This window comes from Microbacterium sp. C23T (assembly GCF_053345975.1).
Window position 1 is genome coordinate 54149 of the sequence record NZ_JBKFBD010000015.1, and the last position, 57671, is coordinate 111819.

The window sequence follows — 57671 nt, forward strand, 5'->3', positions numbered from 1 at the left end:
ACCGCCGCCGGTGGTCTCGACGTCCGGGTCGGGGGCGGTGTGCGCACCGCGCGCGAGTTCCTCCGCGCCGGACTCGTCGACGACCTCCACGTCGCGATCGCGCCGATCGTGCTCGGCCGGGGCGCCCGGGTCTGGGACGACCTTCGGGGCCTCGAATCCACCCACCGGGTACGGACCCAGGTCGCCGAGAGCGGCACGATCCACGTCACCTTCACCCGCGGGGACAGCGCCCGATGACGATCGACCGGCGCCTCGCCCACTCCGGCTTCACCCTCACCCGCGAGTACCCCGCGCCCGTCACCAGGGTCTGGCACGCGTTCGCCGACGGGGAGCAGAAGCGTCGCTGGCTCAGCGACGGGGACGCGTTCGAGTCCGGCGAGTGGACGTTCGACTTCCGCGTCGGCGGCCGCGACATCGACGAGGCGAAGTTCCACGGAGGCCCGCTCTCACGGTACGAGGCCGTTTACACCGACATCGTCGAACACGTCCGCATCGTCACGACCTACGACATGTGGCTCGATGGCACGCACATGTCCACGTCGGTGGCGTCCTTCGAGTTCGAGCAGGTTGCGGGCGGCACCCGGCTCACGCATGTCGAGCACGGCATCTTCTTCGACAGGTTCTGGGCTGACGGCCCGAACCGCGAAGAAGGCACCCGAGGCCTGCTCGAAGCCCTCGCCCGCCACCTCGACTAGCGTCGGGCGGCAGGATGCCACCCGGGTCCGTGGCCCCCTGGCCTCAGTCCGCCGGAGGGAGCTGGGCGAGTATCGCTCCGTGGGGCCGGGGCTTCGGGTGACGACCGATCCGGGTGTGCGTCTCGATGACTTCGAAGCCGACTGCCCTCAACTCGTGCGCCAGAGCTTCTGGCGGCCAGCGGTACGCGGTGATCACGGCGTGATCGAACGGCTCCACGGTGTCGCTGATGAAGAACCCGACGAGGAGGGTCCCACCCGGCTGGAGCACTCGAACGAACTCTTCGAGTGCGGGCCGCATGGCGCTCGGTTCATGGTGGATCAGCGAGTACCACGTCAGGATCCCCCCGATGCTTCCGGCGGGGTCGGGCAGAGTGTCGAAGCTTCTCTGTTCGAAGGCGACGTCGGGGTAGGTCCTCCGCGCGTGGTCGACGAAGCTGCCGACCTGGTCCACGCCGCGAACATCGTGGCCCTGCGCGGCGAGGTACGCCGTCCAGTGCCCGGGGCCGCATCCCGCGTCCAGGAGCGGACCGCCGGTCTGCGCCGCCCAGGTCGTGACGAGCTGCAGGTCGGACGGGTGCACGGAAGAGATCGAGCTGAGCTGCTCGATGTAGTCCGCAGCTCGACGCGAGTATGCGGCTTCGACGTTCGAGGGCATGACGGGAGACTAGGCCAGGTCACCATCTCCCGACACCGATCCCGTCTTCGGTGAAAGAATGGCCCGTGCTCGATCGACCTGAGATTGTCTGCATCTCGCCCGTCGCCGAGCGCGCCGCTGGGGCCGTCCTCAATCCAGGAATGTGGTCGGGTCGAATTCGCCGATCGGGATCACCCGGATCCGGGACAGAGGAGCGTCGAAGACCCGCGCGTCGTACTCGAGGTCGAACTTCTCCAGCCCGGCGAGCGAGTTGAAGCCGACGTTTCGGAACTCTGCGAATGAGACGACGCCGACTCGCCGCGGTGGACCGATCAGGCCCGCGATGTCCTCGATGAAGTCGCCGTCGTGGCTGACGAGCATCACGTCGGCAGAACGACCGTCGAGTGCGCGCAGTGTGCGCTGGATGGCGATGTCGACGACCTTCTCGTCTGGCTCGCCGGACAGAGGGACGACGATGTAGTCCATCGCCTTGAGCGCCTGGACGAATGCCATCGGGATACCCGATGACGCGTTGAGGAAGAAGACGCCCCGCGCCGCCTGGGCCCACTCTCTTCCTGCGAATGCGAGGAGTCGATCCCACCGCGGCCGCTCGTCCGGCTGCGGCCGCCGGTTGAGAATCGAGGTTCCGAGCGTCGCGTCGATGTTCTCGCCGTCCACGAGCACCCATGTTGTTCGAGAGTCTGCCGCTGACAAATCCGTCTCCTTCGTGAGCAGTTCAGAGCGAATCATATGTGGCGCAAGGACGCGGCCTTCGCGGCCACGCTGCCGACTCGAGCCCCGTAGGCGACGAATCCGAGCATGCCGCCAGCGACGACCAGCACCCCGAGAGTCACTACGGGCATGGGAACGGGAATCAGAGCGAATACGCCACCGAGGACACTCACAACTCCCGAGCAGACCGTCGCGCGTCGCGCTCGTACATGCGCGGCCAGCCAGGCTTCCTCGCTCGCCATCGTGCTCGGAATCCGGATCCCGGCGAGTTGATTCCGCTTGAGACGCCCGGACGCCGCCGCATTCGCCATCCAGATCAAGAGGACGCCGGCGCCCACCATGACGACGAATAGGACCAGCCTCGCCACCCACTCATTCTCCACAGCTTCGACGCTATCCCGCGCCCGATCAGCCGCCCTACGACGCTTCGGCGTTAGGGTCTCATCTCACGGCTGCCGGCATAAGAGGCCCCTGTCCGAGTGTCGCCGCCCTCACGCACAGTGCCTATTCGGGACGTTTCTCCACCCAGGTCACCATGAGATACGGACTGTAGACGAACACGACGGTGTCGTTCTTCCAAGGGACTTCGATCAAACCCTTGCCCGCCTCCATCGCCGCGACGATCTGCGAACGAAGCGCCTCCCACTCGCTCACGTCCGTGAAGCGGAACTTCCTGTAGGCCGTCTCCGGCCCGATGTACAGCGTCACGTCCGATGCCATGCAACGGACTCTATCGACGTCACGCGCCATCGTTGATGGAAACGCGTCTGCCGATGTCCGAGCCGTCTTCACCCCGCGGTGGACGCGGGCCCGCAAGGCTCCGAATCGAACGTCACCGGGAAAGAGGTGATCGGCCCGGGGTAGACGTAGTAGCGCCCGACGGCCGAGGTCATGGTCGTGCCCGCACCCAGGGGCAGTCACCCAAGTACGGGTACCGGCTCGGGTATACCGTGAACGCTGACGTTCCTGTGCGCGAGCATCACTTGGATGTCGGACGACAGGGTCCGCTCCCCGACAGCACCGGAGCTCGGATTGAGGTGGTGACGCGCGTCCAGCTGATTGACTGGTGCCTATGGACGCCATCGCGATGTTCCCGCTGGGCAGTGTCCTGTTGCCGTACACACCGCTGGTGCTGAGGGTGTTCGAACCGCGATACCTCACCATGATCGGGCGCCTGCTCGACGTGGAGGATCCGGAGTTCGGGGTCGTCCTCATCGAGCGGGGTCTCGAGTCAGGCGGTGGGGATCAGCGCTCCTCCGTCGGCACCATGGCGCGGATCCTGCAGATCGAGGCGGGCGCCGCGGACCTGTACGTGGTCGCCGTCGGCGGGGAGCGGATCATCGTCGACCGATGGGGCGAAGAAGACCCGCACCCGGTGGCCGACGTGTCGACGATGGCCCCGCTCGTGTGGGACGAAGCGCTCACGCCACTCCACCGCGAGGCCGAGCAGGTCGTGCGCCGCCTCGCGACGCTCGCCTCCGTCCTGGATGAGGCTCGATGGGATCCCGGGACGGACCTTTCGGAAGACCCGGTGGAGTCGTCCTGGCAGCTCGCCGCGATCGCTCCGCTGGGCGAGTACGACCGGTTCCGACTGCTGAACTCGACCAGCCTCGGCGGCCTGCTGCGCGGCATCCTCGACCTGTGCCTCGAGGAGGAGCCGGCGCTCATCGCGCGCGTCGCCGATGCGCGCGACGCGGGTGCCGGCAACCCCTGACCAAGGCGGCGCAGGAGAACGACACGAAACTGCATGCGTCGCCCGACTGCCGACGGAGATCAGGCGAACAGTTCGTCGAACGCGTCCGTACGCACACGCGGAGCCGCGACGGCCCGCGTGAGCGCCGGCTCGGGGGTGACGGCGGCGGTGCTGACCGGCTCCATGAGAGCGCGTGCGGTCTCGGTCAGGAATCTGCTGGGCTTGGCGGCGACATGCTTGGCCAGGAACGCAGTGGGGTGCGTGGGCAGCTGCGAGGGCACGTAGACGTCGAGGGTGTCCCGTGCGCGGGTGAGCGCAACGTAGAAGAGGCGCTGCTCCTCAGCGAGGCCGGCGCGCGAGGTGAGTGCCATGTCCGAGGGCATCGCGCCATCGTTCGCCCGCATGAGGTGCACCGTGTCCCATTCCAGGCCCTTGGCGGAGTGGATCGTCGACAGGGTCAGCCAGTCCTCGTCGAGGTGTGGCTGCTTCGCCCAGTCGCCGGCGACGTTCACCGGGTCGATCGCCTGCTCGCTCACGAACATGCGGAGATCGCTCTGCCCGGCGGCGGCCTGCGCGATGCCGTCGACTTCGGTCACCCGACGGTGCCAGTCCGGGTAGTGCGCGCGCAGCAACGGGTCCACCGCGCCTCGGCACGCCTCGACCAGCTCCGGCGCGGCGGTCGTGGAGTCGACCGCGCCAAGCAGCGACAGGGTCGACGCGAGCCCCGTGCGCGCCTTCGCCGGTGCCGCCGCGACCGCGTCCGCCGCGCGATCGACGCCCCCGTCCGCAAGGATCTTCGCCAGTCCCCGCGCACTCGCCTTGCCGATCGCGCGGTGCCGGGTGAGCAGGCGATACCAGGACACCTCGTCCGCCGGATTGAGCACCACTCGGAAACTCGCCAGCAGGTCGCGCACGTGCGACGTCTCGAGGTAGCCGATCCCGCCGAACTTGTGAAACGGGATCCCCCGCACCTTGAGCTCGACCTCGAGCTGCGCGCTGTGGGAGCCGGTGCGCATCAGCACGGCCTGCGAACGCAGGGGCGTGCCATCGACGTGCGCGGCGAGGATGCGGTCGGCGATCGTGCGGGCCTCGTCGTCGGCGTTGCGGCACGTGACCACCGTCGGCCGGCCGCCCGGCTGCGCACGGTCGGCCACCAGTTGCAACCTCAGCTCGCCCGGCCGCACCTGGTTCGCGAGGTCGAGGATCGGTTGCGTGGATCGGAAGTTGCGTTCGAGGCGCACCAGCGTGGCGTCGGGGTACGCCTCGACGAGTTCGAGCAGGTGCCCGGCGCTCGCGCCCCGGAAGGCGTAGATCGCCTGTGCGTCGTCGCCGACGACCGTGAGCCCGCGACCGTCGGGACTCAGCCCGCGCACGATGTCGACCTGAAGCTGATTGACGTCCTGGTACTCGTCGACCAGCACCCAGTCCCACCGCGCCCGCAGCCGCGCCCCGACGTCGGGATCGGCGACCAGCGCCCGCCAGGCGATGAGCAGATCATCCAGGTCGAGCAAGCCGCGCTCGCGTTTGCGGGCGCGGTATTGACGCAGCAGGCCGGCGATGGCGTCGGCCTGCTCGAGCGCCCACGGAAACTGCTCTTCGATGACGGTGCGGGCCGGGGTCGCAGTGTTGATCGTGCGGGAGGCGATGTCCGCGATGGTGCGTGTCGTGGGCAGGCGAACCTCGGTGCCGTCGAGCCCGTGGTCGGCGCGCAGCAGGTCGATGAGGTCGATGACGTCGTCGGGATCGATCACCGTCACGTCCTCCAGCCCCAGGTGCTGTGCGTGCTCGGCGACCAAGCGGTGCGCGACGGCATGGAACGTGCCCCCGGCGATGCGCTGCGCAGCCTGCGCGTCGCCGCACATCACCGCAGCGCGAGAGAGCATCGCGGACGCCGCGCGCCGAGTGAACGTCAGCAGCAGGACGCGTTCCGGCACGACCCCGGCCTCGAGCAGCCGCGCCACCCGAGCAGTGAGCACGCGTGTCTTCCCGGTCCCCGCCCCCGCGGCGACCACCAGCGGCCCCTCACCGTGCTCGACTGCCTGAAGCTGTGCCGGATCCAGTCCCGCAAGCGCATCGCTTACTGCCACGCAGGTGACCGTAACGAGAACCCCGGACATTTCAGCCAGCGGCCGCCGCCCTCGCGTAGCCTGTCGGAATCCGCAAAGGGTGGGAGATCTCGCAGAGGCGAGCGACGCCGCAACGCCCTCAGGTGCCGAGCGTGGAGACCAGCACGCCGCCGTCGGTCGGCAGTACCCGCCAAACGCTGCCTTCTCCTTCGACCCGGAGCGTGCTGTCACCCACGATCAGGGCGGTGCGCTCGTCGATGCCGAGCCCACCCGCGACCATCCCCGACTCGACGGCCGCGACCAATCGGGACAGCATGCCGCGCTGAGCCACGTGCACCTCGATGGCCACGTCGACGAGGCCGATGCCGGCCTCGATCTCCAGTTCGTCCCCCGCTTCGTCGGGGTCCTCCGGTGAGACGACCACGCCGCCGATGCGCGAGCCGCCTCCGAGCGATCCCTCCGCGACGATCATCGCTCCGGCCGAGACGCCGAGGTACGGCACACCGCCCGCAACCAGCCGACGCAACTCGCTGAACACCGGCTCCAGCCCGGAGCGCACGTCCTCGACGACGCCGCCACCCACCGCAATGCCGTCGACGTCGGCGATCGCGCCGGGCCCGATCGGCTCGCCGTGGCGCCCCGCGGTCAGGTGCACGTCGATCGCGGATCCCGTTGCGGCCTCGGCGAGAAGCTCGCCGAGCGCCACCGCCTTCTCCGCTGCCTCGGGGTGCAGGGAGATCACCGCGATGCGCGGCCGCGAGCGGCCCGCGTCGGCCGCTCGCGCCACCGCTTCAGCGATGAACGGCGCATAGAGCGGGGCATCCGCAGCCGTGGTCGCGCCGCCGCCGATGAGGTGCACGCTCACGCGACACCACTCCCAGCTGCGGTGGCAAGCGATGGTGCTGCATCGCCGAGCTGGTCGCGACTGAGGGTTCCATCGACGCCGGTGCCCGCGTCGTTCGCATCGAAGGTCATCCGGAGAGCCTACGCGGGCCAGGGTCGAGCCCGGGGACCAGCGCACACGTGCATGCACGCCGATCACCGATCGGAAGCGGCCGGTCCCTCAGCGGATGGTCCACCCGCCGTCGACGACCAGCGTCTGGCCGGTGACGAGCGAGGCCGCCGGGGAGCAGAGGAACAAGACCGCTCCGGCCACCTCTGTGGGCTTGCCGATCCGATGCAGCGCCGCGATCCGGTCGATGACGTCGGCGCGGAACGCGGGGTCAGACAGCGCGTCGGCCGTGCCGTCGGTTTCGATGAACGTGGGAGCGACCGCATTGACGCGGATGCCCCGGTCACCCCACTCGACCGCATGGCAGCGAGTCATATGCAGCATCGCTGCCTTTGCCACGCAGTACGACGACTCGCCGGGCAGCGCCACGATGCCTGCTTGCGATGCGACATTCACGATCGCGCCCCCGGACGGCATCGAGCGCGCGACGTGCTGCGAGAGGAACAGCGCCGAACGGACGTTCAGCGACCACACCGCATCGAAATCCGCCTCCGTGACGTCGATCGCCGGCGCATTGATCCCGCCGCCGGCGTTGTTCACCAGGATGTCGAACGCGCCATCCTCCGATGCGGCGTCGACCGCTGCTCGGGCCTCATCGAGCCGCGTGACATCGAGGGCGATCGAGGATGCGGAACCGCCCTCAGCCCGAATCGCCCGGAGTGGCTGATCCGCGCTTTCCGGATCACGGACGCCGAGGACCACGTGGGCGCCTGCGGCCGCGAGCGCGTGCGCGATCGCAAGACCGAGACCGCGGTTGCCGCCTGTGACCAGCGCTCGCCGGCCGGTCAGATCGAAGTACTCCATGTCGCTCCTCACTCATTCCCTCCGAAGCCTGTCCTCGAGTGCGCGACGCGCACCGGTGATGGCGTGGTCGTCAGCGGTAAGAGATCACCGTCACACTGTCGCTGAGCCGTGTGCGCTTCCCGCCCGCCACCTCCTCGTCGGGGAACGTGAACGTCCCTGCTTCGATGCGAGTGCCTGTCTCAAGTGTGCTTCCGATACCCAAGCCCGCCCCACATCCCGTGTGCTCCCACTCTCCATCGCGGATGTGGATCAGGCACAGGGTGTCGTCAGTGCCGCGAGCAAGGTAGATATCCGCGCCCTCGACCTCGCCGACGAAGCGGGTGCTATCGGCGTCGACATCCTGCGAGGCAGCGCCGACCAGGACATCGCGATCTGTCTGCACCGATTCGAACTCGGGAAGCGTCGTAGGCGAGCAACCCGCGAGAACCAAGGTGGAGAAAAGGGCCAGCACCGCCGTTGCTCGCGATCGCATCTCCGCACCATACAGCGGCTCATCGGCACCGGCGAGGCGGACCGCAGAGTCCCAGGCCCGTTGCGCGGTCGCTCTGCGAGCGAGCACGCCGCCGCAATCCGTGGGAAGCGCGGCTATCTTCGAGCGGTGAGGTTCGTCGACTCGTTCTTCGACAAGGACAACAGGTACTCGCTCGGACGCGACACGGGATCGCTCTCCGCGTACCTGTCGATCCCGGTATCAAGCAGCACCGTCGACTATGAGGAGTATTACGCGATCAGTGATGCGGAGTACTCGACCCTCAGCGGCGATCTGGAAGCGGCGAAAGCATTCGCCGAACAGTGCCGCCGGCACGAGCTCGACGATCGGCTGATCCTGAAGCCGGGCTGGAACCGGGGCTCCCCACGGTAAGTCGCTCGGGACACCGGTCGGACTTCGGCCGCTGGGTACAGTGCTGCGCATGGAACAGATCCCGCCCCCGCGCCGCCAAATCCGCCTGTTCCCGGACTATTCGCGCGACTACCCGCTCTGGGAGAACTCGACACCGACGTGGGACGTGGGCTACGCCACCACGCCCGAGACCTATGGACTCAGTCACGAGCTCGGTCAGGACCTCGCCGGATGGCAGGCCTTCTTCGAGGAGCACGCCGACCCGTTCGACGGGTGGGACAGCGACGCGAACCTGCAGAAGTGGTTGCGCGACGGAGAGTGGCTCGCCCGTCGCCTCGAGGAAGAGGTCCAGGACTTCGCCGACGTGAAGCGGGAGTTCGGCGACTGGCAGGACACCAGATCGTGAGCCCGGCGGGTGCTTAGACGGGGCCTCGCGCGTGCACCTGCGGCAAGCCGCGCACAATAGGTCCCATGGTCGAGATCTCCGACGCGGACTTCCAGGCGATGGTCGCCGGAGAGTACGACGCTCTGCCCGAAGACATGGTGAGAGGTCTCGAGAACGTGGCGATCCTCATCGCGAACCAGCCCGCGGGCGAGCGGCCGCGGCTGTTCGGGCTCTACAGCGGGCGCCCGCTGAAGACACGTGGCGTGTACGGCTACGGGGAGCTCCCCGACCGGATCACCCTGTTCAAGAACAACATGCAGGAGCACAGCCCGGATCTCGATGCCCTTCGGGCGCGTGTTCGGATCACCCTCGTGCACGAGATCGGACACTACTTCGGGCTGGATGACGCACGCCTGCGCGAACTCGGGTGGGCCTAGAACGCGGACGCGCTCGCCGTCTGGCGCGCTCCGGTCTGCAGCTGAGGGACATCGCCGTGGCTCGACACCTATCGCTGCCGAACGTGACCACATCGGCCTACGCGGTTGTTCCCCCGACCGGCGCGGCCGCTTCCACGCCGAGCGCCGCACGCAACTCCTCCTTCGCTTTCGCATAGCGGCTGCGCGCAGTGGACGACCGGATGCCGAGCAGGTCCGCAGCCTCCGCGAGACTGAGCCGCTCCCAGTGCACCAACCGCACGAGTTCCGCACGGTCGGGGTCGAGCCGCGCGATCGCATCGCGCACCTCGGCGCCCTCGTCCGCGGCAGGCGACACGCCGTCCGTTCCTTCCGACGCCCGAATGCGGTCAGCGAGAGCCCATCGACGACGCTGACCGCGCGCGTGGTTGAGGAGCGTCGTGCGTGCGATGCCGAACAGCCACATACGCGCACGCTCGGGATCGTCCGGCAGATCCTCCGCCCTGCGCCACGCGACGACCATCGTTTCGCCGAGCAGGTCGGGAGCGTCATCGAAGCCGACGCGCCGCTGCAGATAGGCCAGGAGGAACGGGGATGCCGCGGCCAAGGCGGTCTCGAGGGCACGCGTCACCACTGCTCGCCCTCGCAGTGCACCTGGCTGCTGCTGTTCGTGACGCTTCCTTGGCCGAACCCGCGCGTGCCCAGCTCCACGTAGAGCGCCTCGCTCACGGCCAGGTCGACGGCACTCCAGTAGTTGAGATCGGGCAGGCGCGGATCTGTGATGGGTTCCGGTTCCTTCGCCTGCGCGTCTTCGATCACGTCGAGGTACTTCCCCATCAGCGGCTCGACCTCTGCCGACAGGTCGGCCTTCGCGAACCATTCGTCGATGACCCGATCGAGCTCGAATTGTCGGAAGGGGTTTGAGGCGACGAAGTTGCCCTGCCGCAGTTCGCACTGGCCCCAGGTCGGCGAGGTGTACGTGTAGCTGCGGTTCGGCTCCATCCCCGCGCCCCACAGCCACGGCGAGGACGCGGTCGCGATCGCCGCGCCGCCCACGAGCACGAGCGAGAGGATCGCCGCGGCGATGCCGATGAGCCGGCGCCGCGGGGGTTTCGCCTCCTGCGCAGCGGAGGCGATCATCGCCTGCAGGTCGACGGGATCAGCCGAGCGGACGGTTGGCGCGGAGCGCTCGAACAGAGCGTCCAGGGGATCGGGGGTCATGGCGCCTCCAGATGGGAAGTGGTTCTACTCCGTACCTGTCCGGCACACGCTGGTTCGTCCACACCAGGATCCAGCACTCCAGCCCCAACTCCTCGAAGGGAGGAATCACAGTTTGCTGGGCCTGCCGTCGCCATACCGGGAGCGGTACCATGACGCGCAGGCGCTCCGCTGGGGGCGAGCGCAAGTCGCGACAGCGGCAATCAGGCTCACAACGCGTCGCGGCGAGTCATTTTCTCTGCATTTGGAGCAGTGATGACCGACACGACGAATGGAAAGATCGCCCACCAACAGCAAGCCCAGGATGAGCAGCCGGACTTCATCACGGCGGCCCTGAAGACCCACCGCTATCTGCGACTATCGTTCGTCTTCGCCGTCGCAGCCCTCTTCATCGGCGTGATCATCGCCTCGGTGGCCGGCGGCTACGTGAAGGGGTCGATCAGCTACTACTACTGGACCCCGGCACGGAACGTGTTCGTCGGCGTCCTGATCGCGGCATCCCTCGCGATGCTCGCCCTCAACGGCCGAGGAGGTGCGGCGAAGATCCCGCTGGGAAGGCGGACCCTCACACTCCCCAGCCCCTCGACGCTGCTCGATTTCGCTGCGATCTTCGGACCGCTCATCGCGATCGTGCCCACTGACGTGAAGGCCACTGAGCAGGGTCTGACCACGTTCACGTGCGAGGGCGAGGAGCAGAGCTGCCTGCCGAAGGCCGCATTTCCCGAGGTGCAGAACGCGGTCCTCACCTACATCCTCACCCTCGTGGTGGTCGTCGTGGTGATGCTGATCGTGCAGCGCAAGGAGAAGCGGAAGCGGTTCGCACTCCTTGTCCCTGTGACCGCCGCCGTCACCGCCGTCGCCCTCTTCCTCTTCACCTTCGTGGCGAACGGCGCGTTCCCGTACTTCCGAATCGGCCCGTGGAGTTTCAGCATCCACTACATCGCCACGTTCCTGTTCTTCGCCGCGTTCGCCACGGTGGTCTGGATCCGCGGCATCCGCGACAACGACCCGGAAGACCGCACCCCGGCGACTGACACCCAGAAGCTCTGGTACAAGATCCTGGCGATAGCGATGGCCGCCGACATCCTCTTCCTTGTCGGGCTGGCCGTTGTGGCGCAGTTCGGCATCGAAGACGCGATCCCTGGCTTCCCGGAGGTGTTGTTCGGCGAGGCGATGGGGCTGACCCTGTTCGCCGTCTTCTGGGCCATGCAGACGCGACAGCGATGGAACGAGCGCATCACCACGCTTCCGGAGCCGGGGACGGCTGCCGCAGCGCAACTGCGCCAAGATCTGGCGACCGCGGCGTAGCGACGTTCACCACCCTCGGCACGCCCATCGGGCGCACTCAGACGAGTCGTCGAGCGCACGCCGACTGAGTTCGATCACGGTTCCCACCAGGCCGGTCCGGCGCCGAGCGACCTCCCAGGTGCGCAAGGTACGGTGATGGTGATAGGCGAACTTCTCATTCGTCTCGCCCCGGCCGTGTGGTAACGGTCGGGGCTTCCTCTTTGTGTGTGCGGATCTGCGAGTCAGCGCCACAAGCCGCGGGCCCATCGGAAACGCGACGCTTCGGCGTACGGATCGAAGCCGGGTCCCTCTCTGCGACGCCAGATGACATCTCGAGGCAGAGCAGAGGGTCGAGGAGTTTCCGACGGCAGATACCGTCGGGCTATGAGCGACCGACTTCCGTTGAGCCCCGACGAGCTACTGACCACGACCCGATCCGTGCGGCGACGGCTCGACCTTCAACGTCCCGTCCCTGTCGAGATCGTGAGGGAAGCAATCGAGGTGGCGCTGCAGGCGCCGACAGGAAGCAACGCCCAGACATGGCACTGGATCATCGTCACCGACGTGGAGAAGCGCCAGGCTATCGCCAGACTGTACGCGCGCTCGTTCGCCCGGTATCGCGCATCCGGTTCTCGGACGTACGCCGACCCGACGCGCCAGGCGGTTCAGCAGCGGGTGTCATCGAGCGCCGACTACCTGGCTGAGCACATGGGGGAAGTCCCGGTCCTCGTGATCGGTGCCATCTTCACGGGGGCCGAGGAATTCGAGCCCGGAAGCCAGGCCGGTCTGTGGGGGTCGCTCCTCCCTGCCGCTTGGAGTCTGCAGCTCGCGCTGCGGGCTCGCGGCCTCGGCAGCGCCTGGACGACTTTGCACCTCGCGTACGAGCGCGAGATCGCAGAGTTGCTCGGCATCCCGTCGACCGTGCGCCAAGGCGTGCTGCTTCCCGTCGCGTACACCGTGGGAACCGACTTCCGACCCGCGCATCGCGCGCCGCTCGACGACGTCCTCCACATCAACGGCTGGTGAGGCTCAGGACGTCATCCCCGAACGCGGTGACCGATGCCGGTCCTCCTGGTGGGAACCGAGGACCGACGCTGTCCTGATTGTCTGGCAACGTTGAGCAGACGAACGAAGGAGGTTCCCATGTCCACGCTGCCGTCCCGTCCCATTCCGCCAGCCCCTGCCGGCTCGAACACCGTGAACTCGTTCATCATGACTGATGATGCTCTCGGTCTCATCGCCTTCGTCGGCGCCGTGTTCGATGCCTTCGAGAACCTCGACGCCCGCACGGCTGACGCCGACGGGCTCGTCCTCCACTCCGAGATCCACATCGGCGACTCCCTCCTGACCATCGCCGACCGCAAGCCGGCTTGGCCTTACACGCCCGCGTTCACGCGCGTATATGTCGTCGATGCCGCGGCCACCCTCGAGCGCGCCGTCGCACAGGGTGCGCGAATCGTCACAGAGCCCACCGAATTCTGGGGCGATGTGTTCTCACGTTTCGCCGACCCTTTCGGCCACCTGTGGTGGGTCTACCAGCACACTCCCGCGGAGCAGGGAGGGGATGCGGCACCCTCCTCCGACGACTCGCCGACTGCCACCGACGGATGGAATGCCGACGAAGCCGGCGAGTCGTGGGAGAACTTCGCCACACCCGAACTCGACTACATCCACGCCTCGCTCATCGATGCGATGGCAAGTTTGCGCGATCCACGCGGGACCCACTGACCTCCTCCCGGCGGGGTCGTATGCGCCCTTTGCGCCGTTGGTCACCGCTGACATAAGCCCGCAATCGCATCGCCGAGCGTCGCTCCGCCGTCTAAGGCAGCGTGAGCGCGGCAATCACGTTCGCCGCGCTCCCGGTCATCTCGGCGATCGCCAGGTAGCGCAATTCCGCAGGGTCTGGGTCGCCTACGGCTGTCCCTGAACGCCGGGTCATGTGTGGACGGTAGCCGGCCCGCCAATACGCAGGCTCGGCCGCGGCGAAGCCAGGCTGATTCTGCAAGGCATTCGCGAGGCGCTGATGCAGGTCATCGATCTCGGCTGACTCGATGATCCGGACCGGGATGTTCCGCTCACGCCCAAACATCTCATCGGCCGAGAAGCGGACCGGTAGCGGCGCTTGATCGACGCAGGCGTCCGCGATGACACGCACGACCTCGTCTCGAGATCCATCGAGGACGAAGTTGGGCGCGAGGGTCACGTGCAGCGGCCACTCGCGCCTACTGAATGTCACCCCGACGGCAAGCGGGGCTACCAGGGCGACGACTACATAGAGCACCACCGCCCCAGTCTCATCGATCGAGCCGGGCGCCTGCCCCATGCCGGTCGGTCGGCACTAGATCAGCGAGGTACGCATCGATACTGGGGTCGCGACCCAGGTACCCATCGGCGCGCTGTGGTCCTGCCTACGTGCGTCGAACGCGCGACGGGGCGGGGTCGCGGACGCGATCGCGGCCGACTCTCCGCCATTTGAGATCGGCGCCCAGAAACCGAGCGCCGCCATGTTCGACTACGCGCTGAACGCACTCGCTGTGACACCACAGGAGGCGCTGTTCGTCGGAGCCCGATCCGGACCCGATCGGCCTGCCGAGTCTCGTCGGCGCCAAAGCATCGGGGCAAATAGACTCTCGCTGAATTACTGGAGGGTGGACGAGCATGCCGCTTGCCGCACTGGTTATGGCCCTGGTGGTACTGGCCATCATGCTCCCGGTGATGATTGTCGCCATTCTCTGGCCTGGCGCGCTGGCCAGGCTGAATGCAGCGGGGATCCGTAATCTTCCTGTCGCCGCGCCACGGTCAATGCGGGAACAAGCCGCATCCAACTCCACGCCTGGAACGATGCGCTTCACCGGCATCGCCGGCCTCGCCATCCTGATCGTGGTGGGCACTGCTGTCACGCGGACGGCTCTCGAGCGGGGCGTCGACGAAATCACACCGGAAGCCTCGCGGTGGATCGTCTGGCCGGTCTACGCCATCGGTATCGCGCAGGCGCTATTCGGGCTCTGTCTCATCATCTGGTCAGGGTGGATCTTCGAACGCCTCCAGGGAAAGTTCGAAAAAGACGGCGCCCATCTTCGCCGTTGGATGATCGTCGTCCTCGGTGCCGTGGCACTCGTCATGGCGGCAACCTCCCTTTTCGTCGCCGTATCACTGGGTTGACACTTTGGTCCGAATGCCGGTCGGCAACCGAGCTTGGATGGCGGTGAGCGGCTCGCCGCCTGGGGTGTCGTTGGTTGCTGGCGATGGCATCACTTCAACGACGTCAACGCCGAACCGCTCCTCGGGGAGGGGATGCGGCACTACGGGTCCCCTTGGACGGACCTGGGTCACCTGCTGCGCGCCACCGGCCCGCGGCGCAGGGCGACGAAGTTGTCAGCGGACCCCTCGACGAAGCCGCTGGCGACGACCGCTGAGCGTGTTACTCGACGACGGAGATACTCTCGCGGAGACGGGCGATCGCCATGACAAACTCGTCCGATCCGCTGTCACTCCACAGTTCTGCGAGTTCACCTTCCGGCGACGTCGCCAGCTCGAGCGCGCTGAGCGCGACCGACCCGATCCCAAGTGGCGTATTCGGAAGCCGCTTCACGAACGCGGCGACGCTCTCGGTGTAGACGTCCGACTGAGTTGGTCTCCCGTTGGCGTGCGCGACAACCTCAGCCGCCGCGACGGCGACACTCGCGACGTCCGCATCGATGGTTGCGGGCTCCTCTTCGAGGACCTCAGTCAGCGCGTCAAGGACCAGGTCCCAACTCTCGGCCTCGTCTAGTTCCCAGGCCCAGTCCGCGGCGGTGTCGTTGCCGAACGGCTCTGCACTCCATGCTCCCACGAGGGAACATTAGCGCCGGGCGCCAGACCACTGATGACACCTGTGGACAACACCGTCACGGGTTATCTCACGCCAGCATGCGGGTCGCTTCGCGCCCCACATCTCAGGGTTGATCGTTGAGGTTTCCGAATGGAAGGTCTGGCTGCTCGCTTTCGCGCTCCCCATCGCGGCCTCCGTGCTCGCAATCATCAGCGGGCACGGCCGAGACATGACCGAATGGTGGTGCCTCGAGCGCGCTGGCCGAACGCGGCCCCGACGGACTCGAACGGCAGCCGGGTCATCAGGCGAGCAACAACGGCATGCTCAGAACCCGGCGGACCGTCCCGTTGTTTCCTCGATCCTCGTCTTCCCGGCGCATCCCGATCTTCTCCGCCACCCGCATCGACGCGTGATTCTCGGGGTGGACTATCGCGATGACTTCCTCGGCTCCGAGTCGGTCTCTTGCGAAGTCGCGGCACGCGGTGGCCGCCTCCGTGGCGAGCCCCAGCCCTTGCCAGCCGGGCAGGACGTGGTAGCCGATCTCGAGGCGCAGGGTTCCGTTGACGTCCTGCCAGGTGAGCCCACACTCCCCGACGAACTCCCCGGCAGTGGTTTCGATGATCCACAGCCCGTGCCCGTACTCGGCGTAATTCCTCAGGTTCCAATCGATCCACGATGCCGTCTGTTCCCGAGTCTTAGGGGCGGGATAGAACCGCATGACCTCGGGATCCCCGAGAAGGCCGGCCATCGCGGGCAGATCGACCGGAGCCATCTGGCGAAAGCGCAGGCGCGGAGTATCCGACGGGAGCATCCGTCGACCATAACGAAAGCGTCCAGCACCGCGCCATCGGGCACACCCGCGCGACTGTCGCGGTCGGAGTTTCCTCGCATGATCGCATGGGCGTCCGGCGTCGCCCGATCATCCGCCGCTGTCCGCGCGGCTACGCGCCCGTTAGCGTTTGTACATGTCCGTTCAGGTGCTCCCCGCCACTGGCAGATGGGACGACTTCGCCACCTTCATGGTCCCGCGCAAGCCGGGCGCCGGCGGATGCGTGTGCATGTCGTACCGGGACTCGCGGCTGGGGATGCCGGAGCGAATCGAGTACATGCGGGCCGAGTGCTCGACGAGTCCGGGCCCAGGAGTCCTTGTCTACATCGACGATCAGGTCGCGGGCTGGTGTTCGGTGGCTCCGAAATCCACGTACCGGCGGCTCATGAACTCGCGCACGATCCCGCACTTGGATGAGGAACGCGAGCCCTGGTCCATCGTCTGTTTCGTTGTCCGGGGCGGGTTTCGCAAGCGCGGGCTCATGCACGACCTGCTGGCCGGTGCGATAGAACATGCGCGGACGGGCGGCGCGACGATCGTCGAGGGGTATCCGATCGATACCGGCGAACGGGTCGATCAGATCAGCGGCTACGTCGGAACAGTTCACCTGTTCGAGGCCCACGGCTTCGTCCGGATACAGGCGACGGACGCCCACTCCGGTGGCGCACAGCGCTGGGTCATGCGACGGGAGCTCGCACCGGGCGACCGGCCGAGCTGACCGTTGGTCACTTCATGCCGCCGGTTCATGGCAGTGATCCACCGACGGCTTGCTGATGAGAAGGGGCTCAACCCCACCCAGAAAACACGAAAACCCGCGGAATTCCGCGGGTTTTCAATGCTTACTGTCTCAACACAGTGCGCGCCCGAAGGGACTCGAACCCCTAACCTTCTGATCCGTAGTCAGATGCTCTATCCATTGAGCTACGGGCGCATGTTGCTCGCTCTCGCGCACAACGTCGTCAAGAATACCTGACGGATGCGCGCCGCGCGAATCGGCGGTCGGATGCTGGTTTCCCGGGCGTGTCCGCGCGCATCAGCGCTCCCCTACCCGCCGTCGAGAGCGCGCAGCTGTCGTTGCAGCGCGACCTGTCGGTAGGAGGTGTCGATGAGCTCGGCGAGGAGCTCCCAGTCGCCGGCATCCGCTTCGACGCGGATCGCGAGCCAGCCGTACGCGCCCTCGTAGGGCGGCACGAAGACGTCGTCGCGCTTGAGAAGCACCGGGCGCTCCAGGTCGTCGGGGATGAACTCGACCGCTCCGGCGTCGTCGTGGGCGGCGCCGACGATCGCGAACTGGCGCTTGCCCGCGCGGAAGGTCGAGCGGCCGTGCGCCGGCACCTCCGCCGCCTCAGGGTAGGGCAGGCAGATGCCGCGCACCCGCTCGGTCAGCGGATGATCCAGAGGAAAGCGCATCGGATGCGGTGGGGCTGCGTCGGCCACGGCTCGAGGGTACGCCGGAGCACGGACACGCGTCAGGAATCGAGCTCGCTGACGTCGATGCCCGAGATGCGCGGCGAGTGTGCCGCGGGCTCGGCCGGGGGCGCAGCTGGGCCCACGCGCCCGGAGGCTCCGGGCGACGCGCCAGCGGCGTCTGGAGGAGGCGTGGGGACCGTCTCCGGATCGTCGTGATGACGCTTGTGGGCCGCGAGGCGCGGGAGGTCGACGAGGCGGATCGACTGCATGCGGGCGGCGCGCATGCGGTCGTAGTCGGGGTCGAGCTCTGGGCGCATGCTCTCGACCCGCAGGCGGCGCTGGAGGTTGGCCTCGACGTCGCCCCACGCGGCGTCGCGCGACTGCTCGATGAAGGTCCGGACCACGTGAGGGTCGTCGGCCATGCGCCGGAGTGCCGTCGCGACGCCGGCGTACTGCCGGCCGCGCCGCCGGAGGTTGCGGGTGTCGCGGTCGCGGTAGTCGTGCGTGCCGTCGGGATCGGTGAACTTGCCCCACGCCTTCTTCCGCTGACGCTTCACGAGCGCGGCAGCCTGCTCCTGCTCGTCGGCGAGGCCGAGAAGGGTCTCACGTGCGAACGGCGTGAAGGCCACCACGTCGAACGCCTCGTCGTGCGCGATCGTCTCGACGAGGATGCGGTTGCGGATCGCCAGGCGCGCTGCGGCGGACGCGATGGACACCCCTTCGGCGATCGCCTCTGCGGTCTTGCCCATCGAACCTCCCCTCAAAGGCTAGCGTCCGTCGGGCACTCCCGAGTCAGCGAGAATCGTATGCGCGGCTCGTCGACGGCGACGACCGGACCGAGAGGCATCACATGGCGAAGCAGCCACCCCTGGACGTGCGCGGGCGCACCACCGTCATCACCGGCGGCGCCGCGGGAATGGGCGCCGACGTCGCACGGCAACTGGCCGCGCGAGGAGCGCGCATCGCCCTGCTCGACCGCAACCCCGAGGGCCTCGCCGCGGTGGCCGCGAGCCTCGACGGCACCGGGCACACGACGCACGTGATCGACCTCACCGACGACGACGCGGTTGCCGCGGTCGTGACGGAGGTCGAGGCATCCCATTCGCGCATCCAGGCGCTCGTGACGTGCGCCGGTTCGTCGATGCTCGGCGACATCGACCAGGTGACCATGGCCGAGATGCGCTGGCTCATGGACGTGAACCTGTGGGGCACCGTCAACGTCACGCAGGCGCTGCTGCCGGCGCTGCGGCGTGAGCCGGCGGCGCACATCACGCACCTGGTGTCGATCTACGGCCTCGCGGCGCCTGCGGGACGCATCCCGTACGCGATGAGCAAGTTCGCGGTGCGCGGGTTCACCGAGTCGCTGCGTCACGAGCTCGAACGCTCCACGATCACGGTGGGCGCGGTCTACCCCGCGGGCGTGAAGACGGGCATCATCCTGCACGGCCGGTACGCCGCGGCGATCGACCCCGCGGTCGCCCAGCGCGCCGCAGCCGCGCAGGCCGCGATGTACCACACCGAGCCCGCCGACGCGGCGGCGCGCATCGTCGAGGCGACCGTCCGCCGGCGTCCGCGTACGATGATCGGCCGCGAGGCGCGCCTCGTCGACGTGCTGGCCCGCGTCACGCCCAAGCACTACTGGGCGCCGATGCGCCGCCCGCTCCGCGACGCGATCGACACCACGACGCCGGTCCGCTGACGCCGCCTCGCCCGCGCAGAGTCCTCCGCGGCGGCCGTGCCGCGAGCGCGCGACGAAGCCCCGAGCGGCAGCATCCGTCGGTCCGTGTATCAAGCGCCACGCGCCGAATCAACCCCCTGCCTCGCCCCGTGCCTCGCGCGTAGCGTCGGTCTCATCCCTCATGAGAGGAGAGATCGATGGGATTCATGGAAGACGCGAAGGAGACGGCCAAGGCCGTCGGCGAGAAGATCCAGGACGCGTGGGAAGACACCACCGATCGAGTCGGGGACAAGGTCGACGAGATGAAGGCTGATGCCGAAGTCAAGAAGGCCGAAGCGGAGCGCGACTCGGTGAAAACGCGCAACGAGATCAAGGAAGACCTGCGGGACAGCTGATCCGCAGACGATGAAAGCGGAGCCGACCGGGGGGCCGGCTCCGCTTTCGCTGTGTCGCGTGCGGAAGACTCAGTCGATCGCGGCGATGCGCCACGAAGCGGTGACGGATGCCTCGGGCTCGATGACGATGAGCCCGGCGTCGTAGTCGTACGACCCGGCGTTGAACGCGTCGGGCGCGCACGTCATGGGCTCGACGGCGAGGCCGAGGCGGCTCTGCACGGCGTCGGGCTTGTCGGCGGTGTGGATCTGCACCCACGGGCACGCGGCATCCCACGACATCTCGACACCCGACCCCGCTGCATCCGTCACGCGCACCGTGGCGGTGCCGTCGGCCTCGCGGATGAGACCCGAGTACGCGTGGTCGATCTCTGCCGCGCCGATCACGCGGGCGGAGCGGAAGTCGAAGCGCTGCGGGTCCTCGGCGTCGACGGCGACGAGGTCGGTCGGGATGAGGCGGTCGGGCGTGACCGCCAACACCTGGGCGGCGGGGAGCTCGAGCGTCCAGCCGTCGACGCGGCCGTCACCGGCGACGAGGTAGGGGTGCGGGCCGGTGCCCCACGGAGCGGGCTCGTCGCTCTCGTTGTGCGCCGTCACCGACTGCGTGAGGCCGTCAGGCCCGAGCGCGAAGGTCGTGGTGATGACGAGACGCCACGGGAAGAACGTCTGCGGCTGGATGACGGCCGCCAGGGTCACGTGGTCGGGGCCCTTGTCGATCGCCTCGAAGTCGAGCCACGTGGCGAGGCCGTGCAGCGCGTGCGAGCGCGCGGGCTCGGTGAGCGGCAGCTGGAAGTCGCGGCCGCCGAACGAGTAGCGGCCGTCGACCACGCGGTTCGGCCAGGGGGCGAGGGTCGCGCCGCGGTGCGCGGGACGCACCTCGTCGGCTTCGAACGGCACGACGAGGTCGCGGCCGCGATACGTGAGCGAGCGGAGCGTCGCGCCGACGCTCGCCACGACGGCTTCGTAGTCGCCGGCGCGGAGTGCGTGCTGGGTTCCGGATGCGGGGGGACGTGCCATGGTTTCGATCCTCTTCAGATGCGGGACGTTGTCACAGTAGTTCGCGCGGCCCGTGGCGGGCCAATCGGCCCGAGCACCACGCGCGGTGAGGGGCCCGCATCAGAAGATGCGGACCCCTCACGTGTGCGCTAGTTGCAGCCGGCTGCGGCCACCGTCACGGTGGACGCGTGGCTCCGGCCGTCCGCGGACTGGGCGCTGATCGACACCGTGTCGGCGGCGATCGAGGCCAGGCGCGTGGTGAAGGTGGCAGAGGTGCTCTTGCCCGCGGCGACGGTGACCGTCTTCGAGCCGTAGGCACCCCCGATCACGATCGTGGCGGCGACATCGTCACGGTTCGTGACCGTCACGACCTCGGTCACCTTGCCGGCCACGCAGCGCGTGGTGCTGGTGGCGGTGATGTCGAGGGCGATCGACACCGCCGAGGAGGACGACGTCGCCACGAGCCCGTCGGGGTAGCCGTCATAGTGCGCCGTGACACTGCCGACTCCCGCGGGGGCCGTGACGGACGCCGAGGCGTCCTCCAGGTCGACCGTCTTGCTCCACGAGCCGCCCGAGAAGGTCACGGTGCCGACGACGTCGCCGCCGTCCGCCGCCTCGACCTCGGCGGTCAGCGTGCTGCCGGACGCTGCGAGGGTCGTCGTCGAGGCCACGGCTGCGACATCCGTCCACTGGTGCATCGCGGTGAGCACCGACTGCGTGACGCTCACGAACGCACCGTGGCGGGGGCTCGCCGGCAGCCCGCCGACCGGGCGGACGTTCCACGCGGCGCGCTGCGACAGGCGGTCGGACTGCTGGCTCGACGCGATCGCCGCACCCGTGGTCAGGAACGCCCGGTAGCCGCCCGCGCTGTAGTTGTCGACGAGGAACACATAGCCGTCGCCGGCGTTGTTCGGGTCGCCCTCGTTCAGCTTGATGATCTCGGGGCCTTCACCGGACTGCCCGGTCTCGAGGCTCGTCATGCGGGTGTCGGTGAGCTGCCACGTGGATTCGGGGTTCGCCGTCCAGCTGGACTGCGTCGTGGGCGCGGTGAGCACCTTCGAACGCTCGAGGAAGATGTCCTTGCCCGCCTCGAGGGTGCCGGCGGCGCCGCTCTCCTCGTTCTTGGTGAAGCGGTAGTAGTAGTCCCCGATCTTGGTGACCGTCGAGTCGATGCGCGCGTACCCGGTGTCCTGCCAGCTCGCCGGCGGGTACGTGTACGTCTTGAAGTCGCGCGTCAGCACGTAGAACATGCGGGCGTACAGCTTGTCGGAGTTCGTGTGGGTCGCGTCCGAGTAGAGGCGCGAGGCGAAGAACACGACGTACGACTGCAGGTCGTCGTCCCAGTACGCCTCGGGCGCCCACGTCATGCCGGCCTCGGGCTGGTTGATGGTGATGCCCGTGTTGTCGCCGTTGGTGCGCTTCCAGTCCACCAGGTCGGTCGACTCCCACACCTCGATCTTGAGGCTTCCGGCCGACTGCGCCGGGCCCCAGCCCGTGCCGCAGCTGATGCAGAGGTCGGTGGCGACCATGTAGTACTTGTCGCCGTCCTTCGAGCGCAGGATGTACGGGTCGCGCAGACCCTTGGTGTCGGCGGTCGACGTGATCACGGCGTTGCCGCCGTTGACCGGCGAGAACGTGAAGAAGTCGTTACCCGACGTCGCCGCCTGGTAGATCTTCTCGTCGCCGTCGGACTTGAAGTACGCCGCCGCGTAGCCGGCGTCGGGAGCCCAGCGGCCTTTCTCCGCCACCGTGACCTCGAACGTGCGCTCGGCCGTCTGACCGTTGAGCGTGGCGTGCGCGGTGAGCGTGACCTCGCGGTCGCCCTCGCCGTAGGCGGGGCGCGTCACGATGCCGCCGCCGGCGTACGGGTCCGCCGCACCGACGGCGGGCGCCGCGTACGAGGCATCCGTCTCGGTCACGAGCTCTTCGTCCGACGACGTCCAGGTGATCGCGGACGCGTTGACGGCGCCCTTCGTCGCCAGCGGCAGGTTCTCGGTGGTGCGCGTCGCGAGCGAGATCGCGTCGAGGTCGGCCGCCACCGACGGCGCCAGCACGGTGACGTCGAACGTGAGCGTGCCCAGCGCCGTGGTCGCGGTGAGGGTGACGGGGGTGTTCTCGGTGATCGAGCGCGAGACGACTCCGGCCGTCGAGACGACCGACGGCGCCGACGACGCCCACGTGAGCGCGACGCCGTTGACCGTCGCCGGCAGAATCAGGTTGCTCGAGACGCTGTCGAGCGATGCGTTCGCCCCGAGCATCGTCGCGAGCACGTCTCCGCGCAGCAGGGCGGAGGTCGCAGCGGTCTTCTCGGCAGCAGTCGGCATGCTCGACGACACCTCCTCGGCGGTGAGCGCCACATCCCAGAACTTGACGTCGGAGACATCGGCGCGAAGCAGCGGGTCGCCCTGGTACAGCGACCGGCCGAGGTAGCCCAGAACGTCGCCGCTCGGGATGATCGAGCTCATCGCCCGGGTGTGGGTGAGCGTCGAGATGACCGCACCATCGCGGTACAGCGTCAGGGTGCTGCCCGAGCCCACCATCGTGAGCGTGGTGAAGCCCGGGTTGAGGCCGCCGCCCGCCGGAAGCCGGCTCTCGCCGTTGTCGGTGCCCGACTTCACGCGGATGGCCGAGAGGACCTGGTTGGTGTAACCGCCCTGCGACGAGCGGGGGCTGAGGAAGACGTGGTTGCCGAGCTGGGTCGTGTTCCACGGTCCGATGCCGTCGCCGATGACCCAGCCGAAGTGGTTCGCCGACGTCTGGGTCGAGACCGTGTACTCGACGGTGAAGTTGTTGTCGGTGCCGGTCACGAGGCCCTTCGGCAGCGACGCGTAGCCGTCGGCCTTGAAGCGCAGCACGTCGTCGCCCCCGGCGTCGACGAACGACGCGTCGGTGAGGTTGGTCAGCGTCGCGTTGCGACCGTTGCCCGACACGTCGATGAGGCTCGTGCCCGCGTGCGTCATGTCGTAGTGGGCGGAGGGCGCCGGCACGTCTGCGGCGTAGGCCGCGAGCGGAGCCGACAGGCCGATCGTGGTCACGGCGAGCGCACCGGCCACGGATGCCGCGATCGCGCGCCGTGCGGTGGGTCGCCGTGTTCCATTCCGAGGGAGGGTGGAGCGCTGTCTCTTCATCGAGCTTCCTGTTCGTTCGGGTGGCGACGACGCCGGACGGTGCGCGTCTGTGCGGGTGCGGTGTTCGGTTGTGGTGGTGGAACGGGATGCCGCGGGGCGGCCGGACCGGATCCGGACGCCCCGCGGCGAGTGACTCAGAGGCCCTGGGCGAGGCGGTAGTAGGCCTGGTTCCAACGCAGTTCGCGGCGGAAGCTGCGCACGGTGGTGTCCTCGTCGATGACGACGAGTTCGGTGCGGGCGATCTCGGCGAAGTCGCGGAACACCTCGATGCCGACGGCGGTCGACATCACGGTGTGGTGCGCGGCACCGGCCTCGAGCCAGCAGGCGGCGCTGGTGGCGAAGTCGGGCGCGGGCTTCCAGATCGCACGGCCCACGGGGAGCTTCGGCAGGTCGGGGGCGTCGACGTTCTCGACGACGTTCGCGACGAGGCGGAACCGGTCGCGCATGTCGCTCATCGCGACCACCACGGCAGGGCCGGGGTCGGCGGTGAAGACCAGACGCACCGGGTCCTCCTTGCCGCCGATGCCCAGCGCGTGGATCTCCAGGCGGGGCTTGGCCGTGGTCAGCGACGGCGACACCTCGAGCATGTGGGCGCCGAGGATCTTCTCATCCCCCGCGACCAGGTCGTACGTGTAGTCCTCCATCAGCGACGCGCCGCCGGGAAGGCCCGCGCCCATCACGTTGGCGACGCGGATCAGGATCGCGGTCTTCCAGTCGCCCTCGCCACCGAACCCGTAGCCCTCGGCCATCAGACGCTGCACGGCCAGGCCCGGCAGCTGCTTCAGCGTGCCGAGGTCCTCGAACGAGGTCGTGAAGGCGCCGAAGCCGCCCTCCTCCAGGAACGAGCGCAGGCCGAGCTCGATCGCGGCGCCGTCGCGCAGCGACTGGTGGCGCTCGGCGCCCGGCTTGAGCTCGTCGGCGACGTCGTACGAGTCGAGGTAGACCTGCACCAGGGCGTCGATGTCGGCGTCGGCCTGGGCATCCACCGCTTCGGCGAGCTCGTTCACGCCCCACGTGTTGACCTGCACCCCGAACCGCAGCTCTGCCTCGGTCTTGTCGCCCTCGGTGACCGCGACGAAGCGCATGTTGTCACCGAACCGCGCGAGCTTCAGGGTGCGGACCGCGGCCCAGCCGGCGGCGGCGCGCTGCCAGTCCTCCACCTGCTGCAGCACGGCCGGGGTCGACACATGACCGACCACGGTCTTGCGCGCCACACCCAGACGGGTCTGGATGTACCCGAACTCGCGGTCGCCGTGCGCGGCCTGGTTCAGGTTCATGAAGTCGAAGTCGATGTCGGCCCACGGCAGTTCCACGTTCGCCTGAGTGTGCAGGTGCAGCAGCGGCTTCTGCAGCGCGTCCAGACCCGAGATCCACATCTTCGCCGGGCTGAAGGTGTGCATCCACGCGATCACGCCGATCACGTCGTCGCGCGTGTTCACCTCCAGCGCCAGACGGCGGATCGAGTCCGAGTCCTTCAGGACCGGCTTCCACACCACCTTCACCGGCAGCCCGGACAGGCCGTCCACGACGGCCTGGGACTGCTCAGCGACCTGGCGGAGCGTCTCCTCGCCGTACAGGTTCTGGCTGCCGGTGACGAACCACACCTCATACGAGTCGAGGGACGTGGACAAGGGCGTGCGGGTCATGGTCTTTCCTTCAGATCTAGCGGGGTGAGGGAGCCGGTGTCACAGCTTCGCCGCGATCGCGGCGCGCTCGATCGACAGGCCTGCGCGGTAGCGGGCGAGGTACGCGGCGAAGCCGGGCACATCCTCCGCATCGGGCTCGAGGGAATCGAACCCGGTGTGCGCGAAGACGCGGTCCGTGAGGAACACGTCGAGGTCCGCGTCTACCGTGTCGACGGCGAACGCGGCGAGGACGGCGATGCCCCAGGCACCGCCCTCGGAAGCGGTGTCGGCCACCGCGACCGGCGCGCCGAGCGCGCCGGCGAGGAATCGCTGGGCGACGCCCGCCGTGCGGAAGACGCCGCCATGGGCGTACATGCGGTCCAGGGCGACTCCCTCCGCTTCGAGCACGCGCATGCCCAGCGCGAGCGTGCCGAACACGCCGTACAGCTGCGCGCGCATGAAGTTCGCGAGGGTGAAGCGGCTCTCGGGCGTGCGGACGAACAGCGGGCGGCCCTCGGGGAGGCCGGCGATCGGCTCACCCGACAGGTGGTTGTAGGCCAGCAGGCCCCCGGCGTCGGGGTCGCCGTCGAGCGCCTCGCGGAAGAGCGCCTCGAACACCTCGTCCGCGTTCAGGCCACCCCCGGCGATGGAGGCGAACTGCTCGAACAGTCCGACCCAGGCTGCGAGCTCGCTCGCGCCGTTGTTGCAGTGGACCATCGCGACCGGGTCGCCGGCGGGCGTCGTCACGAGGTCGAGTTCCTCGTGCGCCTCCCGCAGCGGGCTCTCGAGCACCACCATCGCGAAGATGCTCGTTCCCGCGCTCACATTGCCGGTGCGCGGCGCGACCGAGTTCGTCGCGACCATGCCGGTTCCCGCATCCCCCTCGGGAGGACAGAACGGGATGCCGGGGCGCAGGGCGCCGGACGGATCCAGCAGCCGCGCACCCTCTGCGGTCAGCGCGCCCGCCGGTGCGCCCGCGACGAGGACCTCGGGCAGGAGCGCGGAGACATCGAGGTCCGGGGCGCGCTCCGCGACGAGCCGGTCGAACTTCTGCAGCATGCCCGCGTCGTACCCTCGGGTCGCCGCGTCGATCGGGAACATGCCCGACGCGTCGCCGACGCCCAGCACCGCCCGGCCGGTGAGCTTCCAGTGGACGTAGCCGGCGAGGGTGTTGAGGAACCGGATGTCGGCGACATGGTCCTCTTCGTTCAGGACGGCCTGGTAGAGGTGCGCGATCGACCACCGCAACGGGATGTTGGTGCCGAACAGCTCCGACAGCACCGCCGCGGCGCGCTCGGTGGAGGTGTTGCGCCACGTGCGGAACGGCGTGAGCAGCTCACCCTCGGCGTCGAACGCGAGATAGCCGTGCATCATCGCCGAGACGCCGATCGCACCGAAGACCTCGGGAACGACGCCGTAGGTGCCGCGCACCTCGTCGACCAGCGCCGTATAGGCGGCCTGCAACCCCGACCAGACAGAGTCGAGGGCGTACGTCCAGTTGCGGTCCTGCAGCTGGTTCTCCCACGCGTGCGATCCGGTCGCCAGCACGCGGGTGGGGTCGTCGAGATCGATCAGACAGGCCTTGATGCGCGTCGAGCCGAACTCGACCCCGAGCGCGGTGCGACCCTCGCGGATCGCCTGAGCCGCAGCATCCGTCATCATCGCTCGCCCTCCGCGTCGCGACGCTCGTCCGTCGACTGGCCGTAGACGTTCTGATAGCGGTCGTACAGGCGGTCGATCGCCTCCTGCGGAATCGGGATCAGCGGACCGGCCTCACGGGCGTAGTGCACCGTACGCGCGACGTCCTCGACCATCACCGCGGCCTTGACCGCGTCCTTGGCCGACGTGCCGATCGTGAACGGACCGTGGTTCTGCATCAGCACCGCACGCGAGCGGTGCCCGGTCAGCGTCTCCACGATGCCGCGCCCGATCGAGTCGTCGCCGATGATCGCGAACGGGCCGATCGGGATCGGACCGCCGAACTCGTCGGCCATCGCCGTGATCACGCACGGGATCTCCTCACCGCGCGCCGCCCACGCCACCGCGAACGTGGAGTGGGTGTGCACGACTCCCCCGACCTCGGGCATGTTGCGGTACACGTACGCGTGTGCCGCCGTGTCGCTCGACGGGCTGCGGTCGCTGCCCGGGGTGCCGGGGATGACGTTGCCGTCCAGGTCGCAGAGGATCATGTTCTCGGCTGTCAGGTCGTCGTAGCTCACGCCCGACGGCTTGATCACGAACAGGTCGGCGCCCGGCACACGGCCCGACACGTTCCCGCCGGTCCAGACGATCAGGTTGTAGCGCACCAGCTCGGCATGCAGCTTCGCGACATCGGCGCGGACCGCGTCGATCGACGCCTGCAGGTTCTCGCTCGACATCAGCTCGACCTCCTTCGCGTCAGCACCCGCTGCAGCAGCACGAAGGCGAGCAGCACGGCGCCGGTGATGATCGTCAGGTACTCGGGGTTGATGGTGCCGTCCTTCGTGATGATGAGGCGCAGCGCCGCGATCACGAACACGCCGACGATCGACCCGAGGATGTAGCCGTAGCCGCCCGTCAGCAGGGTGCCGCCGATGACGACCGCCGCGATGGCGTCGAGCTCCCAGCCGATACCCGTGACGTTCTGCGCCTTGCCGCCGACCTCGGCCGTGTACACGATCGCCGCGAGACCCGACAGGGCACCCGAGACGATGTAGATCCAGACGCGGGTCCGCGAGACGGGAAGGCCCATCAGCTGGGCGGAGGACTCGTTTCCGCCGATCGCGTAGACGGTGCGGCCCATGCGCGTGCGATGCATGAAGAACAGCCCCCCGAGCACCACCAGGACCGCGATGAGCAGACCCGGCGTGATCGTGAAGTCGTTGACCTTCGGCCCGTCGATGAGCTTCCAGTCGGTGGCGAGGAGCAGGATGGGCGAGTCATCAGCGGCGATCACCGGAGTGGTCGAGAGGATCGACGCGAGTCCGCGCGCGAGGAACATCATCGCGAGTGTCGCGATGAACGGCTGCACGTTGAAGTACTGGATCATGACGCCGGCGATGAGCCCGAAGACCGCGCCGAACACGATCATGAGCAGCATCGACAGCCAGCCGTTGACCCCGATGTTCATCAGCATCACGCCGGCGACCGAGCTGAACGCGACCACGGCGCCGACCGACAGGTCGATGCCTCCCGAGACGATCACGATGGTCATGCCGACCGCGAGGATGATGGTGGGCGCGAAGCTGACGAGCAGGCTCGACATCGTTCCGGCGTGGAACACGCGGCCGTATGCGATCTCCGCGTAGATGAGCATGCCGAACAGCAGCACCAGCGCGGTGAGCGTGGGGATGAGCGTCTGACTGCGCTCCCACAGCCGCGACAGGTGGGTGACGGTCTCCGCCTTCTTGCTCTCGGGCAGATCGGCGACGGGCGGGACGGTTTCAGCGAGCGTGCGTGAAGTGCTCATGCCACGACCTCCTTCGAAACGGGGGTGCTCTCCGTCGCGGCCGGCGTCGCCGGCCCGGTCGGGGTGCCGGAGGACTTCGTGCGTGAGAACGCGAACGAGCGGATCCGCTCCGATTGCAGCAGCACCAGGGCGATGATGACGAGCGCCTTGAACGCCGGCGTCGCCGCGGCGGGGATGCCGAGGAACAGCACGGTCTTGTTCAGGGTCGCGATGAGGAGGGCGCCGATGGTGGAGCCCAGGATCGAGAACTTGCCTCCCGCGAGGGAGGTGCCCCCGATCACGACCGCGAGGATCGCGTCGAGCTCCATCAGGTTTCCGGTGCCTCCGACGCTCACCGTCATCACCTCGGAGACGCTGAAGAGGCCTCCGACCGCCGCGAGCGCGGCGGACAGGACGTAGACGCCGATCAGGATCGGACGGGGACGGATGCCGGCGAGGCGGCTCGCCTTCGGGTTGATGCCGATGGACTCGATCATGAGGCCCAGAGCGGTGCGACGCATGGTCAGCGCGATCAGCACCACGATCGCGATGGCGAGCACGAAGCTGGTGGGCAGTCCGAGGATCTGGCCGTTCGCGAGCTGCCGGAACGGCTCGTTGGTGGCGTTCGTGTTCTGGCCGTCCGTGATCACGCGAGCGATGCCGCGGGCGGCGAGCATCATGATCAACGTGCTGATGAAGGGTTGGAGCCCCACCACGGCAACCAGGATGCCGTTGATCGCGCCGAGGACGATCGCCAGCAGCAGCGCGAGGCCGATGGCCGTGAACATCGCGCCGACCGAGTTCGAGTCCAGCGTCGACAGGGTCTGCATGGCGACGGCGCCGCCGACGGCCATCATCGATCCGACGGAGAGGTCGATGCCTTCGGTCGCGATGACGAACGTCATGCCCAGCGCGATCATGATGATCGGCGCCGAGATGCGCAGGATGTCGAGCACGTTGCCGGTGAGCAGCCCGGTCGTCGGGTTGACGCTGATCGCGAGGTACGCGGGGTTCTTGATCGAGTTGATCAGCAGCAGCAGTGCGATTCCGATGATCGCCCAGAACCAGGGCGTGCGGAACGCGGTCTTCACGCGACTCATGACGCGCTCCCTTCCAGTCCAGTGCGGTCGTCGCTCGCGGCGACTTCTTCGGCGAGGGCGTCGGCCTGTTCTTCGGCTTCGTCCCCGGTCTCGGTCGCGATGACCGACACGATGCTCTCTGCGGTCACTTCTGGACCGTTCACGACCTCGCCCACCTTCTGGTGGTCCTTCAGGATGACGATCCGCTCGGAGAGGCGGACGACCTCCTCCAGCTCGGACGAGATGAACACCACGCCCATCCCGCCCTCGGCGAGTTCGGCCACCGTCTCCTGGATGTCGGCCTTCGCGCCGACGTCGATGCCTCGGGTCGGCTCGTCCAGCAGCAGCAGGTCGGGGTTCGTCGCGAGCCAGCGGCCGAGGAGCACCTTCTGCTGGTTGCCGCCGGAGAGGAGGCGGATGGGTCGATCGGGGTCGTTCGGGCGCACACTGAAGCGCTCCATGTAGGTCGTGACCAGCTGATCGACCTCGCGGGCGGGCACGCGCCGGAACCATCCGCGACGCGCCTGCACGGCGAGCATGATGTTCTCGCGGACGCTCAGGTCGCCGACGATGCCGTCGTCGCGACGGCTCTCGGTCGAGTAGGCGATGCCCTGCGACAGGCCGGCGACGGGAGAGTTCAGCGAGACCTTCTTGCCGCGGATGCGCACCGTGCCCGAGTCGGCCTTGTCGGCACCGGCGATGAGCCGGGCGAGTTCCGTACGCCCGGCGCCGAGGAGCCCGGCGAAGCCGACGACCTCACCGGCGTGGATGTCGACGTCAGTGGGCTCGATCGCGCCCTTGCGTCCGAGGCCTTCGGCCGCGAACAGCGGGGTCTGGGTGCGGTCGCGCGCCTCGGTCTGACGATTGGAGCCCAGCGCGCGCAGGGACTCGAAGTCCTTGCCGATCATCTTGGAGATGAGCTGCGTACGGTCGAGGTCACGCTTGAGGTACTCACCGACGAACTTGCCGTTGCGCAGCACCGTGATGCGGTCGCTGATCGCATACACCTGGTCGAGGAAGTGCGAGACGAAGAGGATCGCGACGCCCTGGTCGCGCAGACGCCGGATGACGCCGAACAGCACCTCGACCTCGTTCGCGTCGAGGCTCGACGTCGGCTCATCGAGGATGAGCACCTTCGAGTCGGTGACCATCGCGCGGCTGATGGCCACCAGCTGCTGCATCGCGATGGAGAGAGAAGAGAGAGGGGCGCGCGGGTCCAGGTCGCCGAGGCCCATGCGCGCGAGGGCCTCGCGCGCGAGCGCGTGGGTCTTGCGCCAGTTGACGCCGGCCAGGCCGCGGACCTCGTGGCCGAGCATCACGTTCTCACCGATGCTGAGGTTCGTGCAGAGGTTGACCTCCTGGTAGACCGTGGAGATCCCCGCGGCCTGTGCCGAAGCGGTGCCCGTGAAGTGACGCACCTGGCCGGCCACGACGATCTCGCCGGAGTCGATCTGGTAGACCCCGGTCAGGGCCTTGATGAGAGTGGACTTGCCGGCGCCGTTCTCACCCATCAGGGTGTGGACCTCGCCGGGAAGCAGCCGGAAGCTGACCTCATCGAGCGCCTTGACCCCGGGGAAGGTGATCGAGGCGTTGCGGACCTCGACGATCGCGATCGGTTCAATCATCGCTGGGTGACTCCTTATTGCTGCAGTGCAGACGTACGGGACGGCAGACGAGGACGAGCGGGGGCCGCCGAGAACGGCGACCCCCGCCCGCACTGCTCTACTCCTAGCCGACGCAGTGTCGGATCAGAAGCCCTTGCCCGCGTCGATCGCGGCCTGACCGGCCTCGGCCGAGTCGAAGGTCTCGCCCGGGACGATGATGACCTTCTCGACGTCGTTGCCCGCGAGGGCGTCGTTCACCGCGTCCACGGCGAGGTCGCCGAAGAAGGGGTTGTACTGGGCGACGAAGCTCAGGTCGCCGGCAGCGAGGGCCTCGAGCGCCGGGGTGGTGCCGTCGATGGTGGCGATCTTGACGTCGGTGCCCGGGACCAGGCCGGCAGCGGTCACCGCAGCGGCCGCGCCGATGCCCATCTCGTCATTCTGCGCGAAGATGAACTGGAGGTCGGGGTTCTCCTTGAGGACGGTCTCGATGACCGACTTGCCCTCGTCCGCGGTCCAGTTGGCCGTCTGCGCGCCGATCTTGTTCCAGCCGTCAGCACCCGAAATGGCTGCCTCGAAGCCCTCGTTGCGCTCGTTCACGACCGAGAGGCCGGGAACGCCCTCGAGCGTGTAGTAGTTCGCGCCCTCCGGGAAGGTCTCGACGGCCCAGTCGCCGACGGTCGCTGCGACATCCACGTTGTCGGGGGCGATGCGCGTGACGTACAGGTCGTCGCTGGCGTCGACACCACGGTCGAGCAGGATGACGGGGATCTCGGCCTCCTGCGCGAGCTCGAGCGAGTCCTCCCAGCCCGATGCCTCGGTCGCGGTGAGCAGGATCACGTCGACCTCGTCGTTCACGAACGTCGAGAACGCGTCGAGCTGCGACTTCTGGTCGGTCGGGCTCGCGGCGGGAGCGTACTTCAGGTCGAAGCCGGCCTCCTCCGAGAACGCGTCCTTGATGGCCTGCTCGTTGGCGTCGCGCCAGCCGCCCTCGGGGCCGACCGCGACGAAGCCGACGGTGGTGAGGTCGCTGCCGCTGTCGCCGCTGTCGCCGGCGTCGCCGCTTGCGGCGCCCGAGCAGCCGGCAAGACCGAGTGCGAGCACGCCCGCGCCCACGAAGCCAAGCATCCCCAGCATGCGCTTCTTGTGTGCCATCTCATCTCCTCCTTGAGACTCCCCGACGCTCTTCGTCCGAGAGAAATCCATGTGTCCCGAGCGGGACACCCTTAGGTGTGTGACCCCATTGTGCGCGCTAACAATCCCTCCGCGCAACTCCGATCCGGGATTTCGTTACTTTTCCGTTACCGCGAACATTCCGCAGAACATCAAGGCATGACGAAGACCGGCCGCACCTGACGGCACGCCCGCACCGACGGTGCCGGAAAAGGCCAGATCGGCGGTCAGCCGCGCGGCGCCGTCGTCGACGATCGCACGATCAGGCTGGGCGCGATCATGTCGTGCTGGGCGCCCTCTTCGCCTTCGATCGCCGCGATGACGAGCTGCAGTGCGAGCGAGCCGAGCGCGGCGAAGTCCTGGCGGACCGTGGTGAGCGGGGGGATGAAGTGGCGTGAATCCGGCAGATCGTCGAAGCCGACCACGCTGACATCGGCGGGTACGCGAATCCCCCGCTCCGTGAGCCCGTGCACGAGACCGAGAGCCATCTGGTCGTTCGAGGCGAACACGGCGGTGATGTCGCCGAAGTCGAAGCTGCGGCCGAACTCGTAGCCGTAGTCCGACGTCCAGTCGCCGTTGATGGCCGGTTTGGCCGGAAGCCCCGCGGCGGCGAGGGCGTCGAGCCAGCCCTGTTCGCGTTCGCGGGCGTCGTACCAGTCGAGCGGCCCGGCGAGGTGGGCGATCGAACGATGCCCGAGATCGATGAGGTGCTGGACGGCGAGTCTCGCGCCGAAGCGCTGATCCACCGCAGCGGTGTGCCACGTGGCATCCGGTTCCGCCCGGATCACGATCGTGGGAAGTCCGGTGCTCTGCTGCCTCAGAAGATCGAGCGACGACGCCCGCGGCGCGATGACACAGAGCGCGTCGACCCCCTGCGTGACCAGTTCGACGACGCCCGTGTCGATCTGCAGGTCTTCGTCCTCCGAGATGGAGAAGGCGCTGATCGCGTAGCCCACGTCGCGGGCGGCGCTCTCGAGCGCGCGCAGCGTGCTGTTCGGGCCGTACTGCACCGGGCTGTCGACCAGCACGCCGATGCGCATCGCACGACGGGTGGCGAGAGCCCGTGCGATCGAGCTGCGGGTGTAGTTCATCTCGTCGATCGCCTGGAGCACGCGCTCACGCGTCGACTCGCGGATGTTCGGGTGACCGTTGAGCACGCGCGACACGGTCATGTGCGACACGCCGGCATGCTTCGCGACGTCGTAGATGCTGGGACGCTGCCAGCCTCGCGTCGCTTCGGTCATGCGGGGTCACCTCGTTCGCTCCGGCGGTGCCCGGCCGGCTCGTCGGCCGACGGGTTCTCCCCCCTGGGAGCGTGTTCACCGCTGTCCACAGCGTAGGCCGTCGGCGACGCCGTCAGTGCAAGGGCCCGACCGTGACGCGCCGTCCGCGCCCTCAGCGCGAACACCGCTCCGGCCACGAGGAGCGCGATCGCGATCCACAGGAAGGGCTCGATGCCCGCCATGCCGGTGGCGGGGAGATCGGTCCCCGGCAGGGAACCCCCGCCGCAGCCGGTCACGCACTCGAGGGGATCGATCTGCACCGTCACTGAGACCGTGCCGCTGTCGACGTCGACCTCGTCCGCGTTCGCGGGCATCGCGAGGAGGACGGATGCCGCAAGCCCGGCGAGCACGCCGAAGGCCAGGTGGCCGTACCGGCGCCTCACGCGACGCCCGCCGGAGTCTTCGCTTCACTGCGGCCCTGCTCACGGCCCTCTTCGAGAGCCTCCGCCCGCGCTCCGTCGAGCATCGCCGCGAGGCGCCGCCGAGAGCGGATGCGGCCCCAGAGGATCGCCCCCACGACGAGCGCAAGACCGATGAGGAGCAGCAGCTGCGGCAACGGCATGGCCCACACGACGGCATCCGCCGTGACGGGGTCGAGGGTCTCGGACGAGTCCGACATCGTCACGACGGTCGGCGCCAGGGTCACGGTCGCCGGCACGACGAACAACGGCCACACGTCGTCGACGACGACGGTGATGGTGCGGGTGTCACCGGGCAGGAGCTCCTGGGGCGACTCGCCCACACCAGGGAAGAAGACGGTGTGCCCGCCCGCCGAGACGGAGCCTTCGGCGAGCAGACGGGTGTTGCCCTCGTTGACGACGTCGAACGTGACGGTCGCCTCCCCCGGGCGCAGGGGGTTCCACGATGTGGTGTAGTCGCCGGAGACCGCAGTGAGCGCGGCAGCCGGCGTGATCTCTCCGGTGACACGCGTGAGCACGCGGAAGCCGACGCGGCTCTCGACCCCGACGCTCGTGCCGTCCTCCGCGGACTGCACCGAGAGCACCGACGCGGTGATCCCGGCGGCGTGGTCGCCGGGCTCCGCGCGGTCGGGCACCGCGATGGTGAACGGCACGACCACGGTCTCGCCGCCCGGCACGGTCACCGTCTCGGGCAGCGAGATCCAGGTACCCGCGTCGACGGACTCCTTGTCGGCGGCGAGGATGTCGAAGCGACCGTTGCGGGTGTAGAAGCCGTCGGCGGCGGTGAGGCTGAAGACCACCTCGTCGTCGCCGACGTTGCGCACCGCGAAATGGTCGTCGACGGTCTCGCCTGGGTCGACCTCGATCTCGACCGAGCGTCTGCCATCCGGTCCGGAATCGTCTGCAGGCACGACCGACCACCGCACTTCGGGGTCTTCGTCGGCGGCCGCGTATGACGCCGTCGGCCATACGGCTGATGTGACGAGGATCGTCAGCACCGCGACGAGTGCCCAGACGGTTCGGACGGTCAGGACGGGACCGCGAATGAAGTGAGGCAAAGTGGATTCCAGATAGATGTCAGGGTCGGGGCCGTCGACGGCCCCGACCCGATTTCAACACGATTGCGCGGCGGCCGCGATCAGTCCTCCGGGATGGCGTCTTCCCACAGCGTCAGGGTGATCGTTCCCGAGTACGCACCGGGCGCGACCGTCTTCGGCGTCTTCAGGAACAGATCGGCACCAGCCTGCCAGGTGCCGGCAGCCGCGGCCTCACCCGAGTTGAGCGCCAGTGCGAGCAGCTCGTCGCCGACGAGACCGACCGCGTCGGGCCCCTCGTCGAGGACCGTGTCGACCTGGTCACCCTCGGCGACCTCGCCGTTGCCGGTCGTCGTGACCAGCTTCGGGAGCCAGCCGAGGTGGCCGGCGTCGATCGCCGGGGCGCCGGTGGCCGTGAGGGCGCTCGATTGGCCGGTGACGTACCAGAACACGCCCACCGGAACCTCTTCGCGGTCGTCCTTCACGGTGACCGTCGGCAGCTGGCCGTTGAACTGACGGATGTCCTCGTCCGCAGACGCCACCTCGGTGAGGCTGGTCGAGCCGTTGGCCACGCTGAGCGTCAGCGCACCGACCGGGGGCAGCGCCTCGATGTTCACGTTGACGTCGACGTCGGTGTCGCCGAGCTCATCGGCGATCGCCGCGCCGGCACCGCCGATGAGGAGTGCGCCGCCGAGCGCGCCGACCGCGGCGCGAGCGATGAAGCCCTTCTTGTTCATTGCTTCTGTCTCCATTCCCCGGCCGGCATCTCTGCCGGACCGAACTCGCGAGCGACCGGTCCGTCCGATCGTCGAGTCTCGCGGGAATCCGGGCGTTCGCCGCGAGTTCCCCAGTACACGTCGTTTGCGCCCGCGAGCGCTGCCGGTTCCGCTCCCCCGGCCCGCGGGGGTGCGGGCGACGGAGTGAACGAGGTGCTGCTCACCGGCACCGCACGGACGACGACACGGGCCGGCGAGGGCTGCGTCGTGCCCCGGCGGGGGCGGTTCGAAAGCGTGAGCATGATGCACCTTTGCTCTGGATCCGGCAGTGGATCTTCGGGCTCGAATTGATGTTAGCGATAACGGTTAGCGAGAACAACCTTTTCGATAACCTTTTCGCAGTTTTCGGGTTTGGGTCCCCGAGAGGATGCCTCCGTCCAGGCATCCCCCCGGGAAGTCTCAGCCGCAGATGAAGGCCGGGAATGCCACCGGCACCGTCTGCGTGGCCTGCTCGCCGTCCACCGACCCCGTCGCAGTGACCGTGACGGAGCCCGCCTCGATCTGCGTGAGGCGCGTGGTGAACGCGGCTGTCGTCGTCTTGCCGGCGGCGAGGTTCGCCACCTGCTTGGAGCCGAACGGCGTCGCGATCGACAGCGCCACAGGCACGTCCGCGCCGTTGGCGGTGGACACGGTGAGCACGACCTTGCCCGCCACGCAGCGTGCGGTCGCCGTCGCGGTCACCTGCAGCGCAGGCTCGCGCTCGGCGCGCACGATCGAGATCGTGTACGTGGCCGATGTGGTGTGGTCCTGCGCGGTGCTGCGCAGCGTGAGGACCGTGGGGCCCTCCGCTGCAAGCGACACCGTCCGCGGCTGCGTGTCGTCGATCAGCACGTCACCGACGTACACCAGGCCGCTCGGCACCGCGGGATCCGCATCGAACGTCGCCGCAGTCGCGTCCTCCGGAACGGTCGCCGTGTACGAGTACACGCCGCCGGCCAGCGCGGGGGCGAGTTCGCCGTCCTCGAACGAGAGACCCGAGAGGTCGGCATCCCTCCCGTAGGTGGTCTTCGAGGCGGTGTAGACGCCGTAGACGCCACCCACGTAGCTGGTGCCGTTGCCCTGGAAGCGGACGGTCACGACGGGGATCTTCTCGCCGTTCGCGTCCAGCACGTACTGGCCGGCCTGATTGCGCTTGTAGCTGTCCTTCGCTTCGATGCCGGCGAGCACGGATGCCGGGATCTCGTCGTACTGGACGTACCACGTGGTCGCGCCCCCGGCGTTGGTGATGCGCTCGTTCTTCAGCAGGACGTCGTTGACGTACACGTTGAACGTGCGCCCGTTGTCACCGCCGAAGTAGCGGACGCCCAGGTAGTTCTTGGGCAGCGACGGGTCGACGATCATGTCGTACTGGAAGTACGCGTCGGTGGCCATCTGCCCGTCGCGGTAGCCCTCGCCCAGCCAGACGCCCACACCGGACTTGTTGTACTTGTAGTTCTTGTCGGCCTCGCTGTTGTTGTTGTCGAATGACGTGAGCGAGTCGATCGTGGTCTCCTCGATGCGCAGCTGCTGCTTGCTCTTGAGGATCAGCTCCTGCGCCTGCGGGGAGTCGGGCTCGATGAGGTCCATGTAGATCGCGTAGCGCGCGTTGTACAGGCTGTACCAGGGCTCGAAGGTCAGCGCCTCGGAGGCGGCATCCGCGTTCTTCATCTTGAAGCGCATGGTCTCGATGCCGTTGAGGTTCTCGCCGTCCTCGATGCGCACGAGGTTCTCGGCGATGCCCGCCTTGAACGCGTCGGCATCGTCGACCACGACGTCGTTGCTCACCGACTTGTCGGCGGTGCTCATGCGCACCAGCACACCCGCGACGTACGTCGAGCCGACGTTGGTCCGGTTGAGCTCGGTCGCCAGCAGCACCGGCCCGTAGGTGAAGGCCACCCAGTTGGGGTTCTCGGTCGAGTCGTCGACGCGCACCGCGGCCGGCAGCACGTACGTGAGCTCGTCGCCCGCGGCGACCTCGAGCACGATGTAGCCGTCCTGCGTGAGCGCGGCGACATCCTGTGCCGCGCCGTTCACCGTCAGGGTCGGCGTCTCGGCCGCCCAGCCCGGGATGCGCAGGCGCAGCGTCGTGCCCTCGGCCAGCTCGCCGCCGTCGATCGCCTCGACCATATACGTCACCGTCTCGTCGGCCGGCACATCGGCCGTCTGCGTGAGGCGCAGGTTGTGCTCCTCGTCGGTGTACACCGACGAGCGGAACATGTTGACGTAGACCGACGACCCCTTGCGGAAGTAGATCGAGTCGCCCAGCTTGGTGAAGCTCTCGGTCGCCGTCCCGTGGTCGCACCAGAACTCGTCCACCGGGTTGCCGAACACCTTCGCGTACCCGGCCTGCATCGGCTGGAAGTACGTCATCATGCCGGTCTCGGGGTTCTGCTGCGCGAGGATCGCGTTGATGAAGGTGTGCTCGTAGAAGTCGGGGTACTTCACCTCGGGGCTCACCTGGAACAGCGCCTTGGTCAGCTTGAGCATGTTGTACTCGTTGCAGATCTCGGAGGTCGAGTTCTCGCCGTAGCCCGACGTGGTGCCGTTGGTGGCGTGCTCGTAGAGCTCGTCGGCGCCGTGGAAGTGCTCGGACTGGCTGTTGCCGCCGTTCGCATAGGTGTGGTCGTCGACGACGATCTGCCAGAAGTTCTCAGCGGCGGTGCGGTACATGCCGAGGCTGCTCTTCTCGGCCGGGGTCAGCATCGCGTACAGGCTCGGGTTGTCGGTGAACACGGTGTAGCGCTTGAGGGCGCCGATGAGCTTGGGGATGGTCGTGTTCGCGTGCTTGCCGTCGAGCACGTCCTGGCCCGCCGCGAGCTGCTGGAACAGCGTCACCTCGTCGAAGTACTCCGCCGCGCGCTTGTGCGCCGGGTCGGCCGTGATGCTGAACAGCTCGTACAGCGCCTCGTTCATGCCGCCGTACTCGGTGTTGAGGATCGGCGCCGGGTTGGACTGCCGCGCGGCCCAGTTGCGCACCCAGGTGCCGAAGCCGCTCGCGACGGTGAGCGCCTTGCCGGAGACCGCCTCGGGTGCGTACTGATGCGCGTCGAGGAGGCCCGCCAGAACCTTGTGCAGGTTGTAGAAGGGAACGAGCAGCCCGCCGCCGCCGCTCGGCAGCACCGACGTGGAGAACGGCGAGACGTAGCCGGCGTTGCTCGGGTCGAGGACGGCGTACGCCCGCTGAGCGCGGTCGAGACCGTCGACGGCCGTGGTGAGCTTGGCCAGCAGCGCCGCCTTGGTGCTCGGGTCGCTCTCCGTCGCGTACGCCTGCGACAGCGCCGAGACGTAGTGGCCGAAGAAGTGCCCCTGGAACCGCGTACCGCTGGCGCGCTCCCAGCCGCCGTAGGGCTGAGCCGTCGTGGGAAGCCCGGCCTGCGTATAGAAGGAGTAGAGGAAGCGCTCCGGGTCGAGGCTCAGCAGGTACTCGACCATCTTCTCGTTGCCGTTGACCAGGTACGGGTCCTCGAGCAGCACCTCGCTCAAGTCGGTCTCCTCGAGATAGATGGACGTGGATGCGCCGCCCTTCGGCACCGTCACGGTGAAGGTCTTCGTCACCGGCGCGCTGCCGCCGTAGGCCGCGGTGGCGGTGAGGGTCACGGTCGCGTCGGCACCCGCCGGGCGGGTGACGGATGCCGCGCCCCCGGCGATCGAGATCACCTCGGCGTCGGAGGACGCCCACGACAGCTCCGTGCCGTTCGAGGCGGTGACCGGCAGACCGAAGTCGGCGGACGCGGTGGCCGGCACGCTCACGGCGTCGAGCGCCGACTGCGCCACGGCGGCGGGATCGAAGGCCGGGTTGTTCTGCTTCGTCAGGGCGACGACATCCGCGATCGTGGCGACACCGTTGTACAGGGTGTAGTCGTCGAGGAGACCGTTCGCGTGCGCGCCGTTGTAATTCGGACCGTTGTAGCCGAGGGTCTTCACCGTGGTGCTCTCCGAACCCAGCACCCCGGTGGCCGCGCCCGTGGCGGCGTACTTGACGGTCGAGATCTGGCGCACGCCGTTGCGGTAGAACGAGACCGCCTTCGTCGCCTTGTCGTAGGTCACGACCACGTGGGTCCACTGGCCGGTCGGGAAGAAGTCGGCGCGCGCGGCGTCGACCGCCACCTTGTACGGCTGGCCCGAGGACGGGCCGACCGAGAGGGCGAGAGGCGTGCCGTCGGCCTCCGAGGTCAGGTACCAGCCGTCGGAGTTGTACACCGTCTTGCTCCAGGCGAACACCTGCTCGCCCGACATGGTCGCGTTCGGCTTGTACCAGAACGACACCGTGAGGTCGGCTGGCTGCAGGTACGCGGCGGTGCCCAGGCGGATGGCGTTGGAGCCGTTGAGGTTGAAGGCCTGCCCGCTGACACCCGCGCCGTAGGCGGCGGTGCCCTTCTGCATCGTGACCGCCGCGGCGTTCGTGCTCACGTCGGCGAGGTCGCCCTCGAACTTGAGGTCGAGGACCTTGGCTGATGCGATCGAGATGGGGTCGGCGGCCGCGGCAGCCGAGGGCAGCCCGAAGGCCAGCGCGCCGGCGGCGAGCGCGACGGTCGTGCCGACCGCGAGAGCGCGACGGATGAATGGATGCGGCAGGTGCGTGCCGACGGTGCTCCGGGTGGTCTTCGGCAAGGCTGCAGGGCTCCCTTGTCCTGTCGAGCGGGATGCGCTTGTGTTAGCGCTATCAGTTTGCTGTGAGTTCGATGTTAGCGCGAACTCTCGGGAAGTCAAGAGTTGAGGACGGAGCTCACCGCGTCGTTGATCGGCATCCGAGTGAGCGCTAACATGCACTCGCGCGCTTCGCCGTCCCGTCTCGTGCACCGAACCGTCTCGCCAGAGCAAAGGAGCTGGAGTGAACCCGGCACGTTCCTCGACACGCACGAAGCCCACATCCCGACGGCGCACACGCGCCCTGATCGCATCGGCCGCGGGTGCGGCGATGGTCCTCGGCGCTCTCGCGCCGCTCGCCGCGGCGCCCGCCATGAGCGCCACCCCGGTCCCGACGGCCGGACTCCTCGCGGAGTACCTCTTCGATGAGACCGCGGGCTCGTCCGTACCGAACTCGGCCACCGGCCCGGTCGGCGCCGCGACCGTCATGAACGGCACCGACAGCCTCTGGACGGGCTCGTCGCTCGTCTTCACCGGTGGCGCCAAGACGAGCCCCACCGCGAGCTGGGTCCGCCTCCCCGACAACCTGCTGAGTGGCAAGACCTCGGCGACGGTCACGATCGAGACCAAGCTCGACGCTTCCATGAAGAACAACTGGAACTTCCTCTGGAACATCGGCAGCGACTCGACGACCCAGTACTACTTCGCGTCGGTGCGCGACAACCCGCGCACCACCATCACCACCGGCGGCGGTGGGGGCGAGGTCAACGCGCGCTCGGGCACCGCCCTGTCGTCCGATCGCTGGTACAGCCTGACGTCGGTGATCGACGGGGCGGCGGGCACCATCACGTTCTACGTCGACGGCGAACAGGTCGCGCGCACCGCGACGGCTTTGACACCGGCATCCATCACCAACCAGACCCTCAACGCGATCGGCCGCGCGCCCTACCCCGACCCGATGTACAAGGGAGAGGTCTCGACCTTCCGCGTGTACGACCGTGCACTGACGGCGGCCGAGGTCGGCGACGTGTCGGATGCGGATGCCGCGCTCCACGCCTCGTCCTTCCAGCAGGCGGCGCAGACCGTGCTCGACGGCGTCGGCGCGGTGACGATCGACGAAGCCGCCACGACGCTGCCCGGCTACGGCGGCCGCGTGACCTGGACGTCGGCCGACCCCGCGCTCGAGGTGGCCGAGGACGGCCTGACCGTGGCGGCGACGCAGCCCGCCACCGGCTCCGCGCCGGTGACCACCGCCCTCACGGCGACCGCCACGGTGCGCGGCACGAGCGTGTCGAAGTCCGTGCCGGTGACGATCGAGCCCGTCCCCGGTGAGGACGACGCGTTCGGCTATGCGATGGTGCACTTCATCGAGGACTCCGCGGGCTACGCCGAGAAGATCTACCTCGACGTGTCGCGCGGCGACGACCCCGAGCACTGGGACCCGCTGAACGGCGGGAAGCCGATCCTCGCGTCGCAGCTGGGGACGACCGGCATCCGCGACCCCTATCTGACGTACAACCCCGAGACCGGGACGTACTACATCATCGCCACCGACCTGCGCGTCTTCGGCGGCGACCGCGGCGTGTCCGGCTGCACCGAGTGGTGCTACTGGTCGTCGCAGGGCAGCACGAAGCTCAATGTGTGGGAGTCGAAGGACCTCGTCACGTGGAGCGACCTGCGTCAGTTCGACGTCGCCCAGTCCCCCGCAGGCACCGAAGTGGCCGAGCTCGGCATGGCGTGGGCGCCGGAGGCCACGTGGGTCCCCGGGTACAACGAGGACGGCAGCGGCGCGTTCGTCGTCTACTGGTCGTCGAACGTGTACACGAACGCCGGGCACACGGGTTCGACGTACTCGCGCATCCTGTGGGGTGCGACGACCGACTTCACGCAGGACACCTACGAGTACGGCGGCGTCTTCATCGACGCCGGCGGCAACACGATCGACACCACGATCATCCAGAACGACGGCAAGACCTACCGGATCACCAAGGACAACTCCGCGGGCAAGGGCATCTACATGGAGTCCACGCCCGCGGCGGACTGGTGGGCGCCCACTGCGACATGGACGCAGATCCAGACTCGCATCGGCGCCGTGTGGTCGGGCGGGAACGCCGGCGGCGTCGAAGGTCCGGCGGTGTTCCAGCGCCACGGCGAGGGCAAGTGGTACCTCTACGTCGACGTCATCCCCTCGACCGGCTACCGGCCGATGCAGACGACGGATCTGGATGCCGGGTGGACGCAGCTCGTCTCGAGCAGCTTCTCGATGGCGCCGAGCACCAAGCACGGCGGGATCGTGCCGCTGACGTTCGGCCAGTACGAGACGATCCGCGAGGCGGACGCCACGGGCGCGGTCGCCTCGCAGCTCGGCAGCATCGAGATCGCCGCGGGTGCATCGGCCGACGCCGTGCGTGAGGCGCTGCCCGGCGAGGCGGAGGTCACTCTCGCGTACGGCCGCGGGACGGCGTCGCAGCCGGTCACGTGGGACGTGACGGACGTCGACACCGACGTCGCGGGCACCTACGAGGTCACCGGCGTGGTGCAGACCATCGGCGCGAACCTCAACCAGTGGGTGGGTGCGGGCGGCTCGACGGCGTACAACGCCGCCGACCGCACGCTGTTCAGCTCGACCGCGATCACGGTGACGGCGGACGTCGTCGTCGCGTCCGCGCCGCTGCCGGTCACCGTGACCACCGCGACGCGCTGCGTCGCCGGCAAGGTCGTGCTGACGGTGACGACCGCGAACGACGGCGGCGCGCCCGTGGCGCTCGCGATCACGACGCCGTACGGCTCCAAAACGGTGGCCGCCGTGCAGCCCGGCAAGAGCACGTCGGCCGCGTTCACGACGCGGCTCGCGGCCATTCCGACGGGCTCCGTGGCAGTGACCGTGAGCGCCGGGAGCACCACCGCCGAGAAGTCGGCGACCTTCGCCGCGGCCTCCTGCGGCTGACGCCCCGCCTCGCTCGAGCGCCCCGTCGGCTTCGGCCGGCGGGGCGCTCTGCTGCGCCGGCCGCCGCGCGCTCGAGGGATGACGGATGCTGCGGCCCGCGGCATCCGTCCCGCGAAGCGGTGTCCCGGTCATTCGGGTGGCGCAACGGCCGCATCGATCACGCGCAGCGGCGCGTCCTGCCACCTCCAACGGCCACGCGGGCACGCCGAAGGGCGGCGGCACCGGTAGTGCCGCCGCCCTCGACGGTGATCAGCCGATCAGCCGCAGCTTGCCGCGGAGTACCCGACGTCGCTGGTCACGGTGACCGGCGATCCCTCGATGGTGGCGGTGGCCGTGAGCTCGACCGAGCCGCCCGTGATCGAGGCCTGACGCGTCGAGAACGAAGCCGACGAGCTCTTGCCCGCGGCGATCGACGCGAAGGTCTTCGAGCCGTATGCGCCCGACGCCGAGACCGACACCGGCACATCTTCGCCGTTGGTCACGGTGACCACCTGCACGACCTTGCCCGCCACGCATCGCGAGGTCACGGCGGCCGTGACATCGAGACCGGGCTCATCGGCGACCGTCACCTTCACGGTCACCGTGCGGTACGCCGTGGCGAGCCACTCGGCATCCGTCATGTCGAGGATCGGGCTGCCGTCCTCACGGAAGTACACCATGCGCACACCCGCGTCGCGGGTGCCGTTCTGCGTGAGCTTCGCGTGGAAGATGTTCAGCAGATTGCCGTCGTCGTCGTACGTGTACGAGTTGTGGCCGGGACCCCAGTTGTTGGCGAAGGCCCCCTCATAACTCCAGATCGGATAGCTGCGGATGTTCCACGCGGACGCCTCGAGCAGGTCGGCACCGGACTCCGCAGTGGCGAGTCCCACGGCGTAGGTCCAGTCGATGTTCGACCCCGAGAAGGTGATCATGATCTTTCCGTCGCGCTGGATGACGAACGGCCCCTCGGCGACGGCCGACGTGTTGTCCGACCAGCTCGCGTCCGGGTACACGATCGTCGATCGCTGACCCGACAGCTGCCACGCGCCGGTCGCCGACGGCGTCACCTTCGCGATCTTCAGCACCGCCGGGCCGGTCGCCGGAGCGATCACACGCTCCGACCACACCACGTAGTCGGTGCCGGCGTCTTCGAAGTGCGTCATGTCGAGCGTGATGCCCGTGCCGTAGGTGGTCAACGGCTGCCCGGTGGCGTCGACGACCCGCTGCGGGCTCTGCCAGTCGGCGCGCACGAGCGGGTTGCCACCGGGGGTGAGGCGCATCGAGTAGGACTGCACGCCCGTCCACGAGTTGGCGCTGTTGGCGTTGGCGGCGAACAGGATGTACAGGTCGCCGTCGACGACATGCAGCTCCGGTGCCCACAGCTGGGAGTTCACCGACGTGCCCGACAGCCCGTAGCCGAGGATCTTGTGGTCGGCGGCGGTCGCGAGTCCCGCGATCGTGTCGGCCTGACGGATGAAGAACTCGTCCTGTCCGTTGTCATCGGTCGAGATGAACAGCCACGTCTTGTCGCCGTTCGGGAGGGTGTACCGCAGGACATGCGGGTCGGCGCGGTTCGCGATCAGCGGGAAGATCGTGTCGGTGCGCTGAAGCGTGCCGTTCACCGTGTACTCGCCCGGCGTCGAGGTGTCGACCGCCGACGTGTCCCAGGTCACACGGAAGTCGTGCGTGCCTCCGTCGGAGTAGTCGGCTGTCACCTTCTCGGGCAGTTCGAGCGCACCGCCCGCCGCGACCGTCACGTCGTCCGGCGTCTGCAAGCCGGTGTTGCGGACCCGCCCGAGAAGCTGGTCGGCCGCGCGGGCCTCGGCAGAGGTGACCGGAACGATCGACGCCGTCTCGGCATACGTCACCGTGATGGCTCCCGTGCGGCCCGTCGGCTGCTGGCCGGTCTTGACCGCGGACACGGAGGCGAAGTCGGCTGTGGTCCCGGTCAGCGCAGAGCCGGCCGCGGTGGTCCACACGATGCGGTAGGCGTTCGCGCGGGAGTCGAACTCGGCCGAGACCGCACCGGTCGTGCCTTGGCCGGGAAGCGGCAGGTAACCGACCTCGGTCCAATCCACGAGGTCGGGCGACGTGAACACGAGCGCACCGGCGGCGTCAGCCGCGCCCGCATCGTTCGTGCGGCGGGCGATGAGGCCGAAGCCCTCGTCGCCTGCCAGCCTGAACAGATAAGGCTGCGCGAGGTAGCGCTTCGTGCCGTTGTTGGTCTCGGTCATGCCGCTGACCTTCGGGAAGATCACGCCCGTGCCCGAGTTCAGGGGCGTGAACGTGGCGCCGTCGGCGCTCAGCGCGAGGTGGCCCGAGCGCGTGACCTCGGGATCGTCGCCGCCACGGACGTTCTTCGACGTCGTGTACGCCGCCAGGCGCGAGGCACCGCTCTCGGCGATGCGCACGTCGACCTGCGTCGTGGCGGCATCCGCCCCGGTGCCGACGACGGCTTGCAGCTTCGCCGCGCCGAGCCCCGATGTCGGTGCGGAGGCGATGGCACCGCTCGCGACCGATCCGGCGCCGGAGACGTGCGACCACACCACCGGCAGACCGAGGGCGGTGGCAGGAAGGACGTAGCCCTTCTCCAGGACGGACGGCACCAGCAGCGTCTCGGCGGCGCGTGCCGCCTGCTCGGCCGCGCTGGGCGCCTTCAGCACCGTGACCGCGAAGTCCTTGGTCGCGGTCTGGCCGCGCACCGTCGCGGTCGCGGTCAGCGTGACGGGCGTGTCCGCCGAGGGGCGGGTGACCTGACCGTTCGCGGCCACGATCCCCGAGGGCGACGACGTCCAGGTCACTCCGCCCGTCGTGGGCAGCGAGAGATCCGACTCGACCTGGCCGAGGTTCTGGGCGTTGACGGCGGCGAGGTCGATCGCGTTCGCGGTCTCGGTGGCGGATGCCGCAGCATCCGTCGCCGATGCCGCCGCGATGTCCGTCGCGGACAGCGCCTCGTTGTACACGCGGAACGCCGAGACGCCGCCTTGGTAGAGGGAGTCGCCGGCGTACGCGCTCTTGCCGATGTAGTTCATGGTGTGAGTCGTCAGGTCGTTGAGGCTGACGGTGGAATCCGCCTTCGTGGCGACGAGCACGCCGTCGATGTAGAGCTTCAGCGTGGATGCCGTGCCGGTGGCGTTCTTCGAGATCGTCGCCGCGACGGACTGCCACTTTCCTTCGACGAGCTTGGCGGCCGAGGTGACCGACTGCTCGCCCGACCAGTTGGTCTTCGAGATCGCGACGCGCGGCGCGACCGGCTGGATGAAGAACTGGCCGGTCGACGAGTCGCCCGATCCGCCGATGTTCCACAGGAACTTGTTGCCGGACAGTGCTGTGGGGCTGGTCTCGATGACGATCGTGGCCGCGCTCTGCCCGGAGAGCAGGTTGTTCGGCAGCTGGACATGGTTCGCGCCGGTGAACTGCATGTAGCCGCCGCGCCAGGCCGCTCCCCCGACGACGGTGCCGTCACGGCCCGCCCCGGAGACGTCGTGCACGACGGTGCCGCTCGCCTCCGAGAAGTCGTACGACGCCAGCAGCGACGCCGGATCTGCGGCGACCGCCGTCCCCGGGGCGCTCATCCCGATGGTGCCGGCCACCAGGGCGACTCCCAGGGCGCCCGAGAGCATCTTCGTCCCCCGCGCCGTGCGTGGGCCCCTCCGCGCCCGCGCGATCTCTCTGCCTCTTCGCTTCACTGCGTTCCCTTCCTCCGGGTGGTGTGATCGTTCGACCGCACGCTGCTCCGCCGGCCACGGTCATGGCCGCGAGACGCCAGAGCTCCCGCGCGCGGGAGTGGTACGGAACCGGGCAGCGCTCGTGCCGCCCGGTTCCGGGTCTTTCAGCCGCAGTTCGCCGCGGGATACGGCACGGCGGTCGTCACCGTCACCGGTGAGCCGCCGACCGTCGCAGCGGCGGTGAGCGTCACGGATCCGTCCGAGATCGACGTCTGCCGGGTCGTGAACGACGTCGACGTGCTCTTGCCCGCGGACACCGCGCCGAATGCCTTCGTGCCGAACGGACCGGCCGCCGAGACCGTCACCGGGACGCCCTCACCGTTGGTCACCGTGAGGACCTGGACGACCTTGCCGGCCACGCAGCGCGCGGTGATCTTGCCGGTCACCTCGAGCTCGGGCGCGGCGACGGCCGTGACGGTGACCGTGGTCGACACCGTGCGGTTGTCGGGCGCGACCTCCTCATCCGCCTCCATGTCGAAGACCGGCAGGCCGTCGGCGGCCCAGTGCACGCGGCGGACGAACATGTCGCGGCCGCTCAGGCCGTTGTTGTCGGTGCGCGCGTGGAAGACGTAGAGCAGGTTGTCGTCCTCGTCGTGCGACCACATGCCGTGGCCGGTGCCGAGCTGCCAGTCGCCGTTGAACACGCCGGACTTCTGGATCGGGTAGTTCAGCTTGCTCCAGGCGGCGGGCGATGTGAGGTCCACGCCCTCCCCCGCCGTCGCGGTGGCGAGCCCCGTCGTGTAGGTGTCGCCGACCGTCGATCCCGAGTAGATCAGGTACAGCACGCCGTCGTGGGCGTACACGTTCGGGCCCTCCGCGATGGTGTTGTCCCACGCGTACTCCGGCACGAGGATGCGCACCGGCTCCGACGTCAGGCGGGTGGGGTTCGCGGGATCCATCTTCGCGATGAACAGGGCTCCGAGCTGCTGCCACACGTAGTACGACTGGCCGGAGTCCTCGAGGTACGTCATGTCCAGCGAGATGTTCTGCGACGGGTTGAGGATGCCGCCGTTCGAGCGCAGCACCTTCTGCGCCTTCGTCCAGTTCGCGGGGACCGCCGGGTCGAGGTCGTGGCCCTGGGCGTCCTGCTTCAGCTGGATGATGCTCGCCCGCCCGGTCCACATGTCGGGCTGGCCGTTGGTGCCGTTGTAGCAGGGCATGAACAGGATCGACAGCCTGCCGCCGATGACGTGATACTCCGGCGCCCAGAAGCAGCCGGTCATCACGGCGCCGTCGGCGTCGGTGTCGCCCCGGCGCAGCAGGTCGATCTCGACGTTGCGGCCGGCGTCGACCGCCTCGTCCGAGAGGTCCTCGATGCTGTCCGCGATGCGGATCGGCATGTGCGCGCCGCCCTGCGGGTTGATGTTGCCGCCGTAGATGTCCTCGGTGGCGATCATCAGGAACTTCTCCTGGCCGTTCCAGTCGTACCGGAACACCGACGGGTCGGCACGCTCGTCCGCGAACGGGGTGGCGTACTCGGCGGTCTTGAGCGACCCGGTGACCTCGTACGTACCGGGGGTCGCCGTGTCGACCGCGGCGAGGGAGTCCGCATCCCATGCGATCACGCGCGAGGCGCTGGAGCCGTCGTCGTACGACAGCTCTGCGCGCTTCGGCAGGGCCGCGGCATCCAGCTCTCCGCCCTGCTCGATCTCGACGCCGTCGAGCTGGGCGACGCCGGTGTTCGCGATGCGGCCGAAGCGCCCCTCGAGCGCCTCGACGGTCTTCGCGTCGACGGGAAGCGTGTTGCCGGAGTCGTAATCCGGGATGCCGTCACCGGCTGCGCCGGCGGTTGCCGACACCACCCCGCGGCGCACCTCGCCCCGGGTGGCCGGGTCGGCGAGGTCGGTGAAAGTCGTGTACATCGAGGCCCCGGCATCCGACGTCCACGTCACGACATAGCGATCGGAGGCCGAGTCGTACACGGCCGCCGGCTCGTTGACGCCGCTCGTCACGCCGAGGTTCACCATGCCGACCTCGTTGTAGCTCCGCAGGTCGCTGCTGCGGGCGAAGAGCACACTGGAGGTCTGGGTGCCGTCGGCGCCGCCGCCGCGGGCGGTACGCGTCGCGACCAGGCCGTAGCCGCCGTCCTCGAGGGTGAACAGGTGGGGGTCGCGGAGACTCCGGATGATGCTGTCGCTGGTGCCGTTCGCGGGCACCGCGACCGAGGTCTTCGCGAAGAAGATGCCGTAGTTCTCGTTGAGCGGGCCCCATCCGTCGCCGCCTTCGAGGGCGAGGTGCATGCTGAGCGCGACGTCGGCGTTGTTCGCCTGCGCGACCGTCGTGGGCACGCGGCTGTAGGCGAGCAGCTGCGTGGTGGTGTCGGCGGGGAGCACGGTGACATCGAAGGTGCGGGATGCCGCGACTCCGGTCGCCGTGTCCGTCACCTCGACCGCGACCTGGCCGTCGACGGCGTCGTCACCCGCGGCAACGATCGTCTCATCGGCCGTGATGCCGTCGCTCGTCGAGGTCACCTCGACCTCGGTGCCCGCGGGTGCGGCGGGCAGCGCCGTGCCCGACTCAACGACCGCGGGGATGACGAAGAGCTCGGCCAGCCGCGTCGCGCGCTGCTCGGCGGTCTCGGACGACGGCAGCACCGTGACCGTGATGGTCTGGGTGGCGGTGATGCCGCGAATGGCCGCCGTCGCGGTGAGCTCGACCTCGACGGCCGGCTGGCCGGCGAGGGGTGCAGCGATCGAGCCGTCCGCAGCGACGACCGCGGGGTTGCTCGAGCTCCAGGTGACCTTGCCGCCCGCCGTCGGCAGGTCGATGTCGGTCGCGGTCTCGCGGTCGGCGAGCGCGAGCCCGGTGAGGATCGCCTGGGCCTGCGCCTGCAGTTCGGCCGCGTGAGCCTGGGCGTCGGCGTCGGATCCCGCGGCGACCTCAACTGCCGAGAGGGCACGGTCGTACACGCGGAACGACGAGATCGCGCCCTGGAAGAGCGGGTCGGGCCACGGGGCACGGCCGATGGTGTTGAGCGACTGGTCGACGATGTTCGCCGGGGTGCGGTCGACGCCGCCGTTCGCGACGCGGACGCCGTCGATGTAGAGGGATGCCGTGCCCGACGCGCCGTCGACGACCGACGTCACGTTCACCCACTGGTTCGCGGTGACCCCGCACGAGGTCGACTGCACGAGCCGCTCGACGCCGGCGGACTTGATGCCCACGAGAGGCGCACGGCCGGACGCGCAGTTGAGCGAGGCGAAGAAGTACTCGGTCGCCGAGGACTCGTTGCCGATGTTCCACAGGAAGTGGAAGCCGTTGAGCATCGCCTGCGAGGCCTTCACCTCGGCGACGACGGTCGCGGACGCCTTGCCGGCCAGGAGGTCGTCGGGCAGCTCCACCCAGTTGCCGGTGGACGTCTTGGCGCCGCCGCGGAGGGTGAGCGCCGAACCGGTCCAGTCGGCGGCCTGGACATTGCGGACCGTGGCGTCGCCGAACGTCGAGCCGGCGACCTCGTTGGGCACGGACGATCCGCTCGCGAGGTCGAACTCGTAGGACGCCACCAAGCCGTCCTCGGGCACCGCGGCGGCCGCGGTCGTCGTGGCGCCGAGGCCGAGGATCATGGCGCCGACGGCGGCGATCCCGATAGCGGCTCGGCGGGGGTGCAGGGACAGTCGCATTCCACTCTCCATCAAGTGACTGAACTTCGTCGAACAGGGCTGTTATCGCTCACATTAGCGGTAACTCGCCATTGCGCAACACGTTTCATAAGATGTGCCCTCCAATCGGGTCGAACGTGGCCGAGGCGGCGACTCTATGAATGTGAGCGGTAACGCGCTACATTGGCGACCGTTGCCCGCGACCCGCGCGGGCGCCAGACCGCGATGAAGAGGTTTCATATGGCGACGAAGTCCTGGCGGCGAATCGGGGTGGCAGGAGCGACGATCGCTGCACTTGCCATCGGCGCTCTCGCCCCACCCGCTGCTCACGCGGACCCGGTTCCGGACGACCCGAACCTGGTCCTGCACTACGACTTCAGCACCGCCGGCGCGGTGACGGACGTCTCGGGCCACGGAAACAACGGCACGATCGTCGGCGCCGGCGCGACCGTGGTCGACGGCGTGCTGACGCTGCCCGGAGGCGCGGCGAACAGCGGCGCGGGGTACGTGCGCTTCCCCGCGAACCTGTTCGACGGCAAGGACACGCTGACGATCTCGACCTGGCTGCGCAACGACACCGGCGCCGGGAACTACGCCGCGATGTTCTTCGGCTCGGGCACCGGCACCTTCCCCGCGCAGTACTGGCTGTTGAACCCCCGCAACCCGTCCAGCCGCTTCAAGTCGGTCATCACCAACGGCAACACGCCGAGCGCTCCGTGGGGCACCGAATACGGCATCTCCCCCACCACCGCCTCGCAGGGCGTGGCCGGACCGACCACCGGCACCGCGTGGGCGATGTACACCACGGTCATCACTCCCACCTCGATCTCGGGCTACTACAACGGAGCGCTCGTCGGCACGGTGGCGACGAGCCGCACGGTGACCCAGTTCGGCACCGGACTCGTCGGCTACATCGGCCGCTCGACGTACGCCGACGCCTTCTACAAGGGCTCGGTCGACGACGTGATCGTGTCGACGTCCGCGTACAACGCGGGCCAGATCGCAGAGCTGTACCACCAGAGCGACCGCACCACGACCGACCAGACGAACGTCGCCCTCACGGCCGACGCCGACGCCGTGTCGCTCCCGAGCGAGGCGACGGCCGACATCGCGCTCCCCGCCACCGGCACGCCCAACCTCTCGCGCGTCACGTGGGAGTCGTCGCAGCCTTCGGTGATCGCCGCGGACGGCAAGCTCACGCGTCCCGCAGAGGGCCAGGCGGACGCCTCCGTCACCCTCACGGGAACCTTTACGCTGGGCGGCCAGTCGATCACGCGCGGCTACACGGTCGCGGTCCCGGCGCTCGACCCGCAGCGCGACCTCGAGCGCACGGCTGACGCCTTCGACCTCGGCATCACGGTCGCCGCGTCCGACATCGTGCTCAACACCGAGTCGCAGGGTGCGACGATCGCCTGGGCCTCGTCGGCCCCTGCCGTCGTCTCGGCGACGGGCGCCGTCACGCGCGCCGCCGCCGATGCCCCCGTCACGCTGACGGCGACGTTCAGCCGTGCCGGCAACTCGACGCAGCGCACGTACGACGTCACCGTCAAGGCGCAGGACGTCGGCCAGGCCGTCGCCTACGTCCGCACGGGCAACACGGCCAAGACCGAGGTGCTCCACCTCGCGGCCGCGAAGAACGGCGATCCGCTCGTCGCGCTGAACAACAACAAGGGCGTGCTCTACCCCACGTTCGGCACCGGCACCTCGCAGTTCGCGAACCCGACGCTGTTCCGCAAGCCCGACGGCACCTACGGCCTCGTTGCGACCGACAACGCCGCCAACGGCCGCATCTTCGTCTACTCGTCGAAGGATCTCGTGACCTTCACCGACCAGAAGTGGGTGCTCACCAACACGCAGAACATCGTCGTCTCGCGCGCCGATGTGACCTACGACAACGGCACGCGGCTCTACCGTGTGACGCTGCGCACCGCCGCGGGCGCCGCCTACGAGGTGACGACCGCGGACTTCACGACGTTCAGCGCGCCTGTCTCGATCACCGCGCCGGCCGCACCGACCGTGACGGGTCTGCCGACGGGCGGGATCGAGGCATCCGCTCTTCCCGTCACTCAGGCGGAGCTGTCTCAGCTTCAGAAGTCGCTCGGCCGCATCGTCAACACGACCGTCGACGCGGGAGACGACGTCGAGGTCGAGGTGGGCGGCGAGCTCGATCTCCCCGAGAAGGTGGACCTCGGCTACTCCGACGGCTCGTCGAAGCAGCTGGGCGTCAACTGGGACACGAGCGCGGTCGACCTGGCCACTCCCGGGACCTACACGGTCACGGGCACGGTCAACCAGCCGGTCTACGGTGACGCGAAGGGCATCCTCGTGAAGGAGCGGGCGGACCCCTGGGTCTTCCGCGACGACGAGCGCACGGGCAGCACGGAGTACTACCTGACCGGTTCGTACCCCACGACGCAGTCGAACGCCGGCGTGGGCTACGACCGCATCGTCCTGCGGCGCGCGAGCACGATCAACGGCCTCACCACGGCGCAGGAGCAGGTGCTGCTCTGGGCCAACAACGCGGCCGCGCCCGACACCTCGAACGGATCGAAGATCGCCTCGAGCAACTACCGGTACTTCTGGGCGCCGGAGCTGCACAAGATCAACGGCGACTGGTACATCTTCTTCACGTCGAGCCGCAGCACCGACGTGTGGAACATCCGCCCGACTGTGATGCGCGCCCCGGGCAACACCGACCCGATGGTCGCGTCGAACTGGAGCGTGCTCGGCTACGTCAAGGCCGCGGCCGGCGACACCGCCGCGTTCACGAGCTTCTCGCTCGACATGACGCACTTCGAGGCGAACGGCAAGGACTACCTCGTGTGGGCGGAGAAGCCGGGCAGCTCGGATCTGCGGATGGCCGAGATCAACCCCGCCGACCCGACGCAGCTGACGTCGAAGTCGATCCTCCTGTCGACGCCCAACTACGCGTGGGAGCGCACGACGAGCCAGGTGATCAACGAGGGCCCCGCCGTCATCAAGAGCGACGACGAGGTGTTCGTGTTCTTCTCGGCATCGGAGGTGAACGAGACGTATTCGATCGGGATGCTGCGCGCACCGGTCGACGGCGACCTCATGAACCCCGCGACATGGTCGAAGACCGGCTATCCGCTGCTGACATCGGACGACTTCGGCGGCCAGCAGAACGGACCCGGCCACAACTCGTTCACGCTCGACGAGGACGGCAACCCGGTGATCGTCTACCACGCCCGCCCGCCGGTCGCGGAGTGGATCCCCGGTGCCGACGGCGGACTCAACGACCCCAGCCGTCACGCCCGCGTGAAGACGGTGCACTTCGCCGCCGACGGCTCGGCGGTGCTCAACCAGACCCGCGACGAGGAGGTGGCGCCGGGCAACCGCACGGTGACCCTCACCGTCACGGTCACGGGTCCTGCGGCACCGCAGCTCGCGGTCTCGGGTGTCGTGACGTCGCGCTGCGTGGCCGGCAAGGTCGTCCAGGTGCTGACGGTGACCAACGCCGAGGGCTTCCCGGTCACGATGTCGGCGACGACCGGCTTCGGGTCGAAGGCGTTCGGCGCGGTCGCGGCCGGCAAGTCGGTGTCGGCGTCGTTCACGACGCGTCTGACGTCGGTGCCCCCGGACACGGCGGTGCTCACCGCGACGGCCACGGTGAACGGTTCGCCGGTCACCGTGACGCGCGAGGTGGCCACACCGGGCGCCACCTGCGGCTGATCACGCACTGAGCCCCGAGAGGCCCGTCCGCGCGAGCGGGCGGGCCTCTCTGCTGCGCCCGGGCGCACCGCCGGTCTCCGCCGAGCCGTCGGATCGTGGAGACACGGATGCTGCGACCCGCCCGTACGGACGGGCTTCCGGCCGCGGGCACCGCACGTGGAGGCGGTCACGCAGACCGCGGGTGGCGGCATCCGTCCCGCTCCTGCGGTGCGTCCCGCGCACGAAGGAACCGCCCGCGATCCGAAGACCGCGGGCCGTTCCCTCGTGCGTGCCGCGTCAGCCGCAGCTGTGCGCGGAGTACTCCACCGTGCCGGAGTAGACCAGGCCACCGGCCGTGCCGGTCACCTCGATCTCGCCGGCGGGTGCGGTCGCCAGTCGCGAGTTGAACGTGCTCGTCACCGTGGCGCCGGCCTTGAGACCGGTGAGGGTCTTGGAGCCGTACGAGGTGGCGATCTGGACGTCGGCCGCGACATCGTCGGCGTTCTTCACCGACACCGCGAGGTACGACTTGCCGGCGACGCACCGCTGGGTGACCGTCGGCTGCAGATCGAGGGCGTTCGCCGCGAGCGTGGGCAGCTCGATCGTCACGTAATCCTCGATGTTGCCCGCCGCGTCCTGAGCCTGCACGTGCACGTAGCGGGGCTCTTCGGTGAGCTGCACCGAGAAGGGCTCCTCGTACGTCGCGTACATGTTGTTCAGCTCGCCGGTCGGCGACGAGTCGGGGCCGTCCGACCACACCGTGCGCGTCACGCCCGAGCCGGGCGCGGCGTCGCTCGGCACCAGGGTGAACGTGGCCGACGTTCCGTCCACGACGATCCAGTCGACTCCGGTAACCGGGGCGACCGTGTCGACCTTGACCGTCTCGGATGCCTCGCCCACGGCGCCGTCTTCGCTGGTCGCACGTGCGCTCACCGTGACCTCGCCCTGCGCCGAGACCGCGAAGGGCGCCGTGTAGGCGTTCCACGTCTCGCCGTCGAGGCTGTACTCGATGCTCTCCACGGGGCTCGCGGTCTCCTCGGCCGTGACCGTCACGGTCGGGGCGGTGGTGTACCAGCCGCTGCCCTGCGGGGCCGCGTCGAACGACAGCGCCACGATCGGCTCGCTCTGGTCGAGCGGCTCGACGACGAACACCGTCGCGATGGCGCCAGGCGCGTAGCCGGCGACGGCGCCCTCGACGTCGAAGATCGCGTCGACCTCGGCGTAGGCTGCGGGCTCGATCGAAGCCCACTCGACGTCGACACCGCTCGAGGCCGTGCCGTCCTCGTAGGTCGCACGGACCGTCTCCGGAAGCACCGGCTCGACACCGGCCGTCGTGATGGTCGCGGAGTAGTCGACGCTCTCGATCTCGTCGGACAGGCTGTTCGCCACGTACACCGTGCCGCTCACCGTCTGCCCGTCGTACCCGGCGGGGTCACCCACGACCTCGAACTGCCCCGGCGAGGCGTAGCTCGACGCCGGGACGCCTGCCCACTCGACGTCGACATAGCGCAGCGGACCGTTCTCGCCGATCACCCAGACGCTGTCGGGCAGCGTCGGCGCCGTGCCGGTGACGGTGCGGACCGCCACGGCCTGCGAGTCGATGAAGGCGTCGGGGTCCTCGGGCTCCGGCTCGACGACCGGCGCGTTGACGCCCCAGACCTCCCACTCGATCACGCTCGTCGCCTTGCGCTGGCTCTGGAAGAGCTGCCGGTCGAGGACGAGCCGCACCGCGGTGGTCGTGACGGCGTCGAAGTTCGCCTGCACGACCGGCTGGGACGCGACCGGGGCGGCCGTGTTCAGGACCGGCACCGGGTAGGTCAGGCCCGAGCCGGTGACCGGGGCCCACTCGCCCGCGCTGGTGCGGTACTCGACCTTCCACGACGCCGGGATCATGACACCCGAGTCGCCGCCCGAGGTGAGGTGGTTCTGCCACAGGTAGAGCTTCGACGAGCTCACCGTGACCGGACGCTCCCACGTGTACGTCGCGGTGTCCTGTGTCGGGTTGCCGGGCGCCCCCCACGTTCCCCACATGGCGGAGAGCGTGTTCGTCGGGCCGACGACCCCGTTGTTGAGCGCGGCGGCGGAGTTCCAGCTGGGGACGTAGCTGACCTCGGTGACCGGCGCGTTCTCACCGGAGGCCAAGGCGAGGTTGATCGGCTCGTCGGCGGCCCCCGCCGGCATCGCGACCGCTGCCCCGCCGGCGATGAGCGCCACGGCCGCGACCAGCGCGAGCGCGGCCTTCTTCACACCGGCTCTGCGGGCACGCGTGTGCATCGGTGTCCTCTCTGTGATCGGCATGTCAGTTGCCCCCGTCGATCGGCGCGCGGCCGGCGGCGAGGAGGATCCTCTGGCGGTTGCGGGCGGTGAGCAGGCCGGCAGCGACATACGCCGCCGAGACCTCGCCGACCGCGCCCAGGAAGGCGAACCGGTCGGCGAACGGCGCCCGCTCCCACACCTCGTCGAGCAGGGTCTTGTTCGCCCGCTTCGGGTTGGCGACTCCCGCGTCCTGGCCGGCGAACGTGACCGACGGCTCATTGCGCTGGAAGTACATGTGGTAGGCCACATCGCGTCCGTTGTAGGCGGGCTCGTACGACTGCGACCCGATCGTGAAGACGTTCGCCGCGGTCTTCGAGATGCCGCGGGTGACGTCGCCCGACAGGTTCAGCCGGTCGGCGAGCGAGACCTTCAGGTAGCTGGTCGACGAGCTCGTCGCCGTCAGCACCACGGGTCCGTACATGA

The 57671-nt window shown here is 68.8% G+C and carries 48 protein-coding genes and 1 tRNA gene (2 of these 49 running past the window's edge); 15 read left to right on the plus strand and 34 right to left on the minus strand.

All coding sequences use genetic code 11. The annotated features are described in order from the left end of the window. Positions 1 to 237, plus strand: the end of a protein-coding gene (locus ACLBXX_RS10255; RefSeq protein WP_387139817.1) for a dihydrofolate reductase family protein. The gene continues 426 nt to the left of window position 1, outside the view; the window shows 237 of its 663 coding nt (coding positions 427-663); its start codon lies off the left edge, out of view; its stop codon occupies positions 235 to 237. After that, complete coding sequence (locus ACLBXX_RS10260; protein WP_447657940.1) at positions 234 to 695, plus strand: SRPBCC domain-containing protein; 462 nt, start codon at positions 234 to 236, stop codon at positions 693 to 695. The genes ACLBXX_RS10255 and ACLBXX_RS10260 overlap by 4 nt, the downstream gene beginning before the upstream one ends. A gap of 43 nt (positions 696 to 738) precedes the next feature. On the opposite strand, the gene ACLBXX_RS10265 is transcribed toward ACLBXX_RS10260, so the two are convergent. The 4 genes from ACLBXX_RS10265 to ACLBXX_RS10280 all read right to left on the minus strand — a co-directional run bounded on the left by ACLBXX_RS10265 (position 739) and on the right by ACLBXX_RS10280 (position 2781). Beyond that, positions 739 to 1350 (minus strand): methyltransferase domain-containing protein, encoded by a 612-nt coding sequence (locus ACLBXX_RS10265; protein ID WP_447657941.1) that lies wholly within the window; start codon positions 1348 to 1350, stop codon positions 739 to 741. A 129-nt stretch (positions 1351 to 1479) separates the two neighbouring features. After that, positions 1480 to 2079: an NYN domain-containing protein gene (locus tag ACLBXX_RS10270; RefSeq protein ID WP_447657942.1), complete on the minus strand. Its 600-nt coding sequence runs from the start codon at positions 2077 to 2079 to the stop codon at positions 1480 to 1482. Beyond that, a complete protein-coding gene (locus tag ACLBXX_RS10275) occupies positions 2076 to 2429 on the minus strand; it encodes an SdpI family protein (RefSeq protein ID WP_447657943.1) in 354 nt (117 codons plus the stop codon). The genes ACLBXX_RS10270 and ACLBXX_RS10275 overlap by 4 nt, the downstream gene beginning before the upstream one ends. Positions 2430 to 2565: 136 nt before the next feature. Further along, entirely contained in the window at positions 2566 to 2781 is a 216-nt protein-coding gene (locus ACLBXX_RS10280; protein WP_447657944.1) for a hypothetical protein, read from the minus strand. A gap of 352 nt (positions 2782 to 3133) precedes the next feature. On the opposite strand from ACLBXX_RS10280, the gene ACLBXX_RS10285 reads away from it, so the two are divergent. Then, positions 3134 to 3775 (plus strand): LON peptidase substrate-binding domain-containing protein, encoded by a 642-nt coding sequence (locus tag ACLBXX_RS10285; protein WP_447657945.1) that lies wholly within the window; start codon positions 3134 to 3136, stop codon positions 3773 to 3775. 59 nt (positions 3776 to 3834) lie between these two features. Here ACLBXX_RS10285 and ACLBXX_RS10290 read toward each other — a convergent pair whose 3' ends face one another. The 4 genes from ACLBXX_RS10290 to ACLBXX_RS10305 form a co-directional block, all read right to left on the minus strand. After that, entirely contained in the window at positions 3835 to 5871 is a 2037-nt protein-coding gene (locus ACLBXX_RS10290; protein ID WP_447657946.1) for an ATP-dependent helicase, read from the minus strand. An 88-nt stretch (positions 5872 to 5959) separates the two neighbouring features. After that, positions 5960 to 6685, minus strand: coding sequence for a Type 1 glutamine amidotransferase-like domain-containing protein (locus tag ACLBXX_RS10295; RefSeq protein WP_447657947.1), 726 nt, complete (start codon positions 6683 to 6685; stop codon positions 5960 to 5962). A 198-nt stretch (positions 6686 to 6883) separates the two neighbouring features. Further along, positions 6884 to 7636, minus strand: coding sequence for an SDR family NAD(P)-dependent oxidoreductase (locus ACLBXX_RS10300; protein WP_447657948.1), 753 nt, complete (start codon positions 7634 to 7636; stop codon positions 6884 to 6886). 70 nt (positions 7637 to 7706) lie between these two features. Continuing rightward, on the minus strand, positions 7707 to 8108 hold the full coding sequence (locus ACLBXX_RS10305) for a hypothetical protein (protein WP_447657949.1): 402 nt from the start codon (positions 8106 to 8108) through the stop codon (positions 7707 to 7709). A gap of 126 nt (positions 8109 to 8234) precedes the next feature. On the opposite strand from ACLBXX_RS10305, the gene ACLBXX_RS10310 reads away from it, so the two are divergent. The 3 genes from ACLBXX_RS10310 (at position 8235) to ACLBXX_RS10320 (ending at position 9299) form a co-directional block, all read left to right on the plus strand. Continuing rightward, positions 8235 to 8498 (plus strand): hypothetical protein, encoded by a 264-nt coding sequence (locus ACLBXX_RS10310; RefSeq protein ID WP_447657950.1) that lies wholly within the window; start codon positions 8235 to 8237, stop codon positions 8496 to 8498. Between the two features lie 49 nt (positions 8499 to 8547). Then, positions 8548 to 8883 carry a hypothetical protein gene (locus tag ACLBXX_RS10315; protein ID WP_447657951.1) on the plus strand — a complete coding sequence of 112 codons (336 nt, stop codon included), beginning with the start codon at positions 8548 to 8550 and terminating at the stop codon, positions 8881 to 8883. 65 nt (positions 8884 to 8948) lie between these two features. Next, positions 8949 to 9299: a metallopeptidase family protein gene (locus ACLBXX_RS10320; protein WP_447657952.1), complete on the plus strand. Its 351-nt coding sequence runs from the start codon at positions 8949 to 8951 to the stop codon at positions 9297 to 9299. Positions 9300 to 9396: 97 nt separating this feature from the next. On the opposite strand, the gene ACLBXX_RS10325 is transcribed toward ACLBXX_RS10320, so the two are convergent. After that, a complete protein-coding gene (locus ACLBXX_RS10325) occupies positions 9397 to 9906 on the minus strand; it encodes an RNA polymerase sigma factor (protein WP_447657953.1) in 510 nt (169 codons plus the stop codon). Next, positions 9903 to 10496 (minus strand): hypothetical protein, encoded by a 594-nt coding sequence (locus ACLBXX_RS10330; RefSeq protein ID WP_447657954.1) that lies wholly within the window; start codon positions 10494 to 10496, stop codon positions 9903 to 9905. Before ACLBXX_RS10330 ends, ACLBXX_RS10325 begins: the two co-directional genes overlap by 4 nt. A gap of 252 nt (positions 10497 to 10748) precedes the next feature. On the opposite strand from ACLBXX_RS10330, the gene ACLBXX_RS10335 reads away from it, so the two are divergent. From ACLBXX_RS10335 to ACLBXX_RS10345, 3 genes are all read left to right on the plus strand, one after another. Then, positions 10749 to 11801: a hypothetical protein gene (locus ACLBXX_RS10335; RefSeq protein WP_447657955.1), complete on the plus strand. Its 1053-nt coding sequence runs from the start codon at positions 10749 to 10751 to the stop codon at positions 11799 to 11801. Between the two features lie 363 nt (positions 11802 to 12164). Next, the gene (locus ACLBXX_RS10340) at positions 12165 to 12806 is read left to right on the plus strand and encodes a nitroreductase family protein (RefSeq protein WP_387139857.1); all 642 of its coding nucleotides are present in this window, start codon (positions 12165 to 12167) and stop codon (positions 12804 to 12806) included. Between the two features lie 117 nt (positions 12807 to 12923). After that, a complete protein-coding gene (locus tag ACLBXX_RS10345) occupies positions 12924 to 13508 on the plus strand; it encodes a VOC family protein (protein ID WP_447657956.1) in 585 nt (194 codons plus the stop codon). Between the two features lie 91 nt (positions 13509 to 13599). Here ACLBXX_RS10345 and ACLBXX_RS10350 read toward each other — a convergent pair whose 3' ends face one another. Beyond that, positions 13600 to 14064: a 2'-5' RNA ligase family protein gene (locus ACLBXX_RS10350; protein WP_447657957.1), complete on the minus strand. Its 465-nt coding sequence runs from the start codon at positions 14062 to 14064 to the stop codon at positions 13600 to 13602. A 374-nt stretch (positions 14065 to 14438) separates the two neighbouring features. On the opposite strand from ACLBXX_RS10350, the gene ACLBXX_RS10355 reads away from it, so the two are divergent. After that, positions 14439 to 14942, plus strand: a complete 504-nt coding sequence (locus ACLBXX_RS10355; protein ID WP_447657958.1) for a hypothetical protein — start codon at positions 14439 to 14441, stop codon at positions 14940 to 14942. Between the two features lie 259 nt (positions 14943 to 15201). Here the strand turns inward: ACLBXX_RS10355 and ACLBXX_RS10360 are convergent, their stop codons facing one another. Both ACLBXX_RS10360 and ACLBXX_RS10365 read right to left on the minus strand, forming a co-directional pair. Further along, a complete protein-coding gene (locus ACLBXX_RS10360) occupies positions 15202 to 15612 on the minus strand; it encodes a DUF4259 domain-containing protein (protein ID WP_447657959.1) in 411 nt (136 codons plus the stop codon). Positions 15613 to 15892: 280 nt separating this feature from the next. Continuing rightward, complete coding sequence (locus ACLBXX_RS10365) at positions 15893 to 16402, minus strand: GNAT family N-acetyltransferase (RefSeq protein ID WP_447657960.1); 510 nt, start codon at positions 16400 to 16402, stop codon at positions 15893 to 15895. A gap of 154 nt (positions 16403 to 16556) precedes the next feature. Between ACLBXX_RS10365 and ACLBXX_RS10370 the strand changes: the two genes are divergently transcribed. Next, entirely contained in the window at positions 16557 to 17138 is a 582-nt protein-coding gene (locus ACLBXX_RS10370) for a GNAT family N-acetyltransferase (protein WP_447657961.1), read from the plus strand. A gap of 140 nt (positions 17139 to 17278) precedes the next feature. Here ACLBXX_RS10370 and ACLBXX_RS10375 read toward each other — a convergent pair. The 3 genes from ACLBXX_RS10375 to ACLBXX_RS10385 form a co-directional block, all read right to left on the minus strand. Then, positions 17279 to 17351 (minus strand) — tRNA-Arg (locus tag ACLBXX_RS10375). A 113-nt stretch (positions 17352 to 17464) separates the two neighbouring features. After that, positions 17465 to 17857: an MmcQ/YjbR family DNA-binding protein gene (locus ACLBXX_RS10380; RefSeq protein ID WP_447657962.1), complete on the minus strand. Its 393-nt coding sequence runs from the start codon at positions 17855 to 17857 to the stop codon at positions 17465 to 17467. Between the two features lie 32 nt (positions 17858 to 17889). Beyond that, positions 17890 to 18579: an asparagine synthase gene (locus ACLBXX_RS10385; RefSeq protein WP_447657963.1), complete on the minus strand. Its 690-nt coding sequence runs from the start codon at positions 18577 to 18579 to the stop codon at positions 17890 to 17892. 101 nt (positions 18580 to 18680) lie between these two features. Here ACLBXX_RS10385 and ACLBXX_RS10390 point away from each other — a divergent pair, with 101 nt between their 5' ends. Further along, positions 18681 to 19529: an SDR family NAD(P)-dependent oxidoreductase gene (locus ACLBXX_RS10390; protein WP_447657964.1), complete on the plus strand. Its 849-nt coding sequence runs from the start codon at positions 18681 to 18683 to the stop codon at positions 19527 to 19529. Between the two features lie 176 nt (positions 19530 to 19705). Continuing rightward, positions 19706 to 19903: a hypothetical protein gene (locus tag ACLBXX_RS10395; protein ID WP_447657965.1), complete on the plus strand. Its 198-nt coding sequence runs from the start codon at positions 19706 to 19708 to the stop codon at positions 19901 to 19903. Positions 19904 to 19972: 69 nt separating this feature from the next. Here the strand turns inward: ACLBXX_RS10395 and ACLBXX_RS10400 are convergent, their stop codons facing one another. From ACLBXX_RS10400 to ACLBXX_RS10465, 14 genes are all read right to left on the minus strand, one after another. Continuing rightward, positions 19973 to 20917 (minus strand): aldose 1-epimerase family protein, encoded by a 945-nt coding sequence (locus ACLBXX_RS10400; protein WP_447657966.1) that lies wholly within the window; start codon positions 20915 to 20917, stop codon positions 19973 to 19975. Between the two features lie 128 nt (positions 20918 to 21045). After that, on the minus strand, positions 21046 to 24024 hold the full coding sequence (locus tag ACLBXX_RS10405; protein ID WP_447657967.1) for an immunoglobulin-like domain-containing protein: 2979 nt from the start codon (positions 24022 to 24024) through the stop codon (positions 21046 to 21048). A 134-nt stretch (positions 24025 to 24158) separates the two neighbouring features. Continuing rightward, the gene (gene araA / locus ACLBXX_RS10410) at positions 24159 to 25670 is read right to left on the minus strand and encodes an L-arabinose isomerase (RefSeq protein WP_447657968.1); all 1512 of its coding nucleotides are present in this window, start codon (positions 25668 to 25670) and stop codon (positions 24159 to 24161) included. A 39-nt stretch (positions 25671 to 25709) separates the two neighbouring features. Beyond that, positions 25710 to 27308, minus strand: coding sequence for a xylulokinase (locus ACLBXX_RS10415; RefSeq protein ID WP_447657985.1), 1599 nt, complete (start codon positions 27306 to 27308; stop codon positions 25710 to 25712). Further along, positions 27308 to 28027: an L-ribulose-5-phosphate 4-epimerase gene (locus tag ACLBXX_RS10420; protein ID WP_447657969.1), complete on the minus strand. Its 720-nt coding sequence runs from the start codon at positions 28025 to 28027 to the stop codon at positions 27308 to 27310. The genes ACLBXX_RS10415 and ACLBXX_RS10420 overlap by 1 nt, the downstream gene beginning before the upstream one ends. Continuing rightward, a complete protein-coding gene (locus ACLBXX_RS10425) occupies positions 28027 to 29097 on the minus strand; it encodes an ABC transporter permease (RefSeq protein WP_447657970.1) in 1071 nt (356 codons plus the stop codon). Before ACLBXX_RS10425 ends, ACLBXX_RS10420 begins: the two co-directional genes overlap by 1 nt. After that, positions 29094 to 30176: an ABC transporter permease gene (locus ACLBXX_RS10430; protein WP_447657971.1), complete on the minus strand. Its 1083-nt coding sequence runs from the start codon at positions 30174 to 30176 to the stop codon at positions 29094 to 29096. The genes ACLBXX_RS10425 and ACLBXX_RS10430 overlap by 4 nt, the downstream gene beginning before the upstream one ends. Next, positions 30173 to 31780, minus strand: coding sequence for a sugar ABC transporter ATP-binding protein (locus ACLBXX_RS10435; protein ID WP_447657972.1), 1608 nt, complete (start codon positions 31778 to 31780; stop codon positions 30173 to 30175). Before ACLBXX_RS10435 ends, ACLBXX_RS10430 begins: the two co-directional genes overlap by 4 nt. A 123-nt stretch (positions 31781 to 31903) precedes the next feature. Next, positions 31904 to 32911 (minus strand): substrate-binding domain-containing protein, encoded by a 1008-nt coding sequence (locus tag ACLBXX_RS10440; protein WP_447657973.1) that lies wholly within the window; start codon positions 32909 to 32911, stop codon positions 31904 to 31906. 245 nt (positions 32912 to 33156) lie between these two features. Further along, entirely contained in the window at positions 33157 to 34173 is a 1017-nt protein-coding gene (locus tag ACLBXX_RS10445) for a LacI family DNA-binding transcriptional regulator (RefSeq protein ID WP_447657974.1), read from the minus strand. Then, on the minus strand, positions 34170 to 34595 hold the full coding sequence (locus ACLBXX_RS10450) for an LPXTG cell wall anchor domain-containing protein (protein ID WP_447657975.1): 426 nt from the start codon (positions 34593 to 34595) through the stop codon (positions 34170 to 34172). Before ACLBXX_RS10450 ends, ACLBXX_RS10445 begins: the two co-directional genes overlap by 4 nt. Then, positions 34592 to 35689 carry a hypothetical protein gene (locus ACLBXX_RS10455; protein ID WP_447657976.1) on the minus strand — a complete coding sequence of 366 codons (1098 nt, stop codon included), beginning with the start codon at positions 35687 to 35689 and terminating at the stop codon, positions 34592 to 34594. The genes ACLBXX_RS10450 and ACLBXX_RS10455 overlap by 4 nt, the downstream gene beginning before the upstream one ends. Positions 35690 to 35769: 80 nt before the next feature. After that, entirely contained in the window at positions 35770 to 36402 is a 633-nt protein-coding gene (locus ACLBXX_RS10460) for a hypothetical protein (protein WP_447657977.1), read from the minus strand. Positions 36403 to 36840: 438 nt separating this feature from the next. Continuing rightward, complete coding sequence (locus ACLBXX_RS10465) at positions 36841 to 41031, minus strand: beta-L-arabinofuranosidase domain-containing protein (protein ID WP_447657978.1); 4191 nt, start codon at positions 41029 to 41031, stop codon at positions 36841 to 36843. A gap of 307 nt (positions 41032 to 41338) precedes the next feature. On the opposite strand from ACLBXX_RS10465, the gene ACLBXX_RS10470 reads away from it, so the two are divergent. Then, positions 41339 to 43954 (plus strand): LamG-like jellyroll fold domain-containing protein, encoded by a 2616-nt coding sequence (locus tag ACLBXX_RS10470; protein ID WP_447657979.1) that lies wholly within the window; start codon positions 41339 to 41341, stop codon positions 43952 to 43954. 257 nt (positions 43955 to 44211) lie between these two features. On the opposite strand, the gene ACLBXX_RS10475 is transcribed toward ACLBXX_RS10470, so the two are convergent. Both ACLBXX_RS10475 and ACLBXX_RS10480 read right to left on the minus strand, forming a co-directional pair. Continuing rightward, positions 44212 to 47556: a family 43 glycosylhydrolase gene (locus ACLBXX_RS10475; RefSeq protein WP_447657980.1), complete on the minus strand. Its 3345-nt coding sequence runs from the start codon at positions 47554 to 47556 to the stop codon at positions 44212 to 44214. A gap of 209 nt (positions 47557 to 47765) precedes the next feature. Further along, the gene (locus ACLBXX_RS10480) at positions 47766 to 51281 is read right to left on the minus strand and encodes a family 43 glycosylhydrolase (RefSeq protein ID WP_447657981.1); all 3516 of its coding nucleotides are present in this window, start codon (positions 51279 to 51281) and stop codon (positions 47766 to 47768) included. Between the two features lie 219 nt (positions 51282 to 51500). Here ACLBXX_RS10480 and ACLBXX_RS10485 point away from each other — a divergent pair, with 219 nt between their 5' ends. Further along, positions 51501 to 54953, plus strand: a complete 3453-nt coding sequence (locus ACLBXX_RS10485) for a family 43 glycosylhydrolase (protein WP_447657982.1) — start codon at positions 51501 to 51503, stop codon at positions 54951 to 54953. A gap of 276 nt (positions 54954 to 55229) precedes the next feature. On the opposite strand, the gene ACLBXX_RS10490 is transcribed toward ACLBXX_RS10485, so the two are convergent. After that, on the minus strand, positions 55230 to 57206 hold the full coding sequence (locus ACLBXX_RS10490; protein ID WP_447657983.1) for an OmpL47-type beta-barrel domain-containing protein: 1977 nt from the start codon (positions 57204 to 57206) through the stop codon (positions 55230 to 55232). 25 nt (positions 57207 to 57231) lie between these two features. Further along, positions 57232 to 57671, minus strand: partial view of a glycoside hydrolase family 127 protein gene (locus ACLBXX_RS10495; protein WP_447657984.1) — the 3' end only. The gene runs 1861 nt beyond the window's last position; only the last 440 of its 2301 coding nucleotides appear in the window; the start codon falls outside the window, past its right edge; the stop codon is at positions 57232 to 57234.

Excerpts from the sequence above, each read along its gene's own strand:
- ACLBXX_RS10260 (WP_447657940.1), top strand. The coding sequence starts at position 234 with ATGACGATCGACCGGCGCCTCGCCCACTCCGGCTTCACCCTCACCCGC.
- ACLBXX_RS10265 (WP_447657941.1), bottom strand. The coding sequence starts at position 1,350 with ATGCCCTCGAACGTCGAAGCCGCATACTCGCGTCGAGCTGCGGACTAC.
- ACLBXX_RS10270 (WP_447657942.1), bottom strand. The coding sequence starts at position 2,079 with ATGATTCGCTCTGAACTGCTCACGAAGGAGACGGATTTGTCAGCGGCA.
- ACLBXX_RS10280 (WP_447657944.1), bottom strand. The coding sequence starts at position 2,781 with ATGGCATCGGACGTGACGCTGTACATCGGGCCGGAGACGGCCTACAGG.
- ACLBXX_RS10285 (WP_447657945.1), top strand. The coding sequence starts at position 3,134 with ATGGACGCCATCGCGATGTTCCCGCTGGGCAGTGTCCTGTTGCCGTAC.
- ACLBXX_RS10290 (WP_447657946.1), bottom strand. The coding sequence starts at position 5,871 with ATGTCCGGGGTTCTCGTTACGGTCACCTGCGTGGCAGTAAGCGATGCG.
- ACLBXX_RS10300 (WP_447657948.1), bottom strand. The coding sequence starts at position 7,636 with ATGGAGTACTTCGATCTGACCGGCCGGCGAGCGCTGGTCACAGGCGGC.
- ACLBXX_RS10305 (WP_447657949.1), bottom strand. The coding sequence starts at position 8,108 with ATGCGATCGCGAGCAACGGCGGTGCTGGCCCTTTTCTCCACCTTGGTT.
- ACLBXX_RS10315 (WP_447657951.1), top strand. The coding sequence starts at position 8,548 with ATGGAACAGATCCCGCCCCCGCGCCGCCAAATCCGCCTGTTCCCGGAC.
- ACLBXX_RS10320 (WP_447657952.1), top strand. The coding sequence starts at position 8,949 with ATGGTCGAGATCTCCGACGCGGACTTCCAGGCGATGGTCGCCGGAGAG.
- ACLBXX_RS10330 (WP_447657954.1), bottom strand. The coding sequence starts at position 10,496 with ATGACCCCCGATCCCCTGGACGCTCTGTTCGAGCGCTCCGCGCCAACC.
- ACLBXX_RS10335 (WP_447657955.1), top strand. The coding sequence starts at position 10,749 with ATGACCGACACGACGAATGGAAAGATCGCCCACCAACAGCAAGCCCAG.
- ACLBXX_RS10340 (WP_387139857.1), top strand. The coding sequence starts at position 12,165 with ATGAGCGACCGACTTCCGTTGAGCCCCGACGAGCTACTGACCACGACC.
- ACLBXX_RS10345 (WP_447657956.1), top strand. The coding sequence starts at position 12,924 with ATGTCCACGCTGCCGTCCCGTCCCATTCCGCCAGCCCCTGCCGGCTCG.
- ACLBXX_RS10355 (WP_447657958.1), top strand. The coding sequence starts at position 14,439 with ATGCCGCTTGCCGCACTGGTTATGGCCCTGGTGGTACTGGCCATCATG.
- ACLBXX_RS10365 (WP_447657960.1), bottom strand. The coding sequence starts at position 16,402 with ATGCTCCCGTCGGATACTCCGCGCCTGCGCTTTCGCCAGATGGCTCCG.
- ACLBXX_RS10370 (WP_447657961.1), top strand. The coding sequence starts at position 16,557 with ATGTCCGTTCAGGTGCTCCCCGCCACTGGCAGATGGGACGACTTCGCC.
- ACLBXX_RS10385 (WP_447657963.1), bottom strand. The coding sequence starts at position 18,579 with ATGGGCAAGACCGCAGAGGCGATCGCCGAAGGGGTGTCCATCGCGTCC.
- ACLBXX_RS10390 (WP_447657964.1), top strand. The coding sequence starts at position 18,681 with ATGGCGAAGCAGCCACCCCTGGACGTGCGCGGGCGCACCACCGTCATC.
- ACLBXX_RS10395 (WP_447657965.1), top strand. The coding sequence starts at position 19,706 with ATGGGATTCATGGAAGACGCGAAGGAGACGGCCAAGGCCGTCGGCGAG.
- ACLBXX_RS10400 (WP_447657966.1), bottom strand. The coding sequence starts at position 20,917 with ATGGCACGTCCCCCCGCATCCGGAACCCAGCACGCACTCCGCGCCGGC.
- ACLBXX_RS10405 (WP_447657967.1), bottom strand. The coding sequence starts at position 24,024 with ATGAAGAGACAGCGCTCCACCCTCCCTCGGAATGGAACACGGCGACCC.
- araA (WP_447657968.1), bottom strand. The coding sequence starts at position 25,670 with ATGACCCGCACGCCCTTGTCCACGTCCCTCGACTCGTATGAGGTGTGG.
- ACLBXX_RS10415 (WP_447657985.1), bottom strand. The coding sequence starts at position 27,308 with ATGACGGATGCTGCGGCTCAGGCGATCCGCGAGGGTCGCACCGCGCTC.
- ACLBXX_RS10420 (WP_447657969.1), bottom strand. The coding sequence starts at position 28,027 with ATGTCGAGCGAGAACCTGCAGGCGTCGATCGACGCGGTCCGCGCCGAT.
- ACLBXX_RS10425 (WP_447657970.1), bottom strand. The coding sequence starts at position 29,097 with ATGAGCACTTCACGCACGCTCGCTGAAACCGTCCCGCCCGTCGCCGAT.
- ACLBXX_RS10430 (WP_447657971.1), bottom strand. The coding sequence starts at position 30,176 with ATGAGTCGCGTGAAGACCGCGTTCCGCACGCCCTGGTTCTGGGCGATC.
- ACLBXX_RS10435 (WP_447657972.1), bottom strand. The coding sequence starts at position 31,780 with ATGATTGAACCGATCGCGATCGTCGAGGTCCGCAACGCCTCGATCACC.
- ACLBXX_RS10440 (WP_447657973.1), bottom strand. The coding sequence starts at position 32,911 with ATGGCACACAAGAAGCGCATGCTGGGGATGCTTGGCTTCGTGGGCGCG.
- ACLBXX_RS10445 (WP_447657974.1), bottom strand. The coding sequence starts at position 34,173 with ATGACCGAAGCGACGCGAGGCTGGCAGCGTCCCAGCATCTACGACGTC.
- ACLBXX_RS10460 (WP_447657977.1), bottom strand. The coding sequence starts at position 36,402 with ATGAACAAGAAGGGCTTCATCGCTCGCGCCGCGGTCGGCGCGCTCGGC.
- ACLBXX_RS10470 (WP_447657979.1), top strand. The coding sequence starts at position 41,339 with ATGGTCCTCGGCGCTCTCGCGCCGCTCGCCGCGGCGCCCGCCATGAGC.
- ACLBXX_RS10475 (WP_447657980.1), bottom strand. The coding sequence starts at position 47,556 with ATGCTCTCGGGCGCCCTGGGAGTCGCCCTGGTGGCCGGCACCATCGGG.
- ACLBXX_RS10480 (WP_447657981.1), bottom strand. The coding sequence starts at position 51,281 with ATGCGACTGTCCCTGCACCCCCGCCGAGCCGCTATCGGGATCGCCGCC.
- ACLBXX_RS10485 (WP_447657982.1), top strand. The coding sequence starts at position 51,501 with ATGGCGACGAAGTCCTGGCGGCGAATCGGGGTGGCAGGAGCGACGATC.
- ACLBXX_RS10490 (WP_447657983.1), bottom strand. The coding sequence starts at position 57,206 with ATGCACACGCGTGCCCGCAGAGCCGGTGTGAAGAAGGCCGCGCTCGCG.